The organism is Nocardia otitidiscaviarum, from assembly GCF_007362295.1.
GTDB classification, from domain to species: Bacteria; Actinomycetota; Actinomycetes; order Mycobacteriales; family Mycobacteriaceae; genus Nocardia; species Nocardia otitidiscaviarum.
Genome location: NZ_CP041695.1, coordinates 802,280 through 859,950, shown reverse-complemented (window position 1 = coordinate 859,950; position 57,671 = coordinate 802,280). Strand labels below are relative to the sequence as shown.

Sequence of the window (57,671 nt, the reverse complement as noted above, 5' to 3'; positions counted from 1 at the left end):
GGGGCCTGCACCGCCCGCCAGTACTCCGGAGCCGGGCCGCGCACGCCGATCAGCGCGGTGGCGGCCAGATCCTCGACCGTGACGCGGGCGCGGCGGGTGAACGGATGGCCGCTGGGCACCGCCACCGACACCGCCTGTGGCGAGAACACCTGTCCGAGCACGATATCGGGCTCACGCACCGGAAGCAGGACGACCGCGGCGTCGACCTCGTGCCGGTACACCGCCCCGAAGGGGTCCGACAGCGGAATCTCGGTGAGCTCGATGGCGCAGTCCGGGTAGCGGGTGGTGAACAGCGCGATGGCGCTCACCAGATGTTCGTTGGTCGCCCCCTGGAAGCCGAGGCGCACCGTGCCCGACACGCCGCGGGCGGCGGCGCGGACGGTGTCGAGGGCGGCGTGCAGGGCCGTATACGCGGGCCGCAGTTCGGCCAGGAACGCGACACCGAGCGGGGTCAGCCGCACCCGGCGGCTGGTGCGCTCCACCAGGGTGGCGCCGACCCGCTGTTCGAGTGAGCGCAGCAATTGGCTCACCCGGCTCTGCGACAGGTAGAGCCGGGCACCGGCGCGGCCGAAGTGCAGTTCGTCGGCCAGAGCCAGGAATGCCTCGAGTTCCCGGACGTCCAGGCTGCCCATACGTTCTCCCGACCCTCGCCGACGATTCATTAGCCCGGCTCATGGAACCATGAGCGCTTCGCCGTTGTTCCCGGCCGTCGCGGGCAGTTGGCTGGAGCCATGGAGCATGTCGAGGAAGTCGCGAAGACGGCTGTAGCCCAGCGCCGTTCGGCCCGGCCGCGGTACTGGGCCGGGGTTGCCGCCCTGGCCGGGGGCACCTTCACGGTGGTCACCTCGGAGATGCTGCCGGTGGGACTGCTGACGCCGATGAGCGAGGCGCTGCGCGTCAGCGCCGGCACCGCCGGACTGTCGCTGACCGTGACCGGCCTGGTCGCCGCCGTCTCGGCGCCGCTGCTGACCGCGTGGGGCGGTCGGTTCGATCGGCGCACCATGCTGGCGGTGCTCATGGCGGTGGTGCTGCTGGGCAATCTCGGCACCGCATGGGCCCCGGGTCCGGTCGCGCTGATCGTGGCGCGCGTACTGGTCGGGGTCGGCATGGGCGGGGTCTGGGCGATCGCGGCGGGACTGGCCGTGCGCCTGGTGCCGCCGAGGTCGGTGGGGTCCGCCACCGCGCTGGTGTTCAGCGGTGTCGCGGTGGCCTCGGTGCTCGGCGTTCCGGCGGGGACGTTCATCGGGGCGATCGCCGGATGGCGGGCGGCCTTCGCGGTGGTCGCGGGCCTGGCGCTGCTGGTCGGCGCGGCCATGCTGACCTGCCTGCCGAAACTGCCCGCCGAACAGTCGGTTTCGCTGCGCGCCGCACTGGGCCGGGCCCGAATTCCGCGGGTGCGCACCGGTTTGGTGGTGATCGCCTTCCTGGTCACCGGCCATTTCGCGGCCTACACCTATATCCGCCCGGTGCTGGAGATCCGGGCGCACGCGGGCGCGGGTCTGGTGTCGACGCTGCTGCTGGTCTACGGAATCACCGGCGTCCTGGGCAATTTCGCCGCGGGCGCACTGGCGGCCCGGTCCCCGCGCCGCGCCCTGATGGTCATCGCCGCGACACTCGCCGCGACGGTGTCGCTGCTGCCGGTGCTGGGTGCGGCGCTACCCGCCGCGGTGCTGCTGGTGGCCGTGTGGGGGCTGGCGTACGGCGGCGTCTCGGTGAGCGCCCAACTGTGGTTGGCGGCCGCGGATCCCATGGCGCGGGAGAGCGTATCGGCCTTGTTCGTCGCGGTCTTCAATGCGGCCATCGCGGCGGGCGCGCTGCTCGGCGGACTGGTGACGGATCGCCTCGGCGTGGCGGCGGCCATGGTTGTGGGCGGTTTGTTCGGATTCGCCGCACTACTCGCGGCGGCAACGGGCCACGCCCCGGCGAGTCCTCGACCCTGACCGCACCCGCGATATCGCGAGCCGCGGCAGCGGTACGGGTGGTGATCATGTCGGTTCCGTCCTTCGGCGCGGTCGACGACTGAGATCGACCAGCACGAGCACGAAGAGTCCCACCCCCACCCAGGCGAACCAGTCGCCGAAGCGCGCGTAGACGGTGCGCTCGGCGGTCAGCGGAACGTCGGCGAGAACGGATGCCGTCGTGGTGATATCCGTTCTCGCCGACGCCAGCACGCGTCCCCGAGAATCGCTCACGACGAGTTCACCCAGTTGCGCGGCGCGCGCGACCCCCATACCCGACTCGACGCCGCGGACGACCGCCATGCGGCTGTGCCGCCAGTGATCGTCGGTGAAATCCAGGGCCGGAACCAGCAGCAGCGTGGCCCCGAGGCGACGGTTCTCCCGAACCAGTGCGGGTCGGTCCAGATCGAAACACACCGCCAGCGCCCAGGGTTCGCCGGGCACGAGCCGGAAGTCGTCGCCCGCCGCCAAGTCGTCCTCGAGCCCCGGCACGAGGTGGTGCTTGGCGTAGACCGCCCCGGACGGAAAGTCGATGGCGGCGTTGACGCTGCGGCCCGCGCGCGTGAGGATCAGGCCCGCGACGATGTGGATCTCGCGGCGCACCGCCACCTCGGTCAGCGGACCGGACAGCCGCGACAGGGTGGATTCGTCGGCCCGCCATGCCTTCTCGGGCAGCACCACGACACGGGCACCGCGATCGGCGAGCGATTCGACCTCGACGATCACCCGGGCAATCATGTCCTGGCCCGCCGGAGAGTCGACCGGAACATACGCGGGCGGTTGGGAAACGGCCACCAATCCGGCCCGCACCGTTTCTCCCCGGGGTTCGGCGGCGAGCCGCCACGCGCCGAATCCGGCAACGGCGACCGCCAGCATGCCGCCCATCGCGGTGAGCCGAATACGCTGCGGTCGATCCACATTCGCCGCCACCGCCAGCACCGAAGGTGCGAGCAGGAGGATGAACGTCAGCCCCCACACACCGGTCACCGCCGCCGTCTGCAGGACCGGCAGCACCTCGGCCTGGGTGTAGGCGATACTCCACCACGCTCCGAACGGGCCGAGCAGCGACAGCGAGAATTCCAGCGCCACCCATCCGGCGGGGACCACGATGACCGCCGACCAGGTGCGACCGCGCCGCAGGCATGCCGACATCAGCGCGACCAGCGCACCGAACCACAGCGCCGAACCGCCGAGCAGAGCGACCGTCGCCGGCACCGGTTGCTCCACCGTCCCGGTCAGATACGGCCACAGCCACAGCGCGCCACCCAGCCACGCGCACGCACCCGAGAGGAAGGCGAACGGCGTGGAAAGGCTCGGCGCGACCAGCAATACCGGCAGCGGCGCCAGAAACGCCACGCCCGGCACCGGATGCAGTCCGGAGCCGACATGCCACAGCACCGCCGACAGCAGGGCCGCGACCCCGGCGATCGCCACTTGTCTCACGCGGTGACTCCTCTCCCCCGGCGCGAGAACGCCGAGCGGTCACCATCTTCCGCGACACCCCTGCGGGACCGCCTCACACTCCGGTACGGGTGCGAACTCGTCCGCGAGTATCAGGCCGAGGCGATCGGCAACGACAGCATCCCGGAACAGCGATGGCGCCCGAGCCGGAGCTCGGACGCCATCATCGTGCGGATATCAGCGGCGGCGCTTGGACTTCGGGGCCTTGTCGTGCTTGCTCGCGGCCCGGGCGGCCTCGCGGCGCTCCCGGCGGGTGCCGGTGGTGGTCGCGGCGTGCCCGTATTCCTCGGCATCGCTGTGGACGGCCGCGTGGCCGCCCTCGTCCGGACCGGAGTAGCTGAACGCACGGGATCCGGCGGAGTCGTCGATACCCTTGGCGCGCAGCGCCGCCGGGGCGCCGTTGGCGGCCGGGGCGGGCTGTTCGACGGGCTGCGGACGGGAGCCGACCGGCGACTGCAGGCCCGGCGCCACGTTCATACCGGCGGGCTGCGGCGCCTGCACCTCGACCTGGAGGTTGAACAGGAAGCCGACCGACTCCTCCTTCAGACCGTCGAGCATGGCGGTGAACATGTCGAAGCCCTCGCGCTGGTACTCGACCAGCGGATCGCGCTGCGCCATGGCGCGCAGGCCGATGCCCTCCTTGAGGTAGTCCATCTCGTAGAGGTGTTCGCGCCACTTGCGGTCCAGCACGCTCAGCAGCACCTGGCGTTCCAGATTGCGCATGCTGCCCTCGCCCGCGAGGCCGTCGATCTCGGCTTCGCGCTTCTCGTAGGCGGTGTGCGCGTCGTCGAGGATGGCGTCCAGCAGTTCGTCGCGGTCGAGGTCGCCGACCTCGCCGTGCTCGGACTCACCGGTCAGGTCGCGGTAGTCGATGCCGATGGGGTACAGCGTCTTCAGCGCGGTCCAGAGCTTGTCCAGATCCCAGTCCTCGACATAGCCCTCGGCAGTGGCCGCGTTCACGTACTCGGTGATGACGTCGGTGATCATCTCCTGCACCTGGCCCTCCATATCCTCACCCTCGAGGATGCGGGCACGCTCGGCGTAGATCACCGTGCGCTGCTGGTTCATGACCTCGTCGTACTTGAGAACGTTCTTGCGGATCTCGAAGTTCTGCTGCTCGACCTGGGTCTGCGCCGACTTGATGGCCCGCGAGACCATCTTGGCCTCGATCGGCACGTCGTCGGGCAGGTTGAGCCGGGTCATGATCGACTCCAGCGCCGCGCCGTTGAAGCGCCGCATGAGCTCGTCGCCCAGCGACAGGTAGAAGCGGGACTCGCCCGGGTCGCCCTGACGGCCGGAGCGGCCGCGCAGCTGGTTGTCGATACGCCGCGACTCGTGGCGCTCGGTGCCGAGCACGTACAGCCCGCCGGCCTCGCGCACCGCCTCGGCATCCGCCTCGGTCTGCTGCTTGACCCGTTCGAGGGTGCCGTGCCAGGCGGCCTCGTACTCGTCCGGAGTCTCCACCGGGTCCAGGCCCTGCTTGCGCAGCAGGATGTCGGCGATGATGTCCGGGTTGCCGCCGAGCACGATATCGGTACCGCGACCGGCCATATTGGTGGCGACGGTGACCGCGCCGGGCCGACCGGCCTCGGCGATGATGGTGGCTTCCTGCTCGTGGAACTTGGCATTGAGCACGTTGTGCGGGATGCCGCGCTTGGTCAGCAGCTTGGACAGGTACTCCGAGCGCTCCACCGAGGTGGTGCCGACCAGCACCGGCTGACCCGCCTCGTGCTTCTCGGCGATGTCGTCGGCGACCGCGGCGTACTTGGACTCCTCGGTCTTGTAGATGAGGTCGGCCTGATCCTTGCGGACCATCGGCTTGTTGGTGGGGATGGGCACCACGCCGAGGTTGTAGATCTGGTGCAGCTCGGCCGCCTCGGTCTCGGCGGTACCGGTCATGCCGGAGAGCTTGTCGTAGAGGCGGAAGTAGTTCTGCAGCGTGATGGTGGCGAGGGTCTGGTTCTCGGGCTGGATCTCCACGCCCTCCTTGGCCTCGATGGCCTGGTGCATGCCCTCGTTGTAGCGGCGGCCCACCAGGATGCGGCCGGTGAACTCGTCGACGATGATCACTTCACCGTTGCGGACGATGTAGTCCTTGTCCTTGGTGTACAGCTCCTTGGCCTTGATGGCGTTGTTCAGGTAGCTGACCAGCGGCGAGTTGGCCGCCTCGTACAGGTTGTCGATGCCGAGTTGATCCTCGACGAATTCGACGCCCGCCTCGTGCACGCCGATGGTGCGCTTCTTGATGTCGACCTCGTAGTGCAGGTCCTTCTTGAGCAGCGGCGCGATGCGGGCGAACTCCGCGTACCACTTCGAGGAGGCGTCGGCCGGACCCGAGATGATGAGCGGGGTGCGGGCCTCGTCGATGAGGATGGAGTCGACCTCGTCGACCACGGCGAAGTTGTGCCCGCGCTGGACCAGATCGTCCAGCGAGTGGGTCATGTTGTCGCGCAGGTAGTCGAAGCCGAACTCGTTGTTGGTGCCGTAGGTGATGTCCGCGGCGTAGGCCGCGCGGCGCTCGGCCGGGGTCATGCCCGACAGGATCACACCGACCTCGAGGCCGAGGAAGCGGTGCACGCGGCCCATCCACTCGGCGTCGCGCCGGGCCAGGTAGTCGTTGACCGTGACCACGTGCACGCCCTCGCCGCTGATGGCGTTGAGGTAGGCGGGCAGCACACAGGTGAGGGTCTTGCCCTCACCGGTCTTCATCTCGGCGATATTGCCGATGTGCAGGGCCGCGCCACCCATGATCTGCACCTTGTAGTGCTTCTGGTTGAGCACGCGCCAGGACGCCTCGCGGGCCACCGCGAACGCTTCCAACAGCAGTTCGTCGAGGGTTTCCCCGTCGGCGTAGCGCTGTTTGAACTCGTCGGTCTTGGCGCGCAGCTCGGCGTCGCTGAGGGCCTCGAATTCCTCGTCGAGGGCGATGACCTCGTCCGCCAGATGCGACAGCCGCTTGACCGTGCGACCCTCACCAATCCGTAGCAACCTCGAAAGTGTCAGCGCAGGCACGGGCTCAGTCAGTCCTCTGGTAGGTGTGTCGGTCTTGATTCCCCGGAGGGTTTCGGGCCACGCGGATGCACGGCCAAACCCCATGGTAATGCTGTCCCGATCGTATGCGCTGAAGTGCGCGAGCGGGTGACCGGGCGGCGACCGCGGCGCTCGCCCGGGGCGGCCGCGCGGCGATTTCCCGACTCCAGCTATCACTCAGCGAATCGTTTTGGCGCAGAACCTGTTTCACCGGCCTTGGCGTAGGATGGTGAGCGTCCGTCGCGTGGGTGCGCGTGCTCGCGCACTCGAGAGGGGTTCGGCGACGGCGCAGGGGGCCGGGCATCGACGCCCGATTTCCCCAGTGATCCGGATCGCTTGCGCACAGAACCGGCACGCATATCGCCGACCGGAACGGCAGGATGAGTGCGGGTCGGCAGGGAAAAGCAGGGAGTAGCGGGCAGCGTGATCACCAGACTGACGCCGCAGGACGCGTCGTTCTATCGGCTCGAATCGAGTAGCAACCCGATGCACATCGGCTCTCTCGCGATTCTGCGAAATCCCGGCTCCACCGGGAACTCCGGTAGGCGGCCGCTGGATTACGACCGGCTCGTCGAACTGGTGGAGGCCCGCCTGCCGCTGGTCCCCCGCTACCGGCGCAAGGTCCGCGAGATCCCGTTCGCGCTGGGCCGTCCGGTCTGGGTGGACGACGCCCGGTTCGACATCACCTATCACATCCGCCGCTCGGCGCTGCCGGAACCCGGGACCGACGCGCAGTTGCACGATCTGGTCGCCCGGCTGGCCTCCCATCCGCTCGACCACACCCGGCCGCTGTGGGAGATGTACCTGGTCGAGGGGCTGGCCGGGGGACGCTGCGCGGTCTTCACCAAAACGCATTCGGCACTGGTGGACGGTGACGCCGCACTGGAGATCGGGCATGTGATCCTGGACTCCTCCGCCGCGCCCCGCGAACTCGCCGACGACGCCTGGACCCCGCATCGCGAACCCGCCGACCTGGAACTGCTGATCGGCGCGATCCTGCACCTGGCCACCCAGCCGCGGGAGGCGTTCGATGTCCTCCGCCACCAGGGCGCGGAGGCGTTCGCCTTCGTCGACGCCACCGGCAAGGCCGTGAAGAAGATGGTGTCCATGGTGCGCGCCGCCGCGGTCGGCTTCGCCGACAGTCCGCTCAATACCCGGACCTCGCGCAATCGACGGTTCGAGGTGGCGCGCACCGATCTGGAGGACTACCGCAAGATCCGCCGCAGATTCGACTGCTCCATCAACGACGTGGTCCTCTCGGTGGTCACCGGCGCGCTGCGCAACTGGCTGCTCTCGCGCGGCGAGGTGCTCACCGAATCCTCGGCGCTGCGGGCCGTGGTGCCGATGAGCGTGTACTCCGAGGGCCCCGACGGGCAGCTGAAACCGGCCGGTCGGGTGACCTCGTTGCTGGTGGATCTGCCGGTCGGCGAACCGAATCCGGTCATCCGGCTCTCGCACCTCAGGCACGCCACCGAGGTGCACACCAAGCATCAGCACGGCGTGCGCGCGCGGACCCTGGTGCACATGGCCGGATTCGCCCCGGCGAGCCTGCATGCCATGAGCGTGCGGGCAGCGAGTACGTTCGCAGAACACACGTTCAATCTGGTGATCACCAACGCGCCGGGTCCGCAGCGGCCGATGTACATCGGCGGCGCGCGGATGCTGGAGATGTATCCGGTATCGCCATTGCTGCGCTATCAGGCGCTGAGCATCGGGATCACGTCCTACGACGGGCGCGTGTTCTACGGGCTCAATGCCGATCGCGACGCGATGGCCGATATCGCGGTGCTGACCGCGTCGGTGCACGAGTCGATGGAGGAGATGCTCGGTGCCTGCGTCCAGTGAGTCGTCCCACCGCGCCGTATCCGGGAAGCTACGGGTCTACGTGCCCGTCACCGTGGCCATGCTGCGGGAGCTGGTGACCGAGCGGGAGCTGCGGGCGGTGAACGACACCGCCTTCGCGGTCACCCCCGCCCTGCGCGAGGCGTACGCCTCCGGCGATGACGAGGAGCTGGCGGAGGTCGCCATGGGCGAGGCCGCGCGCGCCTCGCTGCGACTGCTCGCCGACGACCGGGCCGCGGACGAACTGCACGGCACCGGGGACGACGGTGACGCGGCCGGCGGGTCCGGTGCCACCGACGATGCCGGTGATGTCGCGGACCGGACGGACGACGCCGGCGACTCGGCGGACACCGACGGTCGCGATGACGCCGACGCTGTGCTGGATCCGGCGACCGCCGACGCCCCCGCCCCGGCCGACGTCTCACACCGCCCGGTCTACCGCCGTGCCGTCGTCGCCGCCGATGTGGAGGGCGCGACCCTGCGCCCGGACCTCGACGACGCGGTGGTGCGGCTGAGCGGCCCCATCACCTGGAACCGCGTCGCCTCCGTGCATCTGGACCTGGTGGAGGCCGAACCCGCCGTGGCCAAGGCGGTGGATGTCATCGACGCCGCCGATATGGGCGATCCGGACGCCGAATTCGTGCTCGGCGACGCCGAGGACCACCAACTGGCCTGGTACGCCACCCAGGAACTGCCGTTCCTGCTGGACCTGCTGTAGCGCTGACGAAAGACCTCTTCCCTCGGCGGCGACGGCACCGTAACCTACGATGCCGTAACCTTGGCGGCGGAGGCGTGCGGATGCGCGCCGATTGCGCCGCGGCGGTGGCAACGAGGTCGGCCGCGGGAGAAGCACAGCGCTCGAGCAGCGCACACGATGACGAGGAAGAGCGTCCGCGATCATGGGTTTGAAAGTTGGGGGTATGCGAGGGCTGCGGGAGTGGCTGGAGGCTCCGGTCGCCGAACACGGTCCGGCGGGGCGCACCCGGATGGAGGCGCTGCGCGGGGCCGCGGCCCGCATCACCACGCCGCTGCTGCCGGACGACTACCTGCACCTGGTGAATCCGCTGTGGTCGGCGCGGGAGCTGCGCGGGCGCATCGTGGAGGTGCGCAAGGAGACCGCCGATTCGGCCACGCTGGTGATCAAGCCGGGCTGGGGTTTCGACTTCAAGTTCGAGCCGGGCCAGTACATCGGCATCGGCGTTCTGGTGAACGGCCGCTGGCACTGGCGCTCGTACTCGCTGACCTGTCCCCCGGATTGGACCGATCCGGGCCATCGGTCCAAGCGGCTCATCTCCATCGCGGTCAAGGCCATGCCGGAGGGTTTCCTCTCCAGCCACCTGGTGTCGGGCGTCCCGGTCGGCAGCGTGGTGCGGCTGGCCGCGCCGCAGGGCGGCTTCGTGCTGCCCGAGCCGCCGCCCGCCAAGGTGCTGTTCCTCACCGCGGGCTCGGGCATCACTCCGGTCATGGCCATGCTGCGCACCATGGACCGGCGCGGGGTGGTGCCGGATGTGGTGCATGTGCACTCCGCCCGCACTCCCGACGATGTGATGTTCGGCGAGGAACTGCGTGAATTGCACGAGCGGCACCCGAGTTTCACCGCCGACCTGCATTTCACCGGCGAGCACGGCAAGCTCGACCTGGCCGAACTGGACCGGCGCGTCCCGGACTGGCGTGAACGTGACACCTGGGCCTGCGGCCCGGCCGCCATGCTGGACTCCGCCGAAAAGCACTGGGCCGCCGCCGGTATCGGGGAGCGGCTGCATGTGGAGCGCTTCGAGATCGAACGCTCGGCGGTCGGCGAGGGCGGCACCGTCACCTTCGCCAAGACCGGCCGCAGCGTGGAGATCGACGGGGCGACCAGTCTGCTTCAGGCCGGTGAGGGCGCGGGCGTGCGCATGCCGTTCGGCTGCCGCATGGGCATCTGCCAGACCTGCGTGGTGACCATTACCGACGGTCATGTCCGAGATCTGCGCAACGGCAACGAACATCGCGCCGGGGACAAGGTGCAGACCTGCATCTCCGCCGCCGCGGGCGACTGCACCCTGGATGTGTGAGCCGACGCCTGTACCCTCGATGGCAGTCGAGCACGGTGCCGGACACGGCGCGATCTGCGACGCGCGTCCCGGTTCGGGGCACTCGAATCATGGAAGGATCCGCCGGTGGCAATCACCGACATCAAAGCTTTCGCACACCTGACGGAAGCGGATATCGAGACCCTGGGTCAGGAGCTCGACGCCATTCGCCGTGAGGTCGAACTCTCCCTCGGCGAGCGCGACGCCAAATACATCCGCCGGACGATCGCGGCCCAGCGGGCACTGGAGGCCGCCGGGCGCGCCACGCTGTTCTTCTCCAAGAAGCGCTGGGCCTGGATCACCGGCACCGCCCTGCTCTCGGTCGCCAAGATCATCGAGAACATGGAGCTCGGGCACAACATCAGCCACGGGCAGTGGGACTGGATGAACGACCCGGAGATCCACTCCACCACCTGGGAGTGGGATATGACCGGGACGTCGGCGCAGTGGAAGGCCGCGCACAACTACTCCCACCACACCTACACCAATATCGTGGACATGGACCACGACGTGGGCTTCGGCATTCTGCGCATGACCCGCGACGAGGAGTGGCGACCGCGCAATCTCGCCCAGCCGGTCGGGAATCTGGTGCTGGCGGCGCTGTTCGAGTGGGGTATCGCCCTGCACGATCTGTCCATTGTCAAGGAGCATCTGGGGACCGATCCCAAGCAGGTGCTGTCGGAGCCGAACAAGGAGTTCTTCAAGAAGGCGGGCCGTCAGGTCGCCAAGGACTTCGTGATCTTCCCGGCGCTCACCGGCCCGGCGTGGAAGCAGACACTCAAGGCGAATGCCACCGCGAATCTGGTGCGCAATCTCTGGGCATACGCGGTGATCTTCTGCGGCCATTTCCCGGACGGGGCCGAGAAGTTCACTCAGGAACAGTTCGAGAACGAGACGCAGGGCGAGTGGTACCTGCGGCAGATGCTGGGCAGCGCCAATTTCGAGGCGGGTCCGGTGATGGCGTTCATGAGCGGCAATCTGAGCTTCCAGATCGAGCATCACCTGTTCCCGGACATTCCGAGCAATCGGTACCACCAGGTCTCGATGAAGGTGCGCGAACTGTGTGACAAGTACGACCTGCCCTACACCACCGGTTCGCTGGGCAAGCAGTATCTGCTGGCCTTCCGGACGATTCACAAACTCGCGCTGCCGGACCGATTCCTCAAGCGCACCGCCGACGACGCACCGGAGACCTCGTCCGAGCGCAAGTTCGCGGGCATCACGCTGCCATCACTGCCGTCGATGCCGTCGATGCCGAGTGACGAGTGGCTGGTCGAACATCACTGGCCCGTCGACCCGGTCACCGGTAAGCGTCAGGGACTGCGGTCGGCCATGGCCGAGGCCAAGGTGGCGCTGAAGGAGAAGGCGCGGCACGAGAAGGAAGTGCTGCGCGAGGCCAGGGCGGCGCTGAAGGAGAAGGCGCGCCAGGAGAAGGAAGTGCTGCGCGAGAAGGCCCGCAACAGTGAGCGGGGCCGGTCGCTGTCGCGTTTCCTGCGCCGCGATTACTAACACAGTCAGATATCGAAAGCAATGCGTTCTTCGACACGGTAGGGATTCATTCGTAGGCAACCTACGGGACCGTAACCTACGGTAGTGTAACCACCATGGCGATCTCGGATGTCAAGGAATACGCACATCTCACCCCCGAGGATGTCGAAGCCATCGGCGCGGAACTGGACGCGATTCGCCGCGAGATCGAATCGTCTCGTGGCGAACGCGACGCCAAGTACATCCGCAATGTGATCCGGTTGCAGCGCGGCCTCGAAATCAGCGGCCGCGCGGTGCTGTTCGCGAGCCTCTTCCCGCCCGCCTGGTTCGCGGGTGTGGCCCTGCTGTCCACGGCCAAGATCATCGAGAATATGGAGATCGGCCACAATGTGATGCACGGCCAGTGGGATTGGATGAACGATCCGGAAATCCATTCCACCAGCTGGGAATGGGACAATGTCGGCCCGGCCGAGCACTGGAAGATCACCCACAACTTCCTGCACCACAAGTACACCAATGTGCTGGGCATGGACGACGACATCGGCTACGGACTGCTGCGGGTCACCCGCGATCAGCGGTGGTCGCCGTTCTACCTGGGCCAGCCGGTGTACAACCTGCTGCTGCAGATGTTCTTCGAATACGGTGTGGCGATCCAGCACCTGGAGTTGGGCAAGGTCGCCAAGAAGAAGTGGGAGCCGGGCAGCCCCGAGCGCATCCAGTTCGAGCAGGACCGCACACTCGTGCTGAAGAAGATCGCCAAGCAGGCGGGCAAGGACTACCTGCTGTTCCCGCTGCTCACCGGCCCGGCGTTCTTCGGCACGCTCACCGCGAATCTCACCGCCAATGTGATTCGCAATGTGTGGACCAACGCGGTGATCTTCTGCGGGCACTTCCCCGACGGCGCGGAGAAGTTCACCCGCCGCGATGTGGAGACCGAGACCCAGGCCGAGTGGTACCTGCGGCAGATGCTGGGCAGCGCCAATATCTCCGGTGGACGGCTCATGCACTTCATGACCGGCAACCTGTCGCACCAGATCGAGCACCACCTCTTCCCCGACCTGCCCTCCAACCGACTGGCGTCCATCGCCGTGCGGGTGCGGGCCATGTGCGACAAGTACGACCTGCCCTACACCACCGGTTCGCTGCCGGTGCAGTACGCCAAGGCATGGCGCACCATCATGAAGCTCTCGCTGCCCAACAAGTACCTGCGCCACACCACCGACGACGCCCCGGAGACCAAGTCGGAGAAGGCGTTCGGCGGCGCACCGGCGGTGGACCCGGCGACCGGTCGTCGCCGCGGGCTGCGCACCGCCCTCGCCGAGGGTCGCCGCCGCATCACCCGCCGCAAGGAACCGGCCCTGGTCGGCTGAGCAGTCCCGGATCGGATCCCGACGCCCCCCGCCTCACCGGCAGGGGGCGTCGCGGGGGGCTGCGGAGGTCGGGCGCGCCGCCCGGCAAACCTCCTGGTTCACTGATGGACGTGTGTGCTGAAGGTCCGCTTGCCCCCGCCGAATATCCGAACGTCTACGACGTGATCCGTCTGCGCCGGGATGTGCGCGCGGAGTTCACCGGCGCGGTGGTCGACGACGCGACCCTGCTGCGCATTCTGGACGCCGCGCATCGCGCACCCAGCGTCGGCAATTCGATGCCGTGGGATTTCGTGGTGGTGCGCGATCGGGACACCCTGCGCACCTTCGCCGACCACGTGGCCGACAAGCGGCGGGCCTTCCACGCCTCGCTGCCCGAGGACCGCGCCCGCACCTTCGACCCGATCAAGATCGAGGGCATTGTCGAGTCCGGCACCGGCATCGTCGTCACCCACGATCAGTCGCGCGGCGGCACCCACGTGCTCGGCCGCGCGACCGTCCCGGAAACCGGCCTCTACTCCACCATTCTCGCCATCCAGAACCTGTGGCTCGCCGCCACCGCCGAGGGCGTCGGCGTGGGCTGGGTGAGCTTCTACGACACCCCGTACCTCGCCGAATTGATCGGCGTTCCCGAGGGTGTGAAGCCGGTGGCCTGGCTGTGCGTGGGGCCGGTGCGGGAATTCCAGGAGATCCCGGATCTGGAGCGATTCGGCTGGCGGAACCGCCGCCCGCTCGAGGCGGCCGTGCACTGGGAGCGGTTCCCGAGCCGCGAGCAGCGGGCCTGAGCATCCAGCGGGTCAGACCCGTTCCAGCACCGCCGATGCGCCGATGCCGCCCGCCGCGCAGATGCCGAGCAGGGCGGTGGATTTGCCGGTGCGGGCCAACTCGTTGGCCATGGTGGTGACCATGCGGGCGCCGGTCGCTCCGAAGGGGTGGCCGAGGGAGACCGAGCCGCCGTGCACGTTCAGGGTGGCCGGGTCGATCGCACCGACGGCGGTGTCGCGGTCCAGGCGGGTCTTGGCCCAGTCGGTGCTGGCCAGGGCCGAGACCACGGACAGGGTCTGGGCCGCGAACGCCTCGTGGATATCCACCAGGTCGACGTCGGACAGCGACATTCCAGCCTTGTCCAGGGCGCGGGGCATGGAGATGGCCGGGCCGATGAGCACCTGATCGCGCGGGTCCACGCTGACGTAGCTCCAGGAACGGAAGGCCGCGAGGGGTTCGAAGCCGAGTTCGAAGGCCTTGTCCTCGCTCATCAGCAGCACCGCGGACGCGCCGTCGGTGAGCGGGCTGGCATTGCCCGCGGTGACGGTGCCGTCCTTCGCGAAAACCGGTGCGAGGGTGGCGAGCTTCTCGACACTGGTGCCGGGGCGGACCAGCCCGTCGCGGGTGACCGTCTTGCCCTCGGGCGTGGTCACCGACAGCACCTCGCTGTCGAAACGCCCGGAGTCGATGGCCGCGGCGGCGCGGTGGTGCGAGCGGACGGCGAACTCGTCCTGCGCGGCACGGGTGATGCCGTGGATGCGCGCCATCTTCTCGGCGGACTCCCCCATCACCTCGCCGGTGGTGCGCTCCTGGATCTTGGGGCGGCGCGGCACGATGTCGACGAACGGGGCGAGCTGCGCGACCGCCGCGAGATAGTCCTTCGGCTTGGGTTTGCCCAGGGCCAGCGGGGCGGCGGCGTGCACCACCTTCTGCGGCAGCTTGACCTCGGCATTGCTGGTGGAATCGGAGCCGCCCGCGATCATGATGTCGTACTCGCCGCGCTCGATGGCGGCCGCGGCGGAGGTGACCGCCTGCAAGCCCGAGGCACAGGCGCGGGTCACCGTGTAGCCCTCGCACCCGGAATCGAGTTCCAGGTCCAGGGCGATCTCGCGGGCGATGTTCGGCGCGGCGCCGGGCAGGATCACCCCACCCCACACGATGGCCTGCACGGCCGCCTTGGGCAGCCCGGTGCGCGCCAGCAGTCCGCGGACCGCGGTATCGGCCAGATCGATGGAGTCCATCCGGGTGTAGTCGGAAAACGCCCTGACGAACGGCGTCCGAGCCCCGGAGACGATGACAGCACGGCGAGCACCCTTGGTAGCCATGGGATTTCCTTTCCAGCGAATCCTGTGACCACCAACTTACTGGAAAGTAAGAAGAAAGGCGATACAGCGTGTATCAGCAAGCGGCCGGGGCGCTGCGCCCCGGCCGGTAGCGGGTGGAAAACGCCGTTCTACTCAGCGAGCCGGATCAGGCCGTAGTCGAAGGCGTGGCGACGATAGACGACCGACGGTTGGTCGGACTCCTTGTCGTGGAAGAGGAAGAAGTCGTGGCCGACGAGCTCCATCTGGTAGAGGGCGTCGTCGACGGACATCGGAATCGCGGGGTGTGTCTTGGTGCGCACGATATGGCCGGGTCCCGCGTACTCCTGGCCCTCGTCGACCGCCTCGGCGGCATGATCGTGGGCCTTCGCGGCACCGTTCCCGTTCGACGAGGCGAACAGGGAATCATCGATGAGTCCGGCCGTGGCCTCCGCGACCGAAATGGGGGTCTTCTCCCCGTGATGGACGCGACGGCGGTCCTTCAATTTGCGCAATCGGCTCTCGAGTTTCGCGACGACCAACTCGAGGGCGGCGTAGAAACTGTCGGCACAGGCCTCCGCCCGTACCACCGGGCCCTTGCCACGCGCGGTGATCTCCACCCGCTGGCAGCTCTTGCGTTGACGACGGTTGCGTTCGTGGAACAGCTCCACGTCGAAAAGGAATATCGACGGGTCGAAGCGTTCCAAACGGGAAAGCTTGTCCGCGACGTGAATTCGGAAATGGTCGGGAACCTCGACATTGCGTCCCTTGACCACCACATCCGCCTTCATGCCCTTGGGGGCATCCTCGGGGACAGGGGCTTCCAGCACCGCAGTGTCTGCGTCTTTCACTGAAGGTCGTGAAGAAGTCGTCACGCGTACCTCCCGGATCTGGCCGCACAATCCGCTCGTGCGGCGGGATTGAAACGTGTGCCGATCGAAGACTCGCTCGGCACGTGATGTCCGAGGCGCCACCTCCAAACTCTCGGTTCGGGTGTCTGATCGCGACGCTAGTACGCCAGCGATCGTTCCGCCAGTGTTCACGCTAATTTCTGTCAGTCAAGCTCGACAGGTCACGAACACGGCTCGGACCGGCACGCCCGCACCCGTCAGCGCGCGCACCGATTCGCGGGCGGTAACCCCGGTGGTCAACACGTCATCCATCAGCACTACCTCGGCATTTGCCGGAATCGGCACCGCGTGTCGGGACGGCCGGGCAGTGATGATCCGGCCGCGCAGGTTGTGCTCCCGATCGCCCGGCGACAGGCCGACCGAATCCCGCACACCCGGCCGCGTCCGCAACAGCCGTGCCATCCGGCAATCCGGCAGCCAACTCGCTGCGACGAGCGCCGTGCGCACCACCGGATCGCCCCCGCGCCGACGCGCGGCGGATCGGCGACTGGGCGCGGGCACCAGCACCAGCGGCCGTGCGTGGTCGCGCAACCGGTCCAGTCCCCTGGCCACCGCCAATCCCAGCGGATCGGCCAGCTCCCGGCGGCACTGCTCCTTGACGGCCAGCACCGCGCGCCGCGCCGGACCGGCATAGGGTGCCAGCGCCCAGCAGGGCACCCCGGGATCGGCGCGGGGACGCGCCCGCACCGGTGGACCCGCCAGTGTCACGGCGCACTCCGCACACCAGCCGAACCCACCCGCGCCGCATCCGCAGCACGTCCGCGGCAGCACCAGATCGAGCAGCTCCCCCATGCCCCCAGTGTCACCCGCCGGGGCCTTGCCCACCGGCGTTTTCACCCCCGAACGCCACGTTTGCCCGTCTAGCGGGGTGACACCGGCGGCGCTCCCGACCCGCAAGCGAGTCGGATTGTGTCCCCGCTCGCCATGCGGTTGGGCGGCGGGCACACGCCGGGGAAGAATCGGTCGCCACCACACCGCCGACGCCACCGCGAGCCGCTTCCCCGGGCCTCGTGAGGCCCCACCCGGTCGCAAGGCTCCCTGCCGACCCGGTCGCAATACCCCGGCCCCACCCTGTCGGTCGTCACGACCGGACCACTCCTGCCGCTCGTCGCGGGCGGACCACTCCTGTCGGTCGTCGCGGCGGGGCGATTCAGCCGGGCAGTACCGGAATGGCGTTCGCGCCCAGGCCCGGCACCACGCGCCAATAGCGTTCGCCGCCTTCGGCACTGCTGGTGAGTTCCATGACGTCGCGGGCGTCGGCCACGTACTGGCGGTCGGAGGCCGCGGCCACGACGCGGAGCGGCGGGGTGAGGTTCTGACTCGTGACCGAGTTGAGGCCGGAACCGTCGATGGGCACGCGGACGATGGGATCGACCGTGCCTTCGCGGGCGATCATCACGCTGTCCATCTGGGTGTTCTGGGTGTACCAGTCCAGCGAGACCGCGGCGGTGCTCAACTCGGGCGCGATGGGCAGCGGCGCGGTCAGCGCGTAGCGGCCCTCGGGACGCGGCTCCACCACGGCCAGATACACCTTGCCGCCCGCGATGAGGGCGGCGCGCACACCCGACGGGGAGATGCGCAGATCGGTGATGGGCAGGCGCGGGGTGAGCGCGCCGGTGGCGCTCGCCACCGGCGCGATGAGGGCGGAGATATCCACGTCCTGCACCGACACGTTCCCGCTGGCGCGGTCGTGCACGGCCCGGATGACCCGTTCCCCGTCCACCACCGCCCACGCCGAGGTGCCGTCGGAGGTCCAGGACGGTCGGGTGATCAGACCGCCCGTCGCCACCGGGAAGCCGGTGCCGTCATAGGTGCCGATGATCAGGGTGCGGCCCGGCTCCGGTTCGGGGCGACCGGAATCCGCGACCGCCGCGACCAACTGCCCGTCCGGCGACAGCCCCACCGATTGCAGGGTGCGGGTGGTACCGAAGAAGCCCGGCGCGGGCACGATCCCGTTGTCGGTGACCCGCACCAGCGAGCCGTCCCGCACCGCGTGCAGTCCGATGCGGTTGCGCGCCGCCTCGGACGGGCTCAGCGCTTCGACGTCCTGGCGGGTCCAGCCATTGAGGGCGTACCGCTCATCCAGGGGTTTTCCATCGGCGAGCAGCATGAACGGTCCGAAGATCTCGGCCTCCGACAGGGTGAGCACCACCTGTGCGGCCAGCAGTTCCTTGGATCGTGTGTCCAGCCCCGCCGCGCCCGAGAAGTCGATGAGCACGCCGCCCGCGCCGACGCCCACGGCTTCCTGCTCGCCATTGGCCTTGGTGACCGGTCCGCGCAGACTGACCGGGCCGGACAGCACGTTCTTCACCGCGGGAGTGAGCGCGGGCTGCGGGCCCTCGGCGAGCAGGCCCAGCAGTTTCTGGGTGAGCTGTTCCTTGGGCGCGGCGATCCAGCGCAGGTCGGGCACCATGACCGTCCCGGCCTGATTGCTGAAGTACAGCGCGTGCCGCCGGTAGGACTTGTTGAAGGCGCTGCGCTCGATCAGGACGCCGGTGGGCAGGTCGTCGATGCGCCATTCGCCGTCGATCTTGACAAGTTTGACCTTGTCCTCGAGGGTGCCGTCGGCGACCCGGTAGGAGCCGTCGGCCTCGAGTTCGCCGATCTTGCGGGTGCGGATGACGTAGGTGGCGGTGTCCTCGGTGCGGGACTCCCGCAGCGTGTCCGGCTTCTCGATGATGGTGGTGCCCTCGGCGTCGTCCCAGTTGACCGCCGCCGCCGGGGTCAGGAACTGGCGCGCCGCCTGATGCCGGTTGGCCGGATCGGCGGTGGCCTGCACGAAGTCCTGCAACAGCGCCTCGGGCTCGCGCCCGACGATGGGCGGCGCCGGTTCGGTGCTGGTCGGCTGCCGGTCGAGGGTGCCGAGCGCCTGCGGGGCCGAGGAGTCCGGCAGCTGGGCACAGCCGACCATGCCAGACAGCGAACCGACCAGCACGGCCAGCAGCCCGATTCTGCGCAATCTCATGCTTTCCCGTCCCCTGACTCGGTGAGCACGCTGTCATCGGGACCGTCCGACCCCGAGCCGACCGTGCCCGCAGGCCGCTGGCGATCGGAATCGGCACCGGGATCGCGACCATGCGCGCGCCGGGAAGCGGGGAGAGCCGAGTCGGTACCCGCCGAGTGGGCGGGTCCGCCAGCCGACCCCCACGAGAACGCGGTGCCCGCCGGGGCCGAATCGGCACGCGCGTCCGACGCGCCTCCGGCCGCACCGTCGGCCCCGTCCGACACACCGGACGACCCGCGCGGCGCACCGGTCGAATCGGGTCCGCTGGTCGACTCGGACCGCCCGTCGGACGCACCGGGCCGAGCATCCGATGCGTGCGGCCGCCCCGCGTCCGGGCCGGGCGGAGTACCCGGCCCCTCCGGTCGACTCTCGGACGAACCAGACCCGTCCTCGGACGCATCGGACGCCCGCGCGGCCGAATCAGCCGAGTCCCCGGACGCATCCGATCCGATCTCGGATGCACCGGACGAATCCGCCGACGTGTCAGTGGAATCCGGCACCGCACCCGAACCCGGCTGGGCCGCCGACGATCCAGACTCGGCACCCGGCGAGTCCGACGTACCGACCGACTCCGACCGAGTCACCGACGAACCGGATCTAGTCCCGGACGCATCCGCGTGGCTGCCCGATCCCTCCGGTCGGCTACGCGACGCGTCCGGCCGGGTGTCCGGCTGAGTGCCCGGCACATCCGACTGAGCGCCCGGCACATCCGGCCGAACACCCGGCACATCCGGCTGAGTGCCCGGCACATTCGGCGCAGTCGCGGATGGATCCGGCTGGGGGGCCGGGCTTTCCGGCGGGGCCACCTGTTCCGTGCCGAGGTGGGGGAAGGAGTCGGTGCGGTAGGCGGATTCGTCGGCCACCCGGGTCATGGGGCGGGTGGGGGCGTCGGGGCCCGCGGAGACGAATCCGGCGGCCTCGGTGAGGTTTCCGACCTCCGGGGGCGGGGGCTCGGCGGGCGGGCCGCCGCGACGCTTGGGCGGTTCCAGCGGTAGCGGGCTGGCGCCGAGCTTGCGGCCGCGCACCAGGGGCAGGGTCAGGCGGAAGCTGGCTCCGACGCCGGTCTCGCCCCACGCCTCCAGCTTGCCGTCGTGCAGATTGGCGTCCTCGACGCTGATCGACAGCCCCAAACCCGTTCCGCCGGAACGCCGCACCCGCGAGGGGTCCGAGCGCCAGAACCGGTTGAAGACCATCTTCTCCTCACCCGGCCGCAGGCCGACGCCCTGATCGCGCACCACGAAGGCGACCGAGTTGGCGTCGGCGTCCCCGCGCACCCGCATGAGCACCGGTTTGCCCTCGCTGTGGTCGATGGCATTGGCCAGCAGATTGCGCAGCACGCGTTCCACACGACGCGGATCCACCTCGGCGACAAGCGGTTCCTCGGGCATGTCCACCACCAGCTCGACGCCGGTCTCCTTGGCCAGATGCCGCACCGTGGACACCGCCGCCCGCGCGCACATCCGCACATCCAGCGATTCCACCTGGAGTTCGGCCACACCCGCGTCGTGGCGGCTGATCTCGAGCAGATCGTTGAGCAGTCCCTCGAAGCGGTCGAGTTCGTTGACGAGCAGTTCGGCCGAGCGGGCCAGCGCCGGATCGAGATCGTCGCTGGAGCCGTGGATGAGGTCGGCGGCCATGCGCACCGTGGTGAGCGGGGTGCGCAGCTCGTGGCTGACGTCGGAGGTGAAGCGGCGCTGGAGGTTTCCGAACTCCTCCAGCTGCGTGATCTGGTTGGAGAGGCTTTCCGCCATCTCGTTGAAGGCCATGGCCAGGCGCGCCATATCGTCCTCGCCCCGCACGAGCATGCGCTCCTTGAGGCGGCCGTCGGCGAAGCGGCTGGCGATCCGCGCGGCGGATCGAATGGGCAGCACCACCTGTCGCGTCACCAGCGCGGTGATGGCGGCCAGCAGCACGAGTAGCACCACGCCGCCGATGAGCATGGTGCCGCGCATCAGCGACAGGCTGCGTTCCTCGCTGCTGAGCGGGAAGACGAGATAGATTTCGAGCGAATCGATCTCGGCGGAGGGACTGCCGATGATGAGCGCCGAGCCGCGGCGGCCCTCCGAGTCGGTGATGGTCGCGAACTGGTAGCTCACCTGATTCGATTGCACGAAATGCCGGAGTTCCGGCGGGATCTCCTGAATCGGCCCGGCGGTGAGTTCGCGGTGATTGTCGCCGTACATGGCGAGCGCGGAATCGTAACTGCCCGCCGCGCCGCCACTTCCGCCGCTGGTACTGCTCCCCGCGGACAAGGCGCGGCGGGCATCGTCCAGCCGCACCAGCGGGGTACTCGAATCATGCACACCCGAGAGGGTGGACTGCACCGTATTGCGGGCGCGACTCATCTCCTCGACAGCCGCGTTGATCTTCGCGTCCAGCAGTCTGTCGGTGATCTGGGAGGTGAGCACGACGCCCAAGATCGTGATCACGATCAGCGACAGGGTGAGTGTGGACACGACGACGCGCAATTGCAGCGAACGCCGCCAGATGTGGCCCAGTTGCTCTCCGAGATTGCGAAACCAGGCCACCACCGCTGCCAGCCACCGCTCGACGCGGTTTCTGGAGCCAGCGATCACGGCGGTCCGGCCTTGTAACCCACGCCTCGTACGGTGAGCACGATCTCAGGGTTCTCGGGATCCTTCTCCACCTTGGCGCGCAACCGCTGCACGTGCACATTGACCAGGCGGGTATCGGCGGCGTGCCGGTAACCCCAGACCTGTTCCAGGAGCACTTCACGGGTGAACACCTGACGCGGCTTGCGGGCCAGCGCCACCAGCAGATCGAATTCCAAGGGAGTCAGCGAGATCTGCTGTCCGCCGCGGGTCACCTTGTGCGCGGGCACGTCGATGACGATATCGGCGATGGAGAGCAGTTCCTGCGGCTCTTCCTCGGTGCGGCGCAGGCGGGCCCGCACCCGAGCGACCAGTTCTTTGGGCTTGAACGGCTTGACGATGTAATCGTCAGCCCCCGACTCCAAACCCAGGACGACGTCGACCGTATCGGTCTTCGCCGTCAGCATCACGATGGGCACGCCCGAATCCGCGCGCAGCACCCGGCACACGTCGATGCCGTTCATGCCGGGCAGCATGAGATCCAGCAACACCAGATCCGGACGTAATTCCCGGACCGCGGTGAGCGCCTGCGTACCGTCGCCCACGACATGGGGATCGAACCCCTCGCCGCGCAAGACGATCGTGAGCATCTCGGCGAGCGCCATATCGTCGTCGACGACCAGAATCTTCGGCTTCATAAGTACTATGTTGTCACCCTTCCGGCTCTGTTCGGGTCGCCTCGCCGACAGTCGTGATTACTCCGGCGCACATCCAACCCTATCCAGCAACAATTTCCGCGAGACGCGCGGCAAGTGTTGCCGGATCGTCACCGCTCCGATGCACCCACCATGGTCCGCGCCACTGCGTTTCGGCGAGTTCGGAATAGACCTTAGCGGTGCGACGCTGTAGTCCACCGTCTTTTTCGTAGGCGTCCAGCGCCCGCGCCGTGTCCGCTTCGCCGCGTTTGCGCGCGCGTTCCTCGGCCACCTCGGTCGGCACCGACAGCAGGACCTGCAGATCCGGGACCGGAAGTTCGAAACGGCCGAACTCCAAATCCTCGATCCAGCGGGCGATTTCACCGCGGGAATCCTGTTCCCGCCGGGCGGCCGAATAGGCCAGATTGGAGGCGACATAGCGGTCGAGCAGCACGATATCGTTGTCGACCAACAGCTTCGACAATTCGTCGCGGGCATCGGCCCGGTCGAGGGCGAACAGCAGCGCCATGGCGTGTACGGAGGCGGCGACGTCGCCGTGGCCACCACGCAGCGACTCGGCCGCGAGGTCGGCGTGCACGCTGCGGCCGTAGCGCGGAAAGGCCAGCGTGGCCACCCGCAGACCACGTGCCCGCAGGGCGGTCACGACGGCATCGGTGAGCGTGCGCTTGCCCGCGCCGTCCAGACCCTCCACCGCAACCAACGCTCCCATGGCCGCGAGAGTACCGAATGCCGGCGACAACGGTGCGAGTGACCGGACAATTCACCGCCGCGACCACTCGAAATAGCCACGTGATTGCTACCATCCCCGGTCATGACCTCCCTCCACGCCAGGTCCACGACGACACGGACGGTCGCCGCCCTCGGCGTCGCGGTGGCCGCCCTAGCGCTGACCGCCTGCGGTTCCGACGACCCCGACTCCACCGCGCCGACCACCTCCGCGGCGAGCGCCGCGGCCGACCCGAATCGCCCCTTCGATCTACAGGCGCATCGCGGCGGCCGCGGGCTGACCATCGAGGAGTCACTGCCCGGCTTCGCCAAGGCCATCGAATTGGGCGTCAGCACACTGGAACTCGATATCGTGCTCACCCGGGACAAGGTGCCGCTCATCTGGCACGACCCCGAGATCGAGGACGAGAAGTGCTCCGACACCGCCCCCGCCACCCCGGACGACCCGCAGTACCCGTACGTCGGCAAGCTGGTGCACGACCTCACCTACACCCAGATCCAGACCCTGGACTGCGGTAAGAGGCTGGCGGACTTCCCCACCGCCCAGGAGCTGCCGGGCAATCGCATCGCCACCCTGCCCGAGCTGTTCGACCTGGTGAAAACCTATCCGGGCGCATTCGAGGGGCTGCGCTACAACATCGAGACCAAGATCGAGGCGGAGGACCGCGACGAATCGGCCACCCCCGAGGAATTCGTCGACGTCATCCTGGCCGCCGTGGACGCGGCGGGCGCGACCGACAAGGTGGAGATCCAGAGCTTCGACTGGCGCAGCCTGCCGCTGGTGAAGGCGAAGAACCCGGCCGTGCCCACCGTCGCCCTGTACGACGACTCCACGTTCACGGCGGGCAGCGCGTGGCTGGGGCCGATCCGCTACGAGGACCACCGCGACGATCCGCTGGCCGCCGTCAAGGCCCTCGGCGCGGATATCGCGTCCCCCAGCTACGTCAACCCCTGGGACAGCGACGCGAAGCTCGGTGACGCCGGTTTCACCCTCGTCACAGACAGCGCGTACGTCCGCCGCGCACACGAGCTGGGCCTGCGGGTGGTCCCCTGGACCGTCAACGACAAGGCGACCCTGGCGGCGGTGATCGACCAGGGCGTCGACGGCGTCATCACCGACTACCCCGACCGGGCGCGCGAGGTGATGCGGGAGAAGGGCATGCCGCTGCCCGCGAGCTACACCCGGTAGGACCGGTCTACGCGGGCGGCCCGAAAACCCGATTCGGCCGGTCATCGATCGATGACCGGCCGAATCGTCGTTCTACCCCGGGTGTCTCACGCCGTGGCGTGAAACCCGTCGCGGCTCAGTACCGGTAGTGCTCCGGCTTGAACGGGCCCTCCACGTCCACGCCGATGTACTCGGCCTGGTCCTTGGTGAGCTTGGTCAGGGTGCCGCCGAGGGCCTCGACGTGGATCTTGGCGACCTTCTCGTCGAGCACCTTGGGCAGGCGGTAGACCTCGTTGTCGTACTCCTCCGGCTTGGTCCACAGCTCGATCTGCGCGATGACCTGGTTGGAGAAGCTGTTCGACATGACGAACGAGGGGTGTCCGGTGGCATTGCCCAGGTTGAGCAGACGACCCTCGGACAGCACGATGATGGACTTGCCCGAATCCGGGAAGGTCCACAGGTCGACCTGCGGCTTGATATTGAGCCGCGCCGCGCCGGAGCGCTCCAGGGCGGCCATGTCGATCTCGTTGTCGAAGTGGCCGATATTGCCCAGGATGGCCTGGTCCTTCATCGCCTTCATGTGATCGAGCAGGATGATGTCCTTGTTGCCCGTGGAGGTGATGACGATATCGGCCTCGCCGATGGCCTGCTCCACGGTGACCACGTCGAAGCCGTCCATCAGCGCCTGCAGCGCGTTGATCGGGTCGATCTCGGTGACCTGCACGCGCGCGCCCTGACCGGCCATGGACTCCGCACAGCCCTTGCCGACATCGCCGTACCCGCAGATCAGCACCTTCTTGCCGCCGATGAGCACATCGGTGCCACGGTTGATGCCGTCGATGAGGGAGTGGCGGGTGCCGTACTTGTTGTCGAACTTGGACTTGGTGACCGAGTCGTTGACATTGATGGCCGGGAAGGACAGCTCACCGGCGGCGGCGAACTGGTACAGGCGCAGCACGCCCGTGGTGGTCTCCTCGGTGACGCCCTTGACCGACTCGGCGATCGCGGTCCACTTGCCCTTGTCGGTCTCGAACCGCTCCCGCAGCAGGTTCAAGAACACGGTGTACTCGGCGGAGTGGTTCTCGTCGGCGGGCGGGACCACACCGGCCTTCTCGAACTGCGCGCCGCGCAGCACCAGCATGGTGGCGTCGCCGCCGTCGTCGAGGATCATGTTGGCGGGCTCATCGGGCCAGGTGAGCATCTGCTCGGCGGCCCACCAGTACTCCTCCAGGGTCTCGCCCTTCCAGGCGAAGACCGGGGTGCCCTTGGGCTCGTCCACGGTGCCGTGCGGGCCGACCACCACGGCCGCGGCGGCATGGTCCTGGGTGGAGAAGATGTTGCAGGACGCCCAGCGCACCTGCGCGCCCAAATCGACCAGGGTCTCGATCAGCACCGCGGTCTGCACGGTCATGTGCAGCGAACCGGAGATCCGCGCACCCCGCAGCGGCTGCACGTCGGCGTACTCGCGACGCAGCGCCATCAGGCCCGGCATCTCGTGCTCGGCCAGGCGAATCTCCTTGCGGCCGAACTCGGCCAGTGACAGGTCCGCCACCTTGTAATCGATCCCGTTGCGGACATCGGGGGTCATCATGCTGGACACTGCGGTCGTCATCTGCCTCTCCTGGTCGGCTGCTTCCCAGGCAAGGCTAGTCCAACTCACGACGCTTTCCCGGGCTGCGCCCCGGAAACCCCCTACCGGGGGTCGATGAGATCGGTCCCGGGGCTGCCGCCCCGGACCCCGGCGGGAGACGGGCCGGGTTCATGCTGCCGAGCCGATCGCCGGCCGTACAGCGGGCCGCGGCGGCGAACTCGCCTGGCCGCCGCGGGTGCCCGGCGGATCGGACCGGCCGAGGCAGGGACCTGCGGGGCGGTTGGTGGGTTTCCGGGGCGGGCATGGGTAGATTTGCGGGCGAGCATGATCGATTGGCCGGGACGTAAGGGGCCGCCGGTGACACAGCAACTGCCGTTCGATTCGCTGTATCGACACGGGTTCGCGCGGGTGGCGGTGGCCGTACCGCGGGTGCGGGTGGCCGATCCGGCCTACAACGCCGAGCAGACGCTGGTGCTGGCGCGGCAGGCGGCCGAGCGCGGGGCGGTGCTGACCGTGTTCCCGGAGTTAGGGTTGTCGAGCTATACCGCCGACGATCTGTTCCATCAGGACGCGCTCGACGACGCGGTGGGGGCGGCGCTGGCGCGCATCGTGGCCGAGAGCGTGGATATCGCCACGGTGCTGGTGGTGGGTGCACCGGTGCGGACGCAGGGGCGACTGTTCAACTGCGGCATCGTGATCCAGGGCGGGCGGGTACTGGGCGCCGCGCCCAAGAGCTATCTGCCGAACTACCGGGAGTTCTACGAGAAACGGCAGTACGCGGCGGCACGGGAATCGCTCGACGATCACATCACCATTGCCGGACAACGGGTTCCGTTCGGCGACGACCTGCTGTTCCAGGCCGCGAACGTGCCCGGCTTCGTCGCCCACCTGGAGATCTGCGAGGACGGCTGGGTGCCGTTGCCGCCCAGCGGATTCGCCGCGCTGGCGGGAGCCACGGTGCTGGTGAACCTGTCCGCCAGCAATATCGTCATCGGCAAGGCCGACTACCGCCGCGAGCTGTGCACCTCGCATTCCGCGCGATATATGGCCGCCTACCTGTATTCGGCCGCCGGACACGGGGAGTCGACCACCGATATGGCGTGGGACGGGCAGGCCCTCATCTGTGAGAACGGCAATCTGCTGGCCGAGGGCGAACGGTTCGCCGCACAGCCCCAGCTGGTGACGGCCGATATCGACCTGCACCGGCTGGCCGCCGACCGGCTGCGCATGACCAGCTTCGCCGACAATGTGCACGACCACCGCGACCGGCTGCGCCGCTTCCGGCGTATCGAACTCGGCCTGCCGGTGCCCGCGGGCGCGGTGCCGCTGCGCCGGGAGATCCCGCGCTTCCCCTACGTCCCGGCCGATCCGGCCAGCCGCAACGAGCGCTGCGCCGAAGTGCACCACATCCAGGTCGAGGGCCTGAGCACGCGCATGGCGGCCACCGGCTCGCAGCGGGTCGTCATCGGGGTGTCGGGCGGCCTGGACTCCACCGTGGCGCTGATCGTCGCCGCCAAGACCATGGACCGGCTGGGGCTGCCGCGCTCGAATGTGCTGGCCTACACCATGCCCGGCTTCGGCACCAGCACCCGCACCCTGGAGGACGCGCGCCGGCTGATGCGCGCGGTGGGGGCGACGGCGCACGAGATCGACATCCGGCCGTCGTCCACCCAGATGCTGCGGGATCTCGGGCACCCGGCCGCCGAGGGTGCGCCGCAGTACGACGTCACCTACGAGAACGTGCAGGCCGGGGACCGCACCTCACATCTATTCCGGCTGGCCAATATGCACCGGGCGCTGGTCGTCGGCACCGGCGATCTGAGCGAACTGGCCCTCGGCTGGTGCACCTTCGGCGTGGGTGATCACATGGCGCACTACAGCGTGAACGCGTCGGTACCCAAGACGCTGGTGAAATTCCTGGTGGCGTGGACCATCGACACCGACGGTCTGGGGCCGGAGGCCAGCGAGGTGCTGAAATCCATTCTGGCGACCGAGATCTCACCGGAGCTCATTCCCGGCGACAGCGACGCGCCCGCGCAGAGCTCCGAGGCCACCGTGGGGCCCTACGAACTCCAGGACTTCCACCTCTACCATCTGCTGCGCTTCGGTGACCGGCCCAGCCGCATCGCCTACCTGGCGCGGCACGCGTGGGGGGATCGCACCCGAGGGCGCTGGCCCGACCTGATCCCGGCCGACCAGCGCAACGAGTACGACCTCGCCACCATCAAGCACTGGCTGGGCGAGTTCCTGCACCGCTTCGTGCAGACCAGCCAGTTCAAGCGCTCCACCCTGCCGAACGCGCCCAAGGTCGGATCGGGTGGGTCGCTGTCCCCGCGCGGGGACTGGCGGGCGCCGAGCGACGCCTCGGCCGCCGCGTGGCTGGACGAACTGCACCGCAACGTGCCGGACCGCTGAGGGAGTGTGCACGCGCCGCGGAGCAGATCGCTGAGGCGGTGCACGGCGGGAGCGGCGCTGGGCGAAGTGACTGTCCCGGAGGGTGCTGCGCTTGCCCACCCTGCGCCCCTGGCGCAGACTGCCCAAGCGCAGCGGCCCAACGCAATAGCCGAGCGTTGCAGCCGAGCGCGGCAGCCGACCGGACCGACTCGGCGGGCCGGTCAGGCCGCGGTTGTCACCCCGTAGCGGGTCAGTAGGCGGGTGCGTTTGCGGGGGTGGAGGTTGGCTTGGCTGACGTCGCCGCCGTAGTGGGCCAGCAGGCGCGGGTCCATGACGAGTCGCCACAGCGGGGGGATGAGGGCCAGGACGATCATGGTCGCGTAGCCCGCCGGGAGTTGCGGAGCCTCGTCGGAGCTGCGCAGGGTTTGGTAGCGGCGGCCGGGGTTGGCGTGGTGGTCGCTGTGCCGCTGGAGGTGGAACAGGAAGATGTTCGTGACCAGGCGGTCGGAGTTCCAGCTGTCCCGGGGTGAGCAGCGGGCCCAGTGGCCGTTGGCGCGGCGGCGGCGCAGCAGGCCGTAGTGCTCGACGTAGTTGACCGTCTCGAGCAGCCCGGCCCCGATCACCGCTTGCAGCAGCAGGTAGGGCAGCACCGCCCAGCCGAAGGCGAGGAGCAGCCCGCCGAACAGCACGAGCGTCATGGACCACGCCTGCAGGATGTGGTTGTGGATACTCCACCAGCCGTGTCCCTTTCGGCGCAGCCGGTCGCGTTCCAGGGTGATGGCGGACCGGAAGCCGCCGAATATGCTGCGCGGCAGGAATCCCCACAGTGATTCGCCCATGCGCGCGCTGGCCGGATCGTCGGGGGTGGCCACGCGAGCGTGGTGGCCACGGTTGTGCTCCACGAAGAAGTGGCCGTAGCCCGATTGCGCCAGCGCGATCTTGGACAGCCAGCGCTCCAGGTGTTCGACGCGATGCCCGAGTTCGTGCGCGGCATTGATGCCGATGCCGCTGACGAAGCCGAGTGTGGCCGCCAAACCCAGTTTGTCGGTCAGCGTCAGTTCGTCACCGGCCCACATATAGCAGGCGATGATCAGACCGATGAGCTGGATGGGCAGGAACAGGTAGGTGCACCAGCGGTAGTAGCGGTCGTTGGACAATAGCTCGTAGTCCTCGTCGCGCGGATTGGTGCCGTCCTCTCCGACGACCCAGTCCAGCACCGGAATGACGATGAGCACGATGATCGGACCGATCCACCAGAACACCTCGGAGCCGGTGTGCAACACCAGCTGCGAGGGCAGCAACGCACACCCCGGGGCAATCAACCCCAACACCCACAGGTGGCGTTTCGGATCGGGAGAACCCGAACGTTTGCCAACCATTTGCACGTTTGCCCCGCTAATTAGATACCTTTGGAACTTCGCAGGTAGATATGTACAGACCCTACCGCCGTTACGTCACACGCAGCCGAGCAAAGGTGGCAACGGTTACATGCCAGGCAGTTGGTTGCGGGAGAACTGCCAATGTGATTTCTATCACCGCACATCACAGGCAAACTCGTAGTGAACTCCACTACCTGCGTAACCCCCCTGAGCGAACTCGCAGCCGCACTGCGGTAATCCACCGGACGCAGCAAACCGTACGACCCTCTCATACCAAATTGTTGTGAGCGCAGCCCGGCACAGCGGAGCTGCGAAGGCGCGAAACGACTTTCGCTCGCCGCGCTCACCGACCCCACACATAGCGGACGCGCGGACGCCCGGTGCGACCATAGTCGGTTTGCCGCCGCACCACGCCGTCATCGGCCAGCCGCTCCAGATACCGCCAGGCGGTGACCCGCGAGACCCCGATGGCCCGCCCCGCGTCCCCGGCCGTCAACCCGGCGTCGGCATCGCGCAGCACCCGGGTGATCTCCTGCAAGGTCTGCGGCGCAAGACCTTTGGGCGTGCCGACCCTGGTATCGGTGGTGCGCAGCGCACCGAAGGCCCGGTCGATGTCCTGCTGCGACACCGCGTCGGTGGTGTCGGGCAGCGCCGCCCGGAACTCCAGGTAGCGCTCCAGCTTGTCGCGGAAGGCCGCGAAGGTGAACGGCTTCAGCAGATACAGCACCACCCCGTGCGCCACCGCCGCCCGCACCACCTCGAGATCCCGCGCGGAGGTGATGGCGATGACATCGGGTCGCCGCCGCGACCGCGCCAGCACCGCGGCCACCTCCAGGCCGCTCATATCGGGCAGCCCGATATCCATGAGCACCAGATCGATCGGCTCATCCGCGCGGGCGGCCTTGGCCACCGCGTCCAACGCCGCGCGCCCGCTGTGCGCCACCGCCACCGGCTCGAAACCCGGCACCCGCGCCACATACGAGCGGTGCGCCGAGGCGATCGCGGGTTCGTCCTCCACCACGAGCACCCTGATCATCGCGCGCACCCCGCCATCCGCCACCGCGGCCGTGCGCGCCGCCGCGGCGCCCGCGCGCGACCCACCACCGACGTCCATTCCACCGACATCCACGCCACCGACATCCACGCCACCGACATCCATCCCACCGAGTTCCTTCCCGTCACCGAGTTCCACCGCACCCACACGGCGCTACCGCGCTTCCCGTCATCGCTGAAACCTCACGACCACAGCCGATTCCGGCGTGCGCACCGCGCGCAGCTCACCGCCGTGCCGCGTCACCAACCGGCGCACCAGGGCGAGCCCGAGCCCGTGATGGTCGGTCTTGGTCGAATACCCGCGTTCGGTGGCGCGGGTGAACACCTCCTCGGACATCCCCGCGCCGCTGTCGGCCACCCGCACGAACAGTCCCTCCGGATCATTGCGCACGGTGACCTCCACCCACGCGTCGTCGTCGCGCCCGACGGCGTCGAGTGCGTTGTCGATGAGATTGCCCAGCAGCGTGACCATTTCGTTCGGAGTGAGCGGATCGGTGGACTCGAGCGCGGTGTCACCGCTCACGGTGAGTTCGATTCCGAACTCGGCGGCCTGCTCGACCTTGCCCAGCAGCAGCGCCACCACGGCCGGTTCGGCCACCGCGCCGGTCATGCGGTCGATGAGCGATTGGGTCAACTCCAGTTCGGCGGTGGCGAAGTCGACGGCCTGGCGGGTGTGGCCGAGTTCGACCATGGTGATGACGGTGTGCAGCCGGTTGGCCGCCTCGTGCGCCTGGGCGCGCAGGGCGTCGGCGAAACCGCGTACCGAATCGAGTTCGCCCAGCACATCCCGCAGTTCGGTGTGGTCGCGCAGGGTGACCACGGTGCCGATGCGCCGCCCGTCGCGCTCCACCACATCCTGGTTCACCACCAGCACGTGGTCCGGCGTCACATGCATCTCGTCGCGCACGGCGTCGGATCCCAACTGCCGCAACGACTGCGGCAGATCCGCCCGACGCACCCACCCCTCCGGCAACCCGAGCAGCCGACGCGCCTCGTCGTTCACCACCACCGCGTCCTCACCCTCGGCATCGAAGACGAGCAGTCCCTCGTGCACCGAATGCAGTACGGCCTCGTGGTGCTCGTAGAGGGCGCGCAGTTCGTCCGGGGCCAGTCCGTGGGTCTGCCGAAGCAGCCTGCGCCGCAACAACAGTGAGCCGATGGTCGCCAGCACCAGCCCCGCCGCCGCGATCCCGAGGATGCCGGGTAGCCGATCCTCCACCTGATCGCCGATCCGGGCTCGGGTGACACCCGCCGACACCAGCGCCACGATGCGGCCGTCCCCGTCGCGCACCGGCGTCACCGCGCGCATGGACGGCCCCAGGCTCCCGGCATAGGTCTCGGTGAAGGTCTCCCCCGCCAGGGCTCGATCGATGGTGCCGCTGAACGGTTTTCCGATCCGCCCCGGATCGGTGTGCGTGTAGCGGGTGCGGTCGGGGGCCATCACCACGATGAAATCCATGCCGACGCTGGTGCGAATCCGTTCGGTCACCGGTTGCAGCAGCGCGGGCGGGTCGGGGCTGCGCAGCGCCGCCAGGGTGGACGGGGCCTGCGCCAGCGTCACGGCCACATCGATCACCTGACGCCGCGTCGCCTCGTCGCGCTCCCGCCGCGTCTGCCAGACGCCCAGGGCCGTGCCCGCACCGATGACCAGCGCCAACACCACCAGCTGCACCACGAACACCTGACCGGCCAGACTGCGCCGACGGCGCTGGACTCGTCGCTTCACCCGGTGGCCCTTCCGTGAACGTAATGAACGAAACAGTGACCGGCATCACTGCCGCGGCCCATCATTCTGACCGAAAAGTGTGTGAGTGCGCTCACGCAGCGACCGGCGAAGGACATCCCGATGAGCGAAACCGCAGTGCACGGCGAGACGACCGGGCGGCGACCCCGCCGCGACCGCACCCACTGGCTGTACTCGGCGGTCATCGTGGCGGTGCTGGCGGGCATCCTGGTGGGCTGGCTGGCCCCCGGCTTCGGCAAATCGGTGGGTGAGCTGGGCGCCCTGTTCGTGAGCCTGATCAAGATGATGATCGCGCCGGTCATCTTCTGCACCATCGTGCTCGGCATCGGTTCGGTGCGGGCGGCCGCACGGGTCGGCAAGGTGGGCGGCATGGCCGTCGCCTACTTCCTGCTCATGTCGACGGCCGCGCTGGCCATCGGCCTGGTGGTCGGCAATCTGCTGCAGCCGGGCACCGGCCTGGACCTGTCGGCGAACGCCGGAGCCGCCGCCAAATACGCCGAGGACGCCCACGGCGCCGGCGGCACCTGGGACTTCATCTCCGGCATCGTGCCCACCACGCTGGTGTCGTCGCTGACCGCCGGCAGTGTGCTGCAGGCGCTGTTCGTGGCCCTGCTGGTGGGTTTCGCCATCCAGGCCATGGGTCCGACCGGTGAACCGCTGCTGCGCGGGGTGGCGCTGCTGCAGAAGCTGGTGTTCCGGATTCTCACCATGATCCTGTGGCTGGCCCCGGTCGGCGCGTTCGGCGCCATCGCGAATGTGGTGGCCCGCACCGGACTCGACGCGGTCAAGCAGCTGGCGGTGCTGATGATCGCCTTCTACCTCACCTGCGTGGTGTTCGTGTTCGGGGTGCTCGGCGTGCTGATGTGGGCCGTGGCCAAGGTGTCGATCTTCAAACTGGTGCGGTACCTGGCGCGCGAGTACCTGCTGATCGTGGCCACCTCCTCCTCGGAGTCCGCGCTGCCGCGGCTCATCGCCAAGATGGAGCACCTCGGGGTGGAGCGCACCACCGTGGGCGTGGTGGTGCCGACCGGATACTCGTTCAACCTGGACGGCACCGCCATCTACCTGACCATGGCGACGCTGTTCATCGCCGACGCCATGGGCCAGCCGCTGGCGTGGAGCGAACAGCTGGGACTGCTGCTGTTCATGATCGTGGCGTCGAAGGGCGCGGCGGGGGTGACCGGTGCGGGCTTGGCGACGCTCGCGGGTGGGCTCCAGTCGCATCGACCCGACCTGCTGGACGGGGTCGGCATCATCGTCGGCATCGACCGCTTCATGTCCGAAGCCCGTGCGCTGACCAACTTCTCGGGCAATGCCGTCGCCACCGTGCTGGTCGGCACCTGGACCCGGACCGTCGACGCCGGGCAGGTGCGCGACGTGCTGGACCGCAAGCTGCCCTTCGACGAGACCACCATGGTGGACGACCATCCGGCACCCGCACCCGAGGCGGAAGGGAAGAAGACCCTGGTTTCGGCCTGATCTGCCCAACACTTCCCGGGCCGAAACCAGTCGCCGCCGAGACGCACCCCTGGCGAATCGGCGGCCGACGTCCCCGCACCCCATGCCCCCGCAGCCCACAGCGGGCGCGGCAGCGGTGCGGGGACGTCCGCGTCTTCCGGGTCAGGACGCCGCGGCGGGCACGTTCACCGTGGCCGCGATGGCATTCGCCAATTCCGTTCCCTTGACCGTGAAGTGGCGCGCGAAATACTCCAGGTGCTCGGCGTGCTCGTGGAAGTGATGCGGGGTGAGTACGGCCGAGAACACCGGCACATCGGTCTCCAGCTGCACCCGCATGAGCGCGTCCACGACGGTGGCGGCCACGAAGTCGTGCCGGTAGATGCCGCCGTCCACCACGAGCGCCACACCGGCGATTCCGGCGTACTCGCCGCTGGCGGCCAAACGCCGGACCCGCAGCGGGATTTCGAACGCGCCGGGCACCTCGATCACGTCGACCTCGGTGAAGCCGTGGTCGGCCAGTGCGATGCGAGCGGCCTCGACGGCCCGGTCGACGATGTCGGCATGCCAGCGCGCGGCGACGAGGGCGATACGAGTGGGTGACATGAGTTTCCTCCTGTTCGCTGTCACCCAGGGCAAGGCGACGCGAACAGGCCCACCCGCGTTCGACGGGAAGGCTGATGCGCCGCGTTCTCTTCCATCCGGACTGTGACCGTCGGCTCCGGAATCACACCGGAATCTGCTGGACCCGCCCGGTCCGTGGACCGTGCGGCGCTCGCGGGCTCGTGCGCACCGGATCGGTCCGGACGCCATTTCCGCCGGTGGGGACTTCCACCCCGCCCTGAGAACGTGTACTCGCCGAACATAACACGGGTGCGGACCCCCGGGAACCGGAGTACTCGGTGGGTGGGAGCGCCGCTCAGCAACGCAGGAGGCCAAATACGCCATGCGGATTTCCAGCGCCGGTCCCGAAATGAACTTCGTCGCGGGGCGACTCGCCAGTGCCTTCCACCAACTCTGCGGCAAACTCCACGACCACACCTCCGGCGCAGCCGACTACACGCGCAAAGTCGGAGAGATCCTCAGCGGCGTCGATCAACGCTCACGACCCTCGAGCGAATTCAGCACCCCCACACCCACCACCCCGGTCAGCGCAGTCCCCACGCCTGCCCCCACCGGTCCCGCGCTGCTCAGCGGGCGACAAGCACTCGACGACCTCGCCACACGTTATGGCGACCGCATCGTCTTCCACGGCACCGCGGACCCCCTCGATAGACTCGAACCCCGGCAGATGAGCTGGGCTGACGGCACCGGCCGCCGCTACCCCGACGGAGAACCCGCCATCTGCGCCGACGCCAGCTACGACATCCCCATGTTCATGGCTCTGTTCAAAGGCCGCACCCGATACGGATACGGCACGGACGCCGACGGCAATGTCATCTATCGAGCCAAAGGCGCCGCCACCGAGGACATGAGCGGATACACCGGCCACGTCCACGTCATGGACCGTCGACACTTCCAGCTGATCGACCTGCAAGCCCCACAGGATTGGCCAGATCCACTCAACGGGCCACGCACCCCCGAACTCCGCTCCTCCACCGCGGTCGAGCCCTTCGCCATCGTCAAAGTCACCATGGACGACTTCCCGCATCCGATCAACGACTACGACACCTGACCCCGGCCCGGACCGCCGTCCGACCGAAAGTCCCGGCCTCGGTCCGCGGTCGCGAACCTTCCCGCGCCCAAGGTCCGGACCATTCACGTGTGTGGTGCCCGCGCACGGCGGCACCGGGACCCGCGGTGCCCGGGTGCGCCGGGCGGCGCGGTCAGCGCAGCAGGACGTCCGCGTCGTCGGGCAGGGCGTCGACCGGCCACCAGCGCAGGTCCGTGGATTCCGCGCTGCGCACCGGGACGGCGCCCTCGGGGGCGCGGATGCGGAAGAGCAGATCCAGGTGGCGGGTGGGGACGCCGAGCGAACAGGTGATGGGGTGGGCCTGCGCACCGTAGAGGCCGGGTTCCAGGACCAGGTCCGGGATGCCGGATTCCTCGGTGGCCTCCCGGAAGGCGGCCGCCGACACCGTATCGTCGGCCTCCTCGCAGTGGCCGCCCAGCTGAATCCAGCGGCCCACCTTCGGATGCAGGGTGAGCAACACCTCACCGCCGTCGTGGGAGAACACCACCGCCGAGGCGGTGATGTGCCCCGGTGCGTGCTCGCGCAGGCAACCGCGCGGGGCCGAGCCCAGGAACGCCAACATGGCCTCGCGCAGGGATGCGTCGGATGCCGTTGGCGGCGACCAGGTTTCGAGCAGTTCGACCGCCGACTTGTGCAGTGATTCCGCGCTCACGCGGGCACCCCCGGCAGTGATCGACGGCTCACAGTTCCACCAGACCGACGTCGGGATCGCGGGGTTCGCGGGGCGCCAATTCCTCCGTCGGGTAGCCGATGGCGATGGCCCCCAGGGGGTTCCAGTCGTCCTTCAGGCCGAGCACATCGCGGGTGAGCTCCGGCGCGAAGATGGTCGAGCCGATCCAGCAGCTGCCGACGCCCCGGGTGGCGAGGGCGACCAGCAGGCCCTGGACGGCCGCGCCGACCGCCACGGTGAACATGGTGGACTCGGCCGCGCGGCGAGTGGCGTCGGGATAGTCGTGCGCGCCGTCGGGCACACAGAACGGAATGATCACCTCGGGGGCGTCGAAGAGGATGCGGCCCCGGGCGACCCGCCGCTCCACGCGTTCGGGGCTCAGGCCGTCGGCGGCGAGGTCGGCGCGCCACTTCTCCGCCATGGCCTCCAATAGGCGCGTGCGCAGCCCGCGCTCGCGCACCCAGACGAAGCGCACCGGACGGGTGTGGTGGGGAGCCGGTGCGGTGAGGGCGTCCGCGACGGCGGCGCGGACGAACTCCGGCGGTACCGGGGTGTCGGCGAACTGCCGCACCGAGCGGCGCAGCAGCAGCGCCTCCCGGCGGCCCTGGTCGATGGCCTCGGCGGTGCCCAGCCAGAACAGATCCTCCGCGCCGCGGCGCAGCAGATCCGCGGCGGTGGAGCCGTCGTCGCCGTATTCGAATCCGCGCACCACGGCCACGGGCACACCGGCGAGTTTGCCCTTCACCAGATCGGCGGCGGCGGCCAGTTCGTCGGCGACGGCGACCTGGGTGACGTGCAGTTCATTGCCCTGCCCGTCGACCGCCCCGTTGTAGTCGTGCAGCACCCGCAGGCCCGACGAGCCGATGGCGGTATCGGTCTGGCCGTTGCGCCAGGCGCGGCCCATGGTGTCGGTGACGACCACCGCGACCCGCACGCCGAGCCGGTCGGCCAGTGCGGTGCGCAGCGCCTTGGCGCTGGCGTCGGGATCGACCGGGAGCAGCACCAGTTCGCCCTGTTCGACATTGGAGCCGTCCACCCCGGAGGCGGCCTGCACGATGCCGAGCTTGTTCTCGGTGATCAGGGTGCGGCCCTTGCGCGCCAGCACCCGCACCGCCTCCCGCGCCACCAGTTCCCGGCGCGCGGCGTCGCGCGCCTCCGGATCGGCCGGGGCCGCCACGATACGGCCCTCGACCTTGGCGATGATCTTGCTGGTGACCACCAGGATGTCCCCGTCCGCCAACCAGGGCGCCCGGGCCGCGAGGGCATCGGCCAGGTCGTCGCCGGGGCGGAATTCGGGCAGGCCGTGGACGGGCAGGATGCGCAGTGCGCCGCCCACCGCGTGGTCGATCACAGGCTCCGCGCTCACGGCTTGACTCCCGCGATGTCCAGGGCCTCGCGCACCATCTCGGCGGTGGCGGCCGGATCGGTCATGAGCAGCGGCACGCTGCGCACCTCGACGCCCGGCACCGCGGCGGTATCGGTGCTGTGCACCAGCCAACCGTCCAGGATGCCGGTGGCCGAGCGCGCGCCGTAGTGGTTGCCGACGGCTTCGGCGTCGGACGAGACGCCGATCACCGACAGGCAGGCATCGGCCATGCCGCGCAACGGTTTTCCACCGATCACCGGCGCGATACCGACTACCTTGGCGGTGGTGGTGCGCAGCGCGCCGCGTATACCCGGCACGGACAGGATGGCGCCGATGCTCACGACGGGGTTGGAGGGGGCCAGCAGCACCGCATCCGCGGATTCTATGATTTCCGTCACACCCGGAGCTGGTTTCGCCACATCCGCCCCAATAGTCACGAATCCATGGGTCTCTACGTTGGCGCGGTAGCGAACCCACCACTCCTGGAAATGGATCGCGCGGCGTTCGCCAGCGTTCTCCGGGTCATCGATTACTACGTGCGTTTCACACCTGTCGTCGGTTGCCGGGAGCAGCGTCACGCCGGGTTGCCAGCGATTGCAGAGGGCCTCGGTGACCGCCGAGAGCGGGTATCCCTGGCGCAGCATTTCACTGCGGATGAGATGGGTGGCGATATCGCGATCCCCCAACCCGAACCAATCGGGCTGAGCCTGATATTTCGCGAGCTCCTCCTTGGCGTTCCAGGTCTCGTTCGCGTGCCCCCAGCCGCGCTCCGGGTCGATGCCGCCACCCAGGGTGTACATGCAGGTGTCCAGGTCAGGGCAGATGCGCAGACCGTGCATCCAGACGTCGTCGCCGACATTGACGATGGCCGTCACGTCCGCGCCGGGCAGCAGCTCACGCACGCCCTGCAGGAACCGCGCGCCGCCGACGCCACCGACCAGGACCGCGATCCGCAGGCCGGCGCCGGGCGCGCTCTCCGCTTGTTCTCCAGTCACATCCGCACAGCCTATGCGGTCGCCGCGCGAACCCGCCGCACGCCATATTTGCCGGTCATTTGCTGGTTTGAGTCGCTCCGGTTCGGGTAAAGGGGTCGTGGATGGTAACGGAATAGCTTCGGCGGCTTGACCACCGCCACGCCCGGCGTGTCTAATCACAGGCATGTCATTCCGGGTTCGCGCGAGAGAGCAAGGCGCGGACGGATTTTCGAACAGATGTTCGCACCGGGATGGCGCTAGCTCGGGGATGTCCGCGGGACAACGTCGCGGTGTTGGGCCGTCGGTGGGAACGGCTGTCGACGGATTAATCATTCTGCGCTAACACACAGTGAGGAGGCGGAGCGATGGCCGATGAGCTGGCCCCGTCAGGCATTCCGGGCGGTGTATCGCAAACCGATTCCACAGCAGGCGCAGCACCAGACTTCTGCGCCGACAACCGAATCGGATACGAGGGGGGTGACATGACGACACGGCACCACGGGGGACAGTGGGCCCGTACGCAGATCCAACCGGAAGCGCCACGGCTCAGCCTGATCGTCACCGGAATGGACGACATGCTCGACGCCGTCGCGCGTTCGAGCCGGGAGATGGACGCCGAACAGTGGCAGGAGCGGGCTCTCTGCGCCCAAACCGATCCCGAGGCGTTCTTCCCGGAGAAGGGTGGTTCCACCCGCGAGGCCAAGCGCATCTGCTCCGGCTGCGAGGTCCGCGACGAATGCCTCGAGTACGCCCTCGCCCACGATGAGCGCTTCGGCATCTGGGGCGGGCTCTCCGAACGGGAACGCCGCCGCCTCAAGCGCGGCATCATCTGAGGTACCGCAGCGGAACCCGTTGCATCACCTGAGTTTCCACCCCGCCGCCGAGGTGGCGAGGTAGCACAGCGGGACGAGTAGGCCCCCGGTCCCGTCGCGACCACCGCGACGAGATCCGATGAGGGCGGGCCACTCCCCAGCACTCCAAGATCCCAGCACCCCAACACGATCCGCGCGGCCCCCGAGCCCGCCGCGGCATACGGGTAACCAATCATCCCGAGCGGCACACCCACTCGGCTCCCCAGCCCGCACGGCACTGCTGGTGACCAACCCTCCCCAGCGGCACACCCACACGGCACCCCCGCACGGACACGACCGGATTTACTCCAGCGCGGAGCCGGTGTGCGGCACAGCGCGGCTTCACAACACGGCGTCGTCTCGCAGCGCGCCCCACGGCACCGTCTCGCAGCGCGCCCCACGGCACCGGGGCCACACCGCACCGGTGACCGTCAGCGCGGCGCGAACGCCGGGCGGGCGGGACGCGTGGAGATGCCTCGTCGGCCGGTGGCATCCGCCGCGGCGAGCGCCGACGCCCCCCGAGGGCGGCGGGAACCTCGGACACGCCGCGGCCGGGTCTGTGCGATGGGAACCCCGGACTACTCCGGGGCCGGGTCGATGACGTCCGGGTCCACGCCCAGATAGGTGGCGATCTGCTGGACCAGCACCTCGCGTAGCAGATCCACCAGGTCGTCGGGGTCGCTGGCGCGCAACTCCAGGGGTTTGCGGAACAGCACCACGCGGGCGCGGGTGGCTACACCGTGGCGGTCCACGCCCGCGGGGATCAACCGGGACAGCGGCACCGGGCCGTCGGCCACCACCTCATCCGGCCAGGTGACCGAATCCGGATGCAGCGGACGGATTTTCGGGACGTCGTCGACCGCGATATCGAACTTCGTGAGACGGTCGTGCCAGCGGCCGTCGAGGGGCGCGAACGCCTCCAGCACGAGACGGTCGAACTGCTGGCCGCGAGTGCGCCAAGCCGGAACGGTCGGCGGCAACATCGGCCCGCGCACACCCCGCCCGCGGCGGATCACCGACCGCGCGGTGGGCGGTCGCCTCTTACGTGAACGGGTCATACGATGAATCTACTGTGTCTATTGCCTCCGCTTCGCTCCGGCGGATTCGCGGCGCTGGAAGTCCCGGTTCTTCCCTCCCTCCGCTCCCCCGCTTCGCTCCTCCGCTCCGGTCAGTCCAGAACCGGGACGCGCCGCGAATCGGAGAGTGCACGTAGAGCCAGCCGTGGCACCGATGAGGACACAACGCACCGCAACGGGTGCGCGGGTGGAATCGCTGGCAGGAAAGGCCCTGTATGCGGGGGACGCGCCGTAGTGAGACCGGCAACATTGAGCGTGTCTGTCCCCGGCGAGGCGTGAGGGGGGTTACCCTGCTTGGCGTGATTCCCATGCGTCGTTGCTGCCGTCCAGGCTGCAAGAACCCGGCCGTAGCGACGCTGACCTATGTGTACTCCGAGTCGACGGCCGTGGTCGGGCCGCTGGCCACGGTGGCCGAGCCGCACTCCTGGGACCTGTGTGAAACACATGCGTCCCGGATTACCGCCCCGAAGGGGTGGGAGATGGTGCGGCACGAGGGCGGCTTCTCGTCCAGCACACCGGATGACGACGACCTGACCGCCCTGGCCGAGGCCGTGCGCGAAGCGGGGCTACGGCGGCGGTCACCGGAACCGGAACAACCCGGCTACTCCGACTACGCACCCCCGCAGCGCACCACCCGCACCGGCCGCACGGGACGCCGCGGTCACCTCCGGGTCCTGCCCGACCCACCGAACTGATCCCCCGATGCGCACTCGACCGGGCGCTGAAGTCGGGCAGGCGGACCAGCACAGGGGTTCTCCTACTAGGGTGTTGGCTATGACAGTCGCCCGGTCTGCCGATTCCGTTCATGCAGTGATCAAGGCGTACGACGTTCGCGGGGTAGTGGGCGAACAGATCGACGCGGATTTCGTCAAGGATGTCGGCGCGTCGTTCGCGCGGCTGATGCGCGAGGAGGGCGCGCGGCAGGTCGTGATCGGTCACGATATGCGTGATTCCTCCCCCGCGCTGTCCGCCGCCTTCGCCGCGGGCGTGCAGGCCCAGGGCCTCGACGTGATCCACATCGGCCTGGCCTCCACCGACGAGTTGTACTTCGCCTCCGGCCATCTCGACTGCCCGGGCGCGATGTTCACCGCCTCGCACAATCCGGCCCGGTACAACGGCATCAAACTGTGCCGCGCCAAGGCGCTTCCGGTCGGACAGGACACCGGCCTGGCCACCATCACCGACGAGGTGATCAACGGTGTGCCCGCCTACGACGGCGCGCCGGGCACCGCCTCCGAGCAGGACCTGCTCTCCGCCTACGCGGCCTACCTGCACGAACTGGTCGATCTGAGCGCGTCCCGCCCGCTGCGTATCGCCGTGGACGCGGGCAACGGCATGGGCGGTTTCACCGTGCCCGCCGTGCTGGGCACACTGCCGCAGTTCACCATCGAACCGCTCTATTTCGAACTCGACGGCACCTTCCCCAATCACGAAGCCAATCCGCTGGATCCGAAGAATCTGGTGGATCTGCAGGAGTACGTCCGCAAGACCGGGGCCGATATCGGGCTGGCCTTCGACGGCGACGCCGACCGCTGCTTCGTGGTGGACGAGAAGGGCGAGCCGGTCTCCCCGTCGGCGGTGACCGCGCTGGTGGCCGAGCGTGAGCTGGCCAAGGAACCGGGCGCGACCATCATCCACAATCTGATCACCTCCAAGGCGGTGCCGGAGCTGGTGGCCGAGCTCGGCGGCACCCCGGTGCGCACCCGCGTCGGCCACTCCTTCATCAAGCAGCAGATGGCCGCCACCGGCGCGATCTTCGGCGGCGAACATTCCGCGCACTACTACTTCCGCGACTTCTGGGGCGCGGATTCCGGCATGCTGGCGGCCCTGCACGTGCTGGCCGCGCTGGGCGAGAAGGACCGCCCGATGTCCGAGCTCGCGTCCGCCTATGCAACATATGCGGCCTCCGGGGAGATCAACTCCACAGTGGCGGATGCGAAGGAGCGGACCACGGCGGTGGTCGAGGCGTTCCGCGACCGGGCCAGCTCGGTGGACCGGCTCGACGGCGTGACCGTGCAGTTGCCCGCGGGTGCGTGGTTCAACCTGCGGGCCTCCAATACCGAACCGCTGCTGCGCCTCAACGTCGAAGCCCGATCGCAGGAGGATGTAGACGCACTCGTAACCGAGATTCTGAGCATCGTGCGCGGCTGACTGGAATAGTGGAATCACAGAGCGTGGATTCGCCCGCGGGTGACCCGATGAGGGGAGGTGGCAACGCCCGATGATCGCTGGGACACCGGTTCTGGACCTCGATGACGTCGCCTCGCTGGAGGCGGCCGACTCCGGAGGGACACTGCGTTCCGCCGCGTCGGCGGGTGCGCAGGTGCGCGCCACCGCCGCGGCCATCGACGAGGACATCCTGCGTCGCCTCACCGGTATGCGGCCACGCAGTCTGGTCATGGTGTCCGGTTCGGGCCGGGCGGCCCGGGCGGCGGGCATTCTGATCGCCGCGCTCGGCGACCGCGCCAATCTGCCGGTGGTGCCCGCCACCACGATTCCGCCGTGGGTGGGCCCCCTCGACGTGGTGCTGGTGGCCGGTGACGACGCGGGCGATCCGCGGCTGGCCGAGGCGGTGGACCGGGCATTGCGCCGCGGTGCCGAGGTGGTGGTCGCGGCTCCGGACGAGGGTCCGCTGCGTGCCGTCGCCGCGGGCCGGGCCACCGTGCTGCCCCCGCGTGTGCCCGTCCTCGACCACAATCGGATGCTGCGCTTCCTGGCGGTCGGCACCGCCGTGCTGACGGCGCTGGACCCCGGTCGCATCGCCCCGCTGGTTCCCGATCTGAATTCGCTCGCCGATCTGCTGGACGCCGAGGCGCTGCGCGGCGGCCCGCAGAACGAGTCCTTCCACAACCCCGCCAAGACCCTCGCCACCCGGATGCGGGAGCGGCGCATCGTGCTCGCGGGTGATTCCCCCGCCGCCATCGAATTGGCCGAGCATGCCGCCGAGGTGCTGCTGGCCACCGCCGGTCAGATCGTGGCCTCGGCCGATCTCGCCGAGACCGTCGCCGCGCACGCCCGCATGGTGGAGGCCGCCGGGGTGGACGCCCCCGGCTACGACCCGCTGTTCCACGACGAGCAGCTCGACGGTCCCGCCCCCGTGGACAAGGTGCGGGTGTTCGTGGTGACCGCGGACGCCGATCAGGTGGCGGCGCGACGACGGCTGGCCGTCTTCGGCGCGGGCCAGGGTTTGGTGGACGCCGATCTGGTCAATGTCGATGTGGAAATCATGGGCGCGGGATCGCCCGCCCCCGCCGAAGGCCAGGCCGCTCCCGCCGGACGAGGCGGAGAATTGGAACAGCTCGCGGTATTGGCCCTGCGCCTGGAAATGGCTGCGGCGTATCTACGACTACTCGGTTCCCGTCCGGCAACGACGCCGGGACACTACGACGGGGGACACTACTAGTGCACGAACTCGTTGGTGCGCTGCGCTCCTACGCTTGGGGTTCGCGCACCGCGCTCGCTCAGCTGTGCGGCCGACCGGTCCCGTCCGCGCATCCGGAAGCCGAACTCTGGTTCGGAGCACACCCCGCCGATCCGGCGCGCGTGCGCGTCAACGGCCACGATCGCTCGCTCCTGGATCTGCTCGCCGCCGACCCGCAACGCGAACTCGGCTCGGTCGCGGGTGAATTCGACGGGCGGCTGCCGTTCCTGCTGAAGATCCTCGCCGCCGAGGAGCCGCTGTCGCTACAGGCGCATCCCAGCCTCGAACAGGCACGCGCCGGATTCGCGCGGGAGAACCACACGGGCGTCCCCATCGATTCGCCCATGCGCAACTACCGCGACGAGAACCACAAGCCCGAGCTCGTGGTGGCGCTGGACCGTTTCGAGGCCCTGGCCGGATTCCGCGACCCGAACGCCACCGTGCGCCTGCTCCAGGCCCTGGCGGTGCCCGAACTCGCCCCCTACGCTGACCTGCTTGCCGCCCAGCCGGATTCGGCGGGCCTGCGCACCCTGTTCACCACCTGGATCGCGCTGCCCCAGAACGCGCTGGCCACCCTGCTGCCCAAGGTGCTCGACGGCTGCGTGCACTACCTGTCCGACCGCGACGCCGGAAACAACGGCGCGCGCAAGGAGTTCACCGCCGAGGTGAAGACCGCGCTGGAGCTGGCGGAGGCGTATCCGGGCGATGCCGGGGTGCTGGCGGCGCTGCTGCTCAACCGCATCACCCTCGAACCCGGCGAGGGCCTGTTCCTGGCTGCCGGGAATCTGCACGCCTATCTGCGCGGCGTCGGCGTGGAGATCATGGCGAACTCCGACAATGTGCTGCGCGGCGGACTCACCCCCAAGCACGTGGACGTGCCGGAGCTGTTGCGCGTCCTCGATTTCGAACCTCTCGATCTCCCGATCGTCGCGCCGGAGACGGAGGCCGAGGGCGTGTTCCGGTACCGCACGCCCGCGGCGGAATTCACCCTGCGGCGAGTGGAATTGGCGGAGGGCGAACCACCGCTCCCGCTGCCCGCCGCCGGACCCGAGATCGCGCTGTGCACCCTGGGCGCGGTGCGCCTGACCCAGCACGGCCGCCACCTGGAGGTCCCCTGCGGCCGCGCGGCCTGGATCTCCGCCACCGACGGTCCGATCACCGCCCAGGCGATCGACGGTCCGGCACAACTGTTCTGCGCTTCTGTTTGATCACCGCGGCGGTACTCTGAGCCGGGCGATTCGTCAGGGAATCGACAGGCTCCGGAAAGGGACGAACAGTGGCTGCGGGTGGCGGTAGGAAGGCGATCATCGCGGCGATGAGCGCCAATGGCGGTATCGCGGTGGCGAAATTCGTGGGCGCGGGGATCACCGGGTCGGCGTCCATGCTGGCGGAGGCCGTGCACTCGGTGGCCGACACCTGCAATCAGGGCCTGCTGCTGTTCGGGCAGCGCAGGGCCGCGCAGGAGGCCGACAACCTGCATCAGTTCGGGTACGGGCGCAACCGCTACTTCTACTCGTTCGTGGTCGCGCTGGTGATCTTCGCGCTCGGTTCGCTGTACGCGCTCTACGAGGGTGTGCACAAGGTGCAGCATCCGGAGGAACTCTCCAGTCCGATGGTGGCCATCGTGATCCTGGGAATCGCGATCGTGCTGGAGACCTTCAGCATGATCACCGCCGTCAAGGAGTCGCGACCGCTCAAGGGCGATGCCAGCTGGTGGCGGTTCATCCGCACCTCGCGGCATCCGGAACTGCCGGTGGTGCTGCTCGAGGACGCGGGCGCGCTGATCGGTCTGACCCTGGCCTTCGGCGCGGTCAGCATGACCGTGGTCACCGGTGATCCGGTCTGGGACGGTATCGGCACGCTGTGCATCGGTGTGCTGCTGGGCGTCATCGCCATCATCCTCATCGTGGAGATGAAGAGCCTGCTCATCGGTGAGGGCGCGACCGCCAAGGACGACGAGCTGATTCGCGAGCGATTGGTCGACGGCACCCGGATCGACCGCGTCATCCACCTGAAGACCCAGTACCTCGGCCCGGAGGAGCTGCTGGTGGCCGCCAAGGTCGCCATCGTGCCCGGACTGGAGATCGCCGATATCGCCGCCGCCATCGACGATGCCGAGGCACGCGTGCGCGCGGCGGTGCCGATCGCGAAGATCATGTACCTGGAGCCGGACCTGTACCGCGCCACCGCCGACACGACCGTCTGATCGTCGGCGGGCGGACATCCCGCCCGGCGTGTGTCCGCCCGCCGACGCCCGGCGACGTCGTAGCGTAGGAACCCATGTCCACCGGTGGCGGCAAGAAGGCGATTGTGGCGGCGTTCTCGGCGGATGCCGGGATCACGGTCGCGAAGTACATCGGTGCGTTCCTGACCGGTTCGGCGTCCATGCTGGCCGAGGCGGTGCACTCGACCGCCGATACCGCCAATCAAGGGTTGCTGCTGCTCGGGCGGCGGCGTGCGGAGCAGGCTCCCGACGACCTGCACCCGTTCGGGTACGGGCGCAACCGCTACTTCTACTCGTTCATCGTGGCGCTGGTGATCTTCCTGCTCGGCGCGCTGTACGCGATCGACGAGGGCATCACCAAGATCCGGCATCCGGAGCGGCTGGACGATCCGATCATCGCCATCGTGATCCTGCTGGTGGCGCTGGCACTGGAGTCCTACAGCCTGGCCACCGCGCGGCGCGAGTCGGCGCCGCTCAAGGGGCGTACCAGCTGGTGGAAGTTCATCCGCACCACCCGCAATCCCGAACTGCCGGTGGTGCTGCTCGAGGACACCGGTGCGCTCATCGGCCTGCTGTTCGCCTTCCTCGGGGTCGGGCTGACCATGCTGACCGGCAGCGCCGTGTGGGACGGCATCGGCACGCTGCTCATCGGAGGGCTGCTGCTGGTCATCGCGATCGTGCTGATCGTGGAGATGAAGAGTCTGCTCATCGGGGAGGGCGCGACACCGGAGGAGGATCGCCTGATTCGCGCCGGGCTGGTGGACGGGACGCGCATCGACCGGGTGATCCATCTGAAGACCCAGTATCTGGCCCCGGACGATCTGTTGGTCGCCACCAAGGTGTCCATCGTACCGGGATTGGGGATCGCCGAAGTGGCGGCGGCCATCGACGACGCGGAGGAGCGGGTGCGGGCGGCGGTGCCCACTGCGCGCGATATCTACATCGAGCCGGATCTGTATCGCGCACGGTCGGTCTGAGTACATCCGGGCGAGTTCGAGCGCGCAGGGTTCGTTCGCGCCGGTTCGACTACACCGGTTTGCGGTGCAGTCGTTCGGATTCCAGCAGTTCGATGGGATCGGTGTGCAAGCCGAACTCGCGGCGCAGCACGTGGCGCACGGCGAGCATGCCGTTCATGCCGTGCACGCCCGGACCGGGCGGGGTCGCCGACGAGCACAGGTAGACGCCGGGAAGCGGTGTGCGATACGGATTCCAGCGCGGCACCGGTCGGAAGACGGTCTGGCGCAGCGTCATCGCGCCCGCCGAGATATCCCCGCCGACATAGTTGGCATTGTGCGCGGGCATGGTGGCGGCGGTGCGCACATGCGAGGCGAGGATCAGATCACGGAAGCCGGGGGCGAAGCGCTCCACCTGGGCGGTGACGGCCTCGGTGAGGTCGCGGGTCGATCCGTTGGGTACGTGCGCGTAGGTGTAGAGCGTGTATTTGCCCGCGGGAGCGCGGGTTTCGTCGACGACGCCGGGTTGGATGGCCAGCACGTAGGGGCGCTCGGCGTGGTCGCCGCGCGCCACCGCCTGCTCGGCCGCCACCAGTTCGGCGCGACTGCCCGCCAGGTGCAGGGTGCCCGCGCGGTCGCAGCCGACGGCCTGCCAGGGGACGGGGCCGGACAGCGCGAAGTCCACCTTGCAGGCCGCGCCGCCGTACCGGAAGCGTTGCAGCGCGGCGTCGTAGCGGCCGGGCAGGCGGTGTTCGGCGATGCGGCGCACCTCGGCCGGGGCCAGGTCGAGCAGGACCGCGCGCACGTCCTCGAATTCGTCGATGGAGTCGACGCGGTGGCCGGTGAAGATCTGTCCGCCGTGGGCTTTCAGGTCGTCGGCGAGGGCATCGATGATGGCCTGCGACCCGCCACGCGGCACCGGCCAGCCGCCCACGTGGGCGAGGGTGCCGAGCAGCATGGCGACACCGGCGGCCGGAATCGCGCGCGGGGGGATGATGGCGTGCCCGGCGACGCCGGTCAGCAGGGCCGGAGCCACCTGTTCGCGGAAACGCAGATTCCACAGCGGAGTCGCCTGTTCCAGCAGGCGTTTGGCGAATCGCAGTTCGATGCCGGGATCCAGGCGCAGCAGGCCCAGCGGATCCAGCGGCGGGTGCCGCAGATCCGACATGGCCAACCCGACCAGGTCTTCCCACCTGCGCACCAGCGGCCCGAACAGCCGCCGCCAGCTTTTGCCGTCGCGCCCCAGCCCGTCGACGGTCCGCTCGAGGTCGTGCCAGGCCAGGCCCGCCACCCCGCCGTCCAGCGGGTGGGCGTAGGACACTTGCGGCGCAAGCAGTTCCACGCCGTGCGCGGGTAGGTCGAAGGCGCGGAAGAAGGGCGAGGCGACCGCCATGGGGTGCGCGCCCGCGCACACGTCGTGGTGGAAGCCCGGCAGGGTGAGTTCGGCGGTGCGACAGCCGCCGCCGATCGTCTCCTCGGCCTCGTACACCTGGACATGCAGCCCGGCGCGGGCCAGGATCACGGCCGCCGCCAGCCCGTTCGGCCCCGATCCGACCACCACAGCGTCAGCCATGATCACACTCTAGGCCCCGGCCCCGTGGTGAGCGTCCGCCCGAAAGGTGAAATCTGTCCGGGATCACCCTGATCTGACGGAATCGATCGATCAAGTCGACCGCCCGGCCGGCGACGCACCACGATCGCCGGACGTCACGCCCGGAACCCCGGGCCGCGGACGTCCGCGTGACCCTCGTCACACGGCGATGAATTCACCCCCACCGGTCCGTCACAACCTCCGAACCCGAGAAGGAGCACTCGAATGACCACCAAGCCCCACGGACCGGCGTCCTACTTCCCGTCCATCGAGTCCAAGTACGGCCGCACCATGGACGAATGGTTCAGCGCCGTCCGCGAATCCGGCCACACCGGCCACAAGGATCTGGTGACTTGGCTGAAGACCGAGCACGGTATGGGCCACGGCCACGCCACGGCCGTCGTCCAGTACCACCTGAATCCGGAGAAGTGGGCGGTCTGAGGGTCGACTACAGCGCGGGGCCGCTCACCGCTGGGTGAGCGGCCCCGCGCCGTCCGGTTGTCGGACGCCGGTATCAGACGTCGGTGGAGAAGCGGATGCCGCCGTCGGGGAGTTCGACACCCGGCCAGACGCGCGCACCGCGTAGTAGTTCGCAGCGGGCGCCGACATTGGCGCCGTCACCGATGACGGCGTCGCGGACGAGGGCGCGCGGACCGATGCGGGCGCCGAAGCCGATGATGGAGCGTTCGACGGTGGCCCCGGCCTCGACGCAGGCGCCGTCGAAGAGGACCGCGCCGTCCAGGCGGGCGCCCGCACCGACCTCGGCGCCGCGCCCGACGACGGTGCCGCCGATGAGGAGGGCGCCGGGTGCCACGCCCGCACCCGCGTGGACCAGGGATTCGCCGCGCTGGCCGGGCAGGGCCGGGGAGGGCGCGATGCCGCGCACCAGGTCGGCCGAGCCGCGGACGAAGTCCTCCGGGGTGCCCATATCGCGCCAGTAGGAGGTGTCCACATGGCCCTGGATGTGCGCGCCCTCGGCGAGCAGGGACGGGAAGACCTCGCGCTCCACCGACACCGGGCGGCCGGCGGGGATCTTCTCGATGTACTCGCGACGGAAGACGTAGCACCCGGCATTGATCTGGTCGGTCGGCGGATCCTGGGTCTTCTCCAGGAACGCCGTGACGCGGCCGGACTCGTCGGTGGGCACACAGCCGAAGGCGCGCGGGTCGCCGACCCGGACCAGGTGCAGGGTCACATCGGCGTTGGTGGAGTGGTGGGTCTCCAGCACCGCGCCCAGATCGGTGCCGCCCAGCACGTCACCGTTGAACACCATCACGGTGTCGGCGCGCAGTTTGGGCAGCACATTGCGAATGCCGCCGCCGGTGCCGAGCGGTTCGGTCTCGGTGACGTATTCGATCTCCAGCCCGAAGTCGGAGCCGTCACCGAAATGCTCCTCGAAGACCTCGGCCTTGTAGGAGGTGCCGAGTACCACGTGGTGGATTCCGGCGTCCGCGATGCGGGCCAGCAGATGCTGGAGGAACGGCAGACCGGCCGTGGGCAGCATCGGCTTGGGTGCCGACAGGGTCAGCGGACGCAAGCGCGTCCCCTGGCCTCCGACCAGGATCACCGCATCCGTTCCGTTCGCCATCTTCTCCCCTGTATCAGGTCGTCTTTCGGTCGCGTCGGCGCATGCCGAGGCCGAGCTGTCCGGCCGCGCACACCGCGCGGCCGGGGTCATTGTGCCTGAGCGGACCGCTCAGTTCGTACCGGCCGCGCGGTCGCGCTCGCGCAGAGCGGATCGAACCGCAAGCCTGCACCGAATGGCAAGTCCGGCCTTGAGCGCCCCCCGCAGCGGCGCCTGCCACCAGTGTGGATGCCGGTCGGCCTGGAATCGGTAGGCGCTGGCGTGGTGGGCGGGCAGCATGGCCTCGGGGTGCTTGCCGGCGGCGTGGCCCTTGGCGTGCGTGACCTCGGCCGATGGCACGAATACATTGTGCCAGCCCGCCTTGCCCATGCGGTCGCCGAAGTCCACGTCCTCCATGTACATGAAGTACCGGGAGTCGAAGCCGTCGATGGCGTCGAAGGCGGCGCGGCGCACCAGCAGGCACGAACCGGACAGCCAGCCCACCGCCCGCTCGGAGATCTCCTCGTTGTCCTGCCGGTAGCGCAGGGTCCACGGGTTGGACGGCCACAGCGTGCCGAGAATGGCGTGACCCGCGCCGTCGGCAAGGCCGGGCACCCGCCGCGCGGACGGGTACACGCTGCCGTCGGGCTCGCGCACCATGGGTCCGAGCGCTCCGGCGCGCGGCCAGCGCTTGGCGACGGCCAGCAGCTCGTCGATGGAATCGGTACCCCACCGGATATCCGGGTTGGCGATGACGATGAACTCGATCTCCGGATCGATCTCGGCGACGGCGCGGTTGATGGCGCCGCCGTAGCCGATATTGCCGCCGGTGCGTAGCAGTCGCACATGTTCGTTGGCGTCGGCGACCAGTTCGGGCACGCCGTCGTTCGATCCGTTGTCGGCCAGGATGACCTGGGGCTTCTCGCTGGTGGCGGTGGCGAGGGTACTGATGAAGTGCTCGAGGTGCTCACCGGGCGAGTAGGTCACCGTGACGACGGCCAGTGTCGGCCGTCCGACTGAATCCGAGGGGCTCACGGGCGACCAGCCTAGTCGGAAGCGGCGGCGAGCGCGTCGTTCAGCGCATCCTGCCAGGGGCGCAGTGGCGACAGCCCGGCCGCGGTCCAGGACGCCGTGGACAGCACCGAATATGCCGGGCGCGGAGCGGGTCTCGGGAAAGCCGAGGTCGAGCAGGGCCGGACCCGGTCCGGATCGGCTCCGACACCCGCGAACACCGCCCGCGCCAGATCGAACCAACTGGCCTGTCCCGCGTTGGCGGCGTGCAGAATTCGCGGCGCGTCGGGTTGTTCGGCGAGTTCGACCAGCGCCGCCGCGAGATCGGGTGCGTAGGTGGGCGAACCGATCTGATCGTCCACCACGTCGACGGTCTCCCGTTCCCGCTCCAGACGGCGCATGGTGGCGACGAAATCGCTGCCCGTCCCGGTGTACACCCAGGCGGTGCGCACGATATGACCGGTCTCGGGGAGCAGATCCGCCACCGCCCGCTCCCCCGCCAGCTTGGATTTGCCGTACACCGAGGTCGGCCCGGTGGGGTCGGCGGTCTCGTACGGTCGCGACCCGGTGCCCGGGAACACGTAGTCGGTGGAGACGTGGATGAGCCGCGCCCCGACCTCCCCGCACGCCACCGCCAGCGCCATCGGCCCGCGCGCATTGACGGCGCAGGCCGCGTCGATATCGGTTTCGGCCCGGTCCACGGCCGTGTAGGCGGCGCAATTGATCACCACATCGCCGCACCGCAGCGCGGCGCGCACCGCGTCCAGATCGGTGATGTCCAGGTCGGCGTGGGTGTAGCCGCGGGCATCGGGTGCGAGGTCGAGCAGCGCACGGCCCAGCTGACCCCGCGCCCCGGTCACCACCAGCCGCCCGGTGACAGGTGTCACGGAGGGGAGAGTCACGCCGGTCAGTCTGGCACGCCGTGCCGACCGGGCGGCGACCCGGTGCGACCTGCCGGAACGACGACGGCCCCGGCGCGCGGTCGCCATAGCCGCCGCGCAGTGCCGGGCGCGCGGCACGCAACGCACGGGTAGCGGCTTCCACCGTCCCGCTCCGTCGCGCGTCTAGCCTGCACTCAGGGGGTAGTTCCACGGATACCGACCGGGACGCTGTCCGGGCCGGGCGGTGGGCATGGTCGGGAAAGGATACGGGGTTTGCCGGAACGCACGAGGGTATCGACGCCGCTACCGTCGCGACGACCGGCCGCGCGGACGCGGGCCGGGCGGCTCGGCGCGATGCGGGCGCTGTCGGCCGCCGCCGCGGTGGCGGTGCTGGTCCTGACCGGTCTCGGCTGGCATCAGGTGGACGGGCTGGTGTCCAGCATCGAGCGCATCGGCAATCTCGGGCTGGGCGGGGGCCGCGACGGCGCGGTGGACATCCTCATGGTCGGCATCGACAGCCGCACCGACGCACACGGCAATCCGCTCACCGACACCGAGCGGGCCATGCTGCACGCCGGTGACGAGGAGGGCCTCAATACCGACACCATCGTGCTCATCCGGGTGCCCAACGACGGACGTTCGGCCACGGCCATCTCCATCCCGCGCGACTCGTACGTGGACATCCCGGGACAGGGCAAGGGCAAGATCAACTCGGCCTTCGGCACCACCAAGTTCACCGAACAGCAGAAGCTGCTCGACAAGGGCGTGGACGCGTCCGAGGCCGACGCGAAATCCACCGAGGCCGGGCGGCAGGCGCTGATCAAATCGGTCGCCAACCTGACCGGTATCACCGTGGACCACTACGCCGAGGTGGGCCTGCTCGGTTTCGTCCTGCTCACCGATGCCGTGGGCGGTGTCGAGGTGTGCCTGAACGACGCCGTCTACGAACCGTATTCGGGTGCCGACTTCCCCGCCGGTGAGCAGCGGCTCGATGGCGCGCAGGCGCTGAGCTTCGTCCGCCAGCGCCACGGCCTGCCCCGGGGCGACCTGGACCGGATCGTGCGCCAGCAGGTGTACATGGCACAGCTGGTGAATCAGGTGCTCAGCGCCAAGACGCTCACCAATCCGGGCCGCCTGCAACAGCTCAGCGACGCCGTGGGCCGCACCGTGGTGATCGACGACGGCTGGAATGTGCTGGACTTCCTCGGCCAGCTCCAGGATCTCTCCGGCGGCCAGGTGAAATTCGAGACCATTCCGGTCGAAGACCTCAACGGCATGACCGAGGACGGCGTCTCGGTGGTGAAGGTGGACCCGGAGGCCGTCCAGAAGTACGTGGCCGCCATGGTGGGCGAGGCGAAGCCGGAGGAGAAGAAGGACGGCGTCGACCCGTCCACCGTCACCGCCGATGTGTACAACGCCAGCTCCATCGGCGGCCTGGCCGGTCAGGTGTCACAGGCGCTGGCGGGCAAGGGGTTCGGCACCGGCACCGTGGACAACTGGATCGGCGGCCCCATCCAGAGCAGCCGGGTGCTGGCCAGCAGCGCCACCGACCCCGGGGCGCGCGCCGTCGCCGAGGCCCTGGGCGGACTGCCGGTGATGAGCGAGTCGGGCCTGGCGGCGGGGGCGGTGCGCGTGCTGCTGGCGGGTGACTACTCTGGTCCGGGCTCGTCGGCGGACGGCGGCGTCGACTTCACCGGAATGTCGACCACCCCCACGCCGGTGCCGCCCGCCCCACCCATCGACGCCGGGCAGAACGGACCGAAATGCGTGAACTGACCGAGACCCTCACCGAAGCGGTGCTCGACCCGATCCTCGCCCGCGACCCCGCGGGCCCCCGCATCACCTACTACGACGACGCCACCGGTGCGCGAATCGAACTGTCCGCGCTCACCCTCGCCAACTGGGCGGCCAAGACCGCCAATATGATCCGCGACGAATTCGGACTCACCCCGGGCGCGCGGGTGGCCGTGCTGCTGCCCGCGCACTGGCAGACCGCCGCGGTGCTGCTGGGCTGCTGGTGGGCGGGCACCGAGGTGGTGCTGCGCGCCGACCCGGACGCCGAGCTGGCGTTGGTGACCGCCGACCGCGTCGACGAGGCCGACGGCATCGCCGAGGTGGCCGCGCTGTCACTGGATCCGATGGGCATGCCGGTGCGGGACCTGCCGGTCGGCGTCACCGACTACGCCACCTCGGTGCGCGTGCACGGCGATCAGTTCCTGCCCGGCGGCGTCGGTGCGGCGCTGGACGGCATGACCGCGGGCGCGGTCCTGGACGAGGCCCGCAAATCCGCGGCGCGACAGGGCTTCACGGCCGAGGACCGGGTGCTGTCGACCACGCCGTGGGAGACGCCGACCGAGTTGATCGACGGCCTGGTGGCGGTACTGGCGGCGGGGGCATCGCTGGTGCAGGTGGCGAATCCCGATCCGGCGGTCCAGGAGAAGCGGGTGGCCAGCGAGCGGGTCACCGCGCGCCGCGGCGACTGATCGCGCCCGCCAGCCGCGGTACGCACTCATACCATGGTAGGACCTGCGGCTCCCGCCGTGGAACGTTCCGGACCGCACCGGATTTCCGTACCGTCTAACCATCCGACGACGACGGGAGTCAGCGGCGATGATGCCTCGGTACTGGATTCGATGGATGGTGGAGCAGGGTGCGCCCCGGTGGGTGATGCGCTGGCAGGCCCGCCGCGGCGATCCGTTCGGCAAGCTGCACACCGAACCGGAGGCGCGGCGGGACCCGTACCCGCTCATCGAGGAGCTGCGCGAGCGCGGGCGGCTGGTGCGCACCCCGTACGCGTGGATCGCCACCGACTACGAACTCACCCGAAGTATGCTGCGCGACAACCGCTTCGGCGTCTTCGTCCTCGACAATGTGAACACCCCCGCACCGCTGCGCGCTGTGGTGCGCAGGGCCGCGCTGCCCGCCAATCCGGTGGAGCCGCCGTCCATGCTCACCATCGACCCGCCCGACCACACCCGCATTCGCAAATCGGTGTCCGCGGCCTTCACCCCGCGCGCCGTCGGCCGCCTCCGGGATCGGGTGGAGTCGGTGACCGCGGAACTGATCGACGCGCTCGGAGCGAACGGATCGACCGATCTGGTCGCGGACTTCGCCGCGCAGGTGCCGATCGCCATCATCTCCGAGATGCTCGGCTTCCCGGACGAGATGCGCGCGGAGTTCCTGGAATGGGGCGACCGCACCACGCCCATGCTCGATCTGGGGCTCACCTGGCGCAGCTGGCGCGTCGCGGCCGGCGCCATCGCGCAGATGGACCACTACCTCGACGGACATATCGCACGGCTGCGCCAGGAGCCCGGTGAGGACATCCTCAGCAGCCTGGTCACCGCCGGACACCTCGACGAACGGGAGCTGAAGGCCACCGCCACCCTGCTCATGGGCGCGGGCTTCGAGACCACCGTCAACCTCATCGGCAACGCGGTGGTGCAGTTGCTGGCGCATCCGGAGCAGTTGACGCGGCTGCGCGCGGAACCGGACCTGTGGACGGGCGCGGTGGAGGAGGTGCTGCGGTTCGATCCGCCGGTGCGCACCACCGCCCGGCAGGCGCTGTGCGATGTGGAACTCGACGGCGTGCGACTGCGGCGGGGTGCGGTGGTGGTGCTGTCCCTGGCAGGGGCCAATCGGGATCCTCGCATGTTCGCCGACCCCAACCGTTTCGACATCACCCGCTCCAATGCCCGTGAGCACCTCACCTTTTCGAGCGGCATCCACACCTGCCTGGGGGCCGCCCTGGCGCGGATGGAGGCCACGCACGCCCTGCGCACCCTCTTCGAGGAGTTCCCGGAACTGTCGCTGGCGGGCGAACCCCAACTGCGAGAGCTGTTCACGCTGCACGGATATCAGCGCATGCCGGTGACGCTGGGCAATCGAGCGCACGCATCCGTCCAGCGCTAGAAGAAGCCCACGGCCTCGCTGCCCCACACCGCGTTCCGGTCCCGGTCGGGATCGTCCACCACCCGGTCGTTGGCGTCGACGACCAGGGTGGTGCGGGTGTTCTCGTGGTAGGGCGGCCAGTGCTTGGACCCGTCCAGCGCCGCGGGCACCCCGTGTTCGGCGAAGGCCAGCCAGCGCCGCATGATGCGACCCGAAACCTCCTGCGCCACTTTGCGTCCGCCCAGCCAGAAGGTCGGGTCGTAGTTGAAGGAACCGAAATTGCCGAAGACGTACGGCAATTCGGTGGCATGTCCGGCGCCGACCCGGGCCGCGCGCAACATGGGGGTGGCGTAGTCGAAGCGATACATCCAGGTGGGCGAATGCCGGGAGTGGGCGTCGGCCACCCAGTGCGCGGGCATCCGGAAGGCGGCGTCGGTGGACATGGCCAGCGCCCCACGGGTGGAGGTGAGATCCGGGTAGGCGGAGGTGATCTCGGCGATCCGGGCGGGTGAGAGCCCCGGATGCTCCTCGGCCACGCTGCGCAGCATGGCGTTCACCGCGTCCGGGGTGACCGGCATGATCGGCGAGCGGAAGAACCGGAACAGCGACGCCTCGTCCTTGTTGGTGCCGATGATGAGTGGCACCCGATGCGAGCGTCCGTCCCGGAAGCGTTCGGTGGGGTACGCCGGGAGCAGGTCACCGTCCACCACGGGGGCGGCGGCCAGGCGGCCGGGTTCGGTGAGCGGCACCTCGTCCAGCAGCACCCCGGCGGCGGGGAGCAGCACCTCGATCGGACACTCCAGCAGGTCGCCGACGCGATCGCGGGGCAGGTCCAGGATCTCCAGATAGCGCCGGGCCACGGCCTCGGTCCGCTCCTGACCGAAAACCGTGGTGGCGGGCGGTGATTCGGCGATGGCGCGATGGAACAGGCCCGCCGCGCGGGGTGCGGTCAGCAGTGCGGTGACGCAGCCCGCGCCCGAGGATTCGCCGAACAGGGTGACATTGCCCGGATCGCCACCGAAGGCGGCGATGTTGTCGCGCACCCATTCCAGGGCGGCGATCTGGTCGTGCAGGCCCAGGTTGGGGGTGAACTGCGGACCCAGCGAGGACAGGTCGAGGAAGCCGAGCACCCCGATCCGGTAGTTGACCGACACCAGGATCACCTTGCCGGTCTCCACCAGTTTGCGGCCGTCGTAGATCTCCTGGGCGGCGGTGCCCAGGCAGTACGCGCCGCCGTGCACCCACACCATGACCGGGCGGGGTTCGTCGGAGGGCGCGGCGGGGGCCCATACGTTCACCCAGAGACAGTCCTCCCCCATGCGCAGGGTGGAGTCGACCGGCACCATGACGCCGAGGGTCTGCGGGGCGATCTCGCCGTATTCCAGGCAGTCGCGCACGCCCTCCCACGGCTCGGGCGGTCGCGGCGGCGCGAACCGGTGCGCTCCGGCCGCCGGGGCGGCGTAGGGGATGCTGCGCCAGACGTGGACATCGCCCTCGCGGCGGCCGCGCACAGCTCCGAATTCGGTCT

45 protein-coding genes, 1 pseudogene and 1 riboswitch (2 of these 47 running past the window's edge) are annotated in these 57,671 nt (G+C 69.1%); of the genes and pseudogenes, 22 read left to right on the top strand and 24 right to left on the bottom strand.

Features of this window, described 5'->3' with window-relative positions; translation table 11 throughout:
• Positions 1-632, bottom strand: partial view of a LysR family transcriptional regulator gene (locus FOH10_RS03740; protein ID WP_143979635.1) — the 5' portion only. Its footprint begins 298 nt before the window's first position; 632 of the gene's 930 nt are visible here — the first part of the coding sequence; the start codon lies at positions 630-632; its stop codon lies off the left edge, out of view.
• 99 nt (positions 633-731) lie between these two features.
• Here FOH10_RS03740 and FOH10_RS03735 point away from each other — a divergent pair, with 99 nt between their 5' ends.
• Entirely contained in the window at positions 732-1,940 is a 1,209-nt protein-coding gene (locus FOH10_RS03735) for an MFS transporter (protein WP_143979634.1), read from the top strand.
• 45 nt (positions 1,941-1,985) lie between these two features.
• On the opposite strand, the gene FOH10_RS03730 is transcribed toward FOH10_RS03735, so the two are convergent.
• Both FOH10_RS03730 and secA read right to left on the bottom strand, forming a co-directional pair.
• The gene (locus FOH10_RS03730) at positions 1,986-3,401 is read right to left on the bottom strand and encodes a nitrilase-related carbon-nitrogen hydrolase (protein ID WP_143979633.1); all 1,416 of its coding nucleotides are present in this window, start codon (positions 3,399-3,401) and stop codon (positions 1,986-1,988) included.
• Positions 3,402-3,596: 195 nt separating this feature from the next.
• The gene (gene secA, locus FOH10_RS03725) at positions 3,597-6,431 is read right to left on the bottom strand and encodes a preprotein translocase subunit SecA (RefSeq protein WP_143979632.1); all 2,835 of its coding nucleotides are present in this window, start codon (positions 6,429-6,431) and stop codon (positions 3,597-3,599) included.
• Between the two features lie 441 nt (positions 6,432-6,872).
• Between secA and FOH10_RS03720 the strand changes: the two genes are divergently transcribed.
• The 6 genes from FOH10_RS03720 (at position 6,873) to bluB (ending at position 14,003) form a co-directional block, all read left to right on the top strand.
• Positions 6,873-8,294 (top strand): WS/DGAT/MGAT family O-acyltransferase, encoded by a 1,422-nt coding sequence (locus FOH10_RS03720; protein ID WP_143979631.1) that lies wholly within the window; start codon positions 6,873-6,875, stop codon positions 8,292-8,294.
• A gap of 58 nt (positions 8,295-8,352) precedes the next feature.
• On the top strand, positions 8,353-9,009 hold the full coding sequence (locus FOH10_RS03715; protein ID WP_143983842.1) for a DUF6912 family protein: 657 nt from the start codon (positions 8,353-8,355) through the stop codon (positions 9,007-9,009).
• A 202-nt stretch (positions 9,010-9,211) separates the two neighbouring features.
• Positions 9,212-10,345: a ferredoxin reductase gene (locus FOH10_RS03710; protein WP_186000704.1), complete on the top strand. Its 1,134-nt coding sequence runs from the start codon at positions 9,212-9,214 to the stop codon at positions 10,343-10,345.
• A 105-nt stretch (positions 10,346-10,450) separates the two neighbouring features.
• The gene (locus FOH10_RS03705; protein WP_143979629.1) at positions 10,451-11,872 is read left to right on the top strand and encodes a fatty acid desaturase family protein; all 1,422 of its coding nucleotides are present in this window, start codon (positions 10,451-10,453) and stop codon (positions 11,870-11,872) included.
• Between the two features lie 95 nt (positions 11,873-11,967).
• Positions 11,968-13,221, top strand: a complete 1,254-nt coding sequence (locus tag FOH10_RS03700) for a fatty acid desaturase family protein (protein WP_143979628.1) — start codon at positions 11,968-11,970, stop codon at positions 13,219-13,221.
• Positions 13,222-13,331: 110 nt separating this feature from the next.
• Complete coding sequence (gene bluB, locus FOH10_RS03695; protein WP_244961578.1) at positions 13,332-14,003, top strand: 5,6-dimethylbenzimidazole synthase; 672 nt, start codon at positions 13,332-13,334, stop codon at positions 14,001-14,003.
• 12 nt (positions 14,004-14,015) lie between these two features.
• Here bluB and FOH10_RS03690 read toward each other — a convergent pair whose 3' ends face one another.
• The 7 genes and pseudogenes from FOH10_RS03690 to FOH10_RS03660 form a co-directional block, all read right to left on the bottom strand.
• Positions 14,016-15,308, bottom strand: a complete 1,293-nt coding sequence (locus tag FOH10_RS03690) for an acetyl-CoA C-acyltransferase (RefSeq protein ID WP_143979626.1) — start codon at positions 15,306-15,308, stop codon at positions 14,016-14,018.
• A gap of 128 nt (positions 15,309-15,436) precedes the next feature.
• Positions 15,437-16,075 carry a ribosome hibernation-promoting factor, HPF/YfiA family gene (gene hpf, locus FOH10_RS03685; protein ID WP_085996472.1) on the bottom strand — a complete coding sequence of 213 codons (639 nt, stop codon included), beginning with the start codon at positions 16,073-16,075 and terminating at the stop codon, positions 15,437-15,439.
• A gap of 267 nt (positions 16,076-16,342) precedes the next feature.
• A complete protein-coding gene (locus FOH10_RS03680) occupies positions 16,343-16,987 on the bottom strand; it encodes a ComF family protein (RefSeq protein WP_143979625.1) in 645 nt (214 codons plus the stop codon).
• A 358-nt stretch (positions 16,988-17,345) separates the two neighbouring features.
• Positions 17,346-19,160: an MtrAB system accessory lipoprotein LpqB gene (gene lpqB / locus FOH10_RS03675; protein ID WP_143979624.1), complete on the bottom strand. Its 1,815-nt coding sequence runs from the start codon at positions 19,158-19,160 to the stop codon at positions 17,346-17,348.
• Between the two features lie 1,019 nt (positions 19,161-20,179).
• Positions 20,180-21,775: pseudogene (gene mtrB / locus FOH10_RS03670) on the bottom strand (MtrAB system histidine kinase MtrB); the annotation flags it as partial.
• Positions 21,772-22,449, bottom strand: coding sequence for an MtrAB system response regulator MtrA (gene mtrA, locus FOH10_RS03665; RefSeq protein ID WP_029931579.1), 678 nt, complete (start codon positions 22,447-22,449; stop codon positions 21,772-21,774). The gene mtrA and the pseudogene mtrB, both read right to left, overlap by 4 nt.
• Before the next feature lie 79 nt (positions 22,450-22,528).
• Entirely contained in the window at positions 22,529-23,176 is a 648-nt protein-coding gene (locus tag FOH10_RS03660; protein ID WP_143979623.1) for a dTMP kinase, read from the bottom strand.
• 102 nt (positions 23,177-23,278) lie between these two features.
• On the opposite strand from FOH10_RS03660, the gene FOH10_RS03655 reads away from it, so the two are divergent.
• Positions 23,279-24,382 (top strand): glycerophosphodiester phosphodiesterase, encoded by a 1,104-nt coding sequence (locus FOH10_RS03655; protein ID WP_143979622.1) that lies wholly within the window; start codon positions 23,279-23,281, stop codon positions 24,380-24,382.
• A 115-nt stretch (positions 24,383-24,497) separates the two neighbouring features.
• Here FOH10_RS03655 and ahcY read toward each other — a convergent pair whose 3' ends face one another.
• The gene (ahcY, locus tag FOH10_RS03650; protein ID WP_186000703.1) at positions 24,498-25,973 is read right to left on the bottom strand and encodes an adenosylhomocysteinase; all 1,476 of its coding nucleotides are present in this window, start codon (positions 25,971-25,973) and stop codon (positions 24,498-24,500) included.
• Positions 25,974-26,276: 303 nt separating this feature from the next.
• Here ahcY and FOH10_RS03645 point away from each other — a divergent pair, with 303 nt between their 5' ends.
• Positions 26,277-28,367: an NAD(+) synthase gene (locus tag FOH10_RS03645; protein WP_143979621.1), complete on the top strand. Its 2,091-nt coding sequence runs from the start codon at positions 26,277-26,279 to the stop codon at positions 28,365-28,367.
• Between the two features lie 200 nt (positions 28,368-28,567).
• On the opposite strand, the gene FOH10_RS03640 is transcribed toward FOH10_RS03645, so the two are convergent.
• From FOH10_RS03640 to FOH10_RS03630, 3 genes are all read right to left on the bottom strand, one after another.
• Positions 28,568-29,725 carry an alkane 1-monooxygenase gene (locus FOH10_RS03640; protein ID WP_115061594.1) on the bottom strand — a complete coding sequence of 386 codons (1,158 nt, stop codon included), beginning with the start codon at positions 29,723-29,725 and terminating at the stop codon, positions 28,568-28,570.
• Between the two features lie 343 nt (positions 29,726-30,068).
• Positions 30,069-30,761, bottom strand: coding sequence for a response regulator (locus tag FOH10_RS03635; protein WP_029931573.1), 693 nt, complete (start codon positions 30,759-30,761; stop codon positions 30,069-30,071).
• Between the two features lie 186 nt (positions 30,762-30,947).
• Positions 30,948-32,504 (bottom strand): sensor histidine kinase, encoded by a 1,557-nt coding sequence (locus FOH10_RS03630; RefSeq protein WP_244961575.1) that lies wholly within the window; start codon positions 32,502-32,504, stop codon positions 30,948-30,950.
• Between the two features lie 120 nt (positions 32,505-32,624).
• Between FOH10_RS03630 and FOH10_RS03625 the strand changes: the two genes are divergently transcribed.
• Complete coding sequence (locus tag FOH10_RS03625; RefSeq protein WP_143979620.1) at positions 32,625-34,001, top strand: cation:dicarboxylate symporter family transporter; 1,377 nt, start codon at positions 32,625-32,627, stop codon at positions 33,999-34,001.
• 141 nt (positions 34,002-34,142) lie between these two features.
• Here FOH10_RS03625 and FOH10_RS03620 read toward each other — a convergent pair whose 3' ends face one another.
• Positions 34,143-34,583, bottom strand: a complete 441-nt coding sequence (locus tag FOH10_RS03620) for a 6,7-dimethyl-8-ribityllumazine synthase (RefSeq protein WP_143979619.1) — start codon at positions 34,581-34,583, stop codon at positions 34,143-34,145.
• Between the two features lie 79 nt (positions 34,584-34,662).
• Positions 34,663-34,830, bottom strand: a riboswitch (FMN riboswitch).
• A 93-nt stretch (positions 34,831-34,923) separates the two neighbouring features.
• Between FOH10_RS03620 and FOH10_RS03615 the strand changes: the two genes are divergently transcribed.
• Positions 34,924-35,652, top strand: coding sequence for a hypothetical protein (locus FOH10_RS03615; RefSeq protein ID WP_143979618.1), 729 nt, complete (start codon positions 34,924-34,926; stop codon positions 35,650-35,652).
• Positions 35,653-35,803: 151 nt separating this feature from the next.
• Here FOH10_RS03615 and FOH10_RS03610 read toward each other — a convergent pair whose 3' ends face one another.
• The 3 genes from FOH10_RS03610 to cofD are packed head-to-tail and all read right to left on the bottom strand — an operon-like array spanning position 35,804 to position 38,662.
• Positions 35,804-36,322 carry an NUDIX hydrolase gene (locus FOH10_RS03610; protein ID WP_143979617.1) on the bottom strand — a complete coding sequence of 173 codons (519 nt, stop codon included), beginning with the start codon at positions 36,320-36,322 and terminating at the stop codon, positions 35,804-35,806.
• A gap of 28 nt (positions 36,323-36,350) precedes the next feature.
• A complete protein-coding gene (locus FOH10_RS03605) occupies positions 36,351-37,706 on the bottom strand; it encodes a coenzyme F420-0:L-glutamate ligase (protein WP_143979616.1) in 1,356 nt (451 codons plus the stop codon).
• A complete protein-coding gene (gene cofD, locus FOH10_RS03600) occupies positions 37,703-38,662 on the bottom strand; it encodes a 2-phospho-L-lactate transferase (RefSeq protein ID WP_029931567.1) in 960 nt (319 codons plus the stop codon). The genes FOH10_RS03605 and cofD overlap by 4 nt, the downstream gene beginning before the upstream one ends.
• Before the next feature lie 584 nt (positions 38,663-39,246).
• On the opposite strand from cofD, the gene FOH10_RS03595 reads away from it, so the two are divergent.
• On the top strand, positions 39,247-39,513 hold the full coding sequence (locus FOH10_RS03595) for a WhiB family transcriptional regulator (RefSeq protein WP_169335033.1): 267 nt from the start codon (positions 39,247-39,249) through the stop codon (positions 39,511-39,513).
• Positions 39,514-40,109: 596 nt separating this feature from the next.
• Here FOH10_RS03595 and FOH10_RS03590 read toward each other — a convergent pair.
• Complete coding sequence (locus FOH10_RS03590; protein WP_221937922.1) at positions 40,110-40,589, bottom strand: metallopeptidase family protein; 480 nt, start codon at positions 40,587-40,589, stop codon at positions 40,110-40,112.
• Positions 40,590-40,915: 326 nt separating this feature from the next.
• Here FOH10_RS03590 and FOH10_RS03585 point away from each other — a divergent pair, with 326 nt between their 5' ends.
• From FOH10_RS03585 to FOH10_RS03560, 6 genes are all read left to right on the top strand, one after another.
• The gene (locus tag FOH10_RS03585; RefSeq protein WP_029931564.1) at positions 40,916-41,302 is read left to right on the top strand and encodes a DUF3499 domain-containing protein; all 387 of its coding nucleotides are present in this window, start codon (positions 40,916-40,918) and stop codon (positions 41,300-41,302) included.
• Positions 41,303-41,381: 79 nt separating this feature from the next.
• A complete protein-coding gene (locus tag FOH10_RS03580) occupies positions 41,382-42,758 on the top strand; it encodes a phosphomannomutase/phosphoglucomutase (RefSeq protein WP_143979615.1) in 1,377 nt (458 codons plus the stop codon).
• 70 nt (positions 42,759-42,828) lie between these two features.
• Positions 42,829-44,010, top strand: coding sequence for a tobH protein (locus tag FOH10_RS03575; protein WP_143979614.1), 1,182 nt, complete (start codon positions 42,829-42,831; stop codon positions 44,008-44,010).
• Complete coding sequence (gene manA, locus FOH10_RS03570) at positions 44,010-45,236, top strand: mannose-6-phosphate isomerase, class I (RefSeq protein WP_143979613.1); 1,227 nt, start codon at positions 44,010-44,012, stop codon at positions 45,234-45,236. Before FOH10_RS03575 ends, manA begins: the two co-directional genes overlap by 1 nt.
• Positions 45,237-45,304: 68 nt before the next feature.
• On the top strand, positions 45,305-46,234 hold the full coding sequence (locus FOH10_RS03565) for a cation diffusion facilitator family transporter (RefSeq protein ID WP_143979612.1): 930 nt from the start codon (positions 45,305-45,307) through the stop codon (positions 46,232-46,234).
• A gap of 74 nt (positions 46,235-46,308) precedes the next feature.
• Positions 46,309-47,229, top strand: coding sequence for a cation diffusion facilitator family transporter (locus tag FOH10_RS03560; protein ID WP_143979611.1), 921 nt, complete (start codon positions 46,309-46,311; stop codon positions 47,227-47,229).
• Between the two features lie 49 nt (positions 47,230-47,278).
• Here the strand turns inward: FOH10_RS03560 and FOH10_RS03555 are convergent, their stop codons facing one another.
• Positions 47,279-48,778, bottom strand: a complete 1,500-nt coding sequence (locus tag FOH10_RS03555) for a phytoene desaturase family protein (RefSeq protein ID WP_143979610.1) — start codon at positions 48,776-48,778, stop codon at positions 47,279-47,281.
• A 243-nt stretch (positions 48,779-49,021) separates the two neighbouring features.
• Here FOH10_RS03555 and FOH10_RS03550 point away from each other — a divergent pair, with 243 nt between their 5' ends.
• A complete protein-coding gene (locus tag FOH10_RS03550) occupies positions 49,022-49,237 on the top strand; it encodes a DUF4287 domain-containing protein (protein WP_143979609.1) in 216 nt (71 codons plus the stop codon).
• Between the two features lie 73 nt (positions 49,238-49,310).
• Here the strand turns inward: FOH10_RS03550 and manB are convergent, their stop codons facing one another.
• The 3 genes from manB to rfbD all read right to left on the bottom strand — a co-directional run bounded on the left by manB (position 49,311) and on the right by rfbD (position 52,282).
• A complete protein-coding gene (gene manB / locus FOH10_RS03545) occupies positions 49,311-50,384 on the bottom strand; it encodes a mannose-1-phosphate guanylyltransferase (RefSeq protein ID WP_039816760.1) in 1,074 nt (357 codons plus the stop codon).
• Positions 50,385-50,492: 108 nt separating this feature from the next.
• Positions 50,493-51,395: a glycosyltransferase family 2 protein gene (locus tag FOH10_RS03540; RefSeq protein ID WP_029931555.1), complete on the bottom strand. Its 903-nt coding sequence runs from the start codon at positions 51,393-51,395 to the stop codon at positions 50,493-50,495.
• 11 nt (positions 51,396-51,406) lie between these two features.
• Complete coding sequence (rfbD, locus tag FOH10_RS03535) at positions 51,407-52,282, bottom strand: dTDP-4-dehydrorhamnose reductase (protein ID WP_425326149.1); 876 nt, start codon at positions 52,280-52,282, stop codon at positions 51,407-51,409.
• A 324-nt stretch (positions 52,283-52,606) separates the two neighbouring features.
• Here rfbD and FOH10_RS03530 point away from each other — a divergent pair, with 324 nt between their 5' ends.
• From FOH10_RS03530 to FOH10_RS03520, 3 genes are all read left to right on the top strand, one after another.
• Positions 52,607-54,028, top strand: coding sequence for an LCP family protein (locus FOH10_RS03530; protein ID WP_143983838.1), 1,422 nt, complete (start codon positions 52,607-52,609; stop codon positions 54,026-54,028).
• Positions 54,016-54,735, top strand: a complete 720-nt coding sequence (locus tag FOH10_RS03525) for a TIGR03089 family protein (protein ID WP_143979607.1) — start codon at positions 54,016-54,018, stop codon at positions 54,733-54,735. Before FOH10_RS03530 ends, FOH10_RS03525 begins: the two co-directional genes overlap by 13 nt.
• A gap of 154 nt (positions 54,736-54,889) precedes the next feature.
• On the top strand, positions 54,890-56,164 hold the full coding sequence (locus FOH10_RS03520; protein WP_308212907.1) for a cytochrome P450: 1,275 nt from the start codon (positions 54,890-54,892) through the stop codon (positions 56,162-56,164).
• Here FOH10_RS03520 and FOH10_RS03515 read toward each other — a convergent pair.
• On the bottom strand, positions 56,161-57,671 hold the 3' portion of the coding sequence (locus tag FOH10_RS03515; protein WP_143983837.1) for a carboxylesterase/lipase family protein. The gene runs 31 nt beyond the window's last position; only the last 1,511 of its 1,542 coding nucleotides appear in the window; the start codon falls outside the window, past its right edge; its stop codon occupies positions 56,161-56,163. The two genes, FOH10_RS03520 and FOH10_RS03515, sit on opposite strands and share 4 nt — an antisense overlap.

Excerpts from the sequence above, each read along its gene's own strand:
- FOH10_RS03735 (WP_143979634.1), top strand. The coding sequence starts at position 732 with ATGGAGCATGTCGAGGAAGTCGCGAAGACGGCTGTAGCCCAGCGCCGT.
- FOH10_RS03715 (WP_143983842.1), top strand. The coding sequence starts at position 8,353 with ATGCTGCGGGAGCTGGTGACCGAGCGGGAGCTGCGGGCGGTGAACGAC.
- FOH10_RS03710 (WP_186000704.1), top strand. The coding sequence starts at position 9,212 with ATGCGAGGGCTGCGGGAGTGGCTGGAGGCTCCGGTCGCCGAACACGGT.
- FOH10_RS03700 (WP_143979628.1), top strand. The coding sequence starts at position 11,968 with ATGGCGATCTCGGATGTCAAGGAATACGCACATCTCACCCCCGAGGAT.
- FOH10_RS03690 (WP_143979626.1), bottom strand. The coding sequence starts at position 15,308 with ATGGCTACCAAGGGTGCTCGCCGTGCTGTCATCGTCTCCGGGGCTCGG.
- hpf (WP_085996472.1), bottom strand. The coding sequence starts at position 16,075 with ATGAAGGCGGATGTGGTGGTCAAGGGACGCAATGTCGAGGTTCCCGAC.
- FOH10_RS03680 (WP_143979625.1), bottom strand. The coding sequence starts at position 16,987 with ATGGGGGAGCTGCTCGATCTGGTGCTGCCGCGGACGTGCTGCGGATGC.
- lpqB (WP_143979624.1), bottom strand. The coding sequence starts at position 19,160 with ATGAGATTGCGCAGAATCGGGCTGCTGGCCGTGCTGGTCGGTTCGCTG.
- mtrA (WP_029931579.1), bottom strand. The coding sequence starts at position 22,449 with ATGAAGCCGAAGATTCTGGTCGTCGACGACGATATGGCGCTCGCCGAG.
- FOH10_RS03660 (WP_143979623.1), bottom strand. The coding sequence starts at position 23,176 with ATGGGAGCGTTGGTTGCGGTGGAGGGTCTGGACGGCGCGGGCAAGCGC.
- FOH10_RS03655 (WP_143979622.1), top strand. The coding sequence starts at position 23,279 with ATGACCTCCCTCCACGCCAGGTCCACGACGACACGGACGGTCGCCGCC.
- ahcY (WP_186000703.1), bottom strand. The coding sequence starts at position 25,973 with ATGACGACCGCAGTGTCCAGCATGATGACCCCCGATGTCCGCAACGGG.
- FOH10_RS03645 (WP_143979621.1), top strand. The coding sequence starts at position 26,277 with ATGATCGATTGGCCGGGACGTAAGGGGCCGCCGGTGACACAGCAACTG.
- FOH10_RS03640 (WP_115061594.1), bottom strand. The coding sequence starts at position 29,725 with ATGGTTGGCAAACGTTCGGGTTCTCCCGATCCGAAACGCCACCTGTGG.
- FOH10_RS03635 (WP_029931573.1), bottom strand. The coding sequence starts at position 30,761 with ATGATCAGGGTGCTCGTGGTGGAGGACGAACCCGCGATCGCCTCGGCG.
- FOH10_RS03625 (WP_143979620.1), top strand. The coding sequence starts at position 32,625 with ATGAGCGAAACCGCAGTGCACGGCGAGACGACCGGGCGGCGACCCCGC.
- FOH10_RS03620 (WP_143979619.1), bottom strand. The coding sequence starts at position 34,583 with ATGTCACCCACTCGTATCGCCCTCGTCGCCGCGCGCTGGCATGCCGAC.
- FOH10_RS03615 (WP_143979618.1), top strand. The coding sequence starts at position 34,924 with ATGCGGATTTCCAGCGCCGGTCCCGAAATGAACTTCGTCGCGGGGCGA.
- FOH10_RS03595 (WP_169335033.1), top strand. The coding sequence starts at position 39,247 with ATGGACGACATGCTCGACGCCGTCGCGCGTTCGAGCCGGGAGATGGAC.
- FOH10_RS03590 (WP_221937922.1), bottom strand. The coding sequence starts at position 40,589 with ATGACCCGTTCACGTAAGAGGCGACCGCCCACCGCGCGGTCGGTGATC.
- FOH10_RS03585 (WP_029931564.1), top strand. The coding sequence starts at position 40,916 with ATGCGTCGTTGCTGCCGTCCAGGCTGCAAGAACCCGGCCGTAGCGACG.
- FOH10_RS03580 (WP_143979615.1), top strand. The coding sequence starts at position 41,382 with ATGACAGTCGCCCGGTCTGCCGATTCCGTTCATGCAGTGATCAAGGCG.
- FOH10_RS03575 (WP_143979614.1), top strand. The coding sequence starts at position 42,829 with ATGATCGCTGGGACACCGGTTCTGGACCTCGATGACGTCGCCTCGCTG.
- FOH10_RS03560 (WP_143979611.1), top strand. The coding sequence starts at position 46,309 with ATGTCCACCGGTGGCGGCAAGAAGGCGATTGTGGCGGCGTTCTCGGCG.
- FOH10_RS03555 (WP_143979610.1), bottom strand. The coding sequence starts at position 48,778 with ATGGCTGACGCTGTGGTGGTCGGATCGGGGCCGAACGGGCTGGCGGCG.
- FOH10_RS03550 (WP_143979609.1), top strand. The coding sequence starts at position 49,022 with ATGACCACCAAGCCCCACGGACCGGCGTCCTACTTCCCGTCCATCGAG.
- manB (WP_039816760.1), bottom strand. The coding sequence starts at position 50,384 with ATGGCGAACGGAACGGATGCGGTGATCCTGGTCGGAGGCCAGGGGACG.
- FOH10_RS03530 (WP_143983838.1), top strand. The coding sequence starts at position 52,607 with ATGCGGGCGCTGTCGGCCGCCGCCGCGGTGGCGGTGCTGGTCCTGACC.
- FOH10_RS03525 (WP_143979607.1), top strand. The coding sequence starts at position 54,016 with ATGCGTGAACTGACCGAGACCCTCACCGAAGCGGTGCTCGACCCGATC.
- FOH10_RS03520 (WP_308212907.1), top strand. The coding sequence starts at position 54,890 with ATGGTGGAGCAGGGTGCGCCCCGGTGGGTGATGCGCTGGCAGGCCCGC.